The sequence below is a fragment of the Comamonas sp. JUb58 genome (assembly GCF_004364775.1).
Classification (GTDB): Bacteria; Pseudomonadota; Gammaproteobacteria; order Burkholderiales; family Burkholderiaceae_C; genus Comamonas.
On sequence record NZ_SOAL01000010.1, the window covers coordinates 1 to 54,135 of the forward strand.

At 62.1% G+C, this 54,135-nt stretch carries 60 protein-coding genes and 1 tRNA gene; 14 read left to right on the forward strand and 47 right to left on the reverse strand.

All coding sequences use genetic code 11. The features are described from left to right. Positions 1-442 precede the first annotated feature (442 nt). Positions 443-1,783 (forward strand): hemolysin family protein, encoded by a 1,341-nt coding sequence (locus tag EDF71_RS12030; RefSeq protein ID WP_133856835.1) that lies wholly within the window; start codon positions 443-445, stop codon positions 1,781-1,783. Between the two features lie 84 nt (positions 1,784-1,867). Here the strand turns inward: EDF71_RS12030 and EDF71_RS12035 are convergent, their stop codons facing one another. After that, positions 1,868-2,479: a lytic transglycosylase domain-containing protein gene (locus EDF71_RS12035; RefSeq protein WP_243854280.1), complete on the reverse strand. Its 612-nt coding sequence runs from the start codon at positions 2,477-2,479 to the stop codon at positions 1,868-1,870. A gap of 127 nt (positions 2,480-2,606) precedes the next feature. Beyond that, positions 2,607-4,346, reverse strand: coding sequence for a proline--tRNA ligase (locus EDF71_RS12040; RefSeq protein WP_133856837.1), 1,740 nt, complete (start codon positions 4,344-4,346; stop codon positions 2,607-2,609). Between the two features lie 92 nt (positions 4,347-4,438). Here EDF71_RS12040 and EDF71_RS12045 point away from each other — a divergent pair, with 92 nt between their 5' ends. After that, positions 4,439-5,137 carry an RNA pyrophosphohydrolase gene (locus tag EDF71_RS12045; RefSeq protein ID WP_133856838.1) on the forward strand — a complete coding sequence of 233 codons (699 nt, stop codon included), beginning with the start codon at positions 4,439-4,441 and terminating at the stop codon, positions 5,135-5,137. A 91-nt stretch (positions 5,138-5,228) separates the two neighbouring features. On the opposite strand, the gene proB is transcribed toward EDF71_RS12045, so the two are convergent. The 4 genes from proB to rplU form a co-directional block, all read right to left on the reverse strand. Then, entirely contained in the window at positions 5,229-6,368 is a 1,140-nt protein-coding gene (proB, locus tag EDF71_RS12050; RefSeq protein ID WP_133856839.1) for a glutamate 5-kinase, read from the reverse strand. Positions 6,369-6,452: 84 nt separating this feature from the next. Next, a complete protein-coding gene (gene obgE / locus EDF71_RS12055) occupies positions 6,453-7,568 on the reverse strand; it encodes an Obg family GTPase CgtA (RefSeq protein ID WP_133856840.1) in 1,116 nt (371 codons plus the stop codon). A 189-nt stretch (positions 7,569-7,757) separates the two neighbouring features. Next, positions 7,758-8,018 carry a 50S ribosomal protein L27 gene (gene rpmA, locus EDF71_RS12060; protein ID WP_021027814.1) on the reverse strand — a complete coding sequence of 87 codons (261 nt, stop codon included), beginning with the start codon at positions 8,016-8,018 and terminating at the stop codon, positions 7,758-7,760. A gap of 15 nt (positions 8,019-8,033) precedes the next feature. Beyond that, the gene (gene rplU, locus EDF71_RS12065; RefSeq protein ID WP_027011098.1) at positions 8,034-8,345 is read right to left on the reverse strand and encodes a 50S ribosomal protein L21; all 312 of its coding nucleotides are present in this window, start codon (positions 8,343-8,345) and stop codon (positions 8,034-8,036) included. Between the two features lie 267 nt (positions 8,346-8,612). Here rplU and EDF71_RS12070 point away from each other — a divergent pair, with 267 nt between their 5' ends. The 7 genes from EDF71_RS12070 to EDF71_RS12100 all read left to right on the forward strand — a co-directional run bounded on the left by EDF71_RS12070 (position 8,613) and on the right by EDF71_RS12100 (position 15,379). Continuing rightward, complete coding sequence (locus tag EDF71_RS12070; protein WP_133857019.1) at positions 8,613-9,542, forward strand: polyprenyl synthetase family protein; 930 nt, start codon at positions 8,613-8,615, stop codon at positions 9,540-9,542. Between the two features lie 163 nt (positions 9,543-9,705). Next, the gene (pilB, locus tag EDF71_RS12075; protein WP_133856841.1) at positions 9,706-11,439 is read left to right on the forward strand and encodes a type IV-A pilus assembly ATPase PilB; all 1,734 of its coding nucleotides are present in this window, start codon (positions 9,706-9,708) and stop codon (positions 11,437-11,439) included. Positions 11,440-11,459: 20 nt separating this feature from the next. After that, positions 11,460-12,680 carry a type II secretion system F family protein gene (locus EDF71_RS12080; RefSeq protein WP_133856842.1) on the forward strand — a complete coding sequence of 407 codons (1,221 nt, stop codon included), beginning with the start codon at positions 11,460-11,462 and terminating at the stop codon, positions 12,678-12,680. 2 nt (positions 12,681-12,682) lie between these two features. Beyond that, the gene (locus EDF71_RS12085) at positions 12,683-13,558 is read left to right on the forward strand and encodes an A24 family peptidase (protein WP_243854281.1); all 876 of its coding nucleotides are present in this window, start codon (positions 12,683-12,685) and stop codon (positions 13,556-13,558) included. 1 nt (position 13,559) lies between these two features. Then, positions 13,560-14,189 carry a dephospho-CoA kinase gene (coaE, locus tag EDF71_RS12090; protein ID WP_133856843.1) on the forward strand — a complete coding sequence of 210 codons (630 nt, stop codon included), beginning with the start codon at positions 13,560-13,562 and terminating at the stop codon, positions 14,187-14,189. Between the two features lie 3 nt (positions 14,190-14,192). Continuing rightward, positions 14,193-14,948 (forward strand): cell division protein ZapD, encoded by a 756-nt coding sequence (zapD, locus tag EDF71_RS12095; protein WP_133856844.1) that lies wholly within the window; start codon positions 14,193-14,195, stop codon positions 14,946-14,948. Between the two features lie 218 nt (positions 14,949-15,166). Next, the gene (locus EDF71_RS12100; protein WP_133856845.1) at positions 15,167-15,379 is read left to right on the forward strand and encodes a DNA gyrase inhibitor YacG; all 213 of its coding nucleotides are present in this window, start codon (positions 15,167-15,169) and stop codon (positions 15,377-15,379) included. A 47-nt stretch (positions 15,380-15,426) separates the two neighbouring features. Here EDF71_RS12100 and EDF71_RS12105 read toward each other — a convergent pair whose 3' ends face one another. The 4 genes from EDF71_RS12105 to secA form a co-directional block, all read right to left on the reverse strand. Then, positions 15,427-15,900: an NUDIX domain-containing protein gene (locus EDF71_RS12105; protein ID WP_133856846.1), complete on the reverse strand. Its 474-nt coding sequence runs from the start codon at positions 15,898-15,900 to the stop codon at positions 15,427-15,429. Positions 15,901-15,935: 35 nt separating this feature from the next. Then, positions 15,936-16,892, reverse strand: coding sequence for an ATP-binding protein (locus tag EDF71_RS12110; RefSeq protein WP_133856847.1), 957 nt, complete (start codon positions 16,890-16,892; stop codon positions 15,936-15,938). An 84-nt stretch (positions 16,893-16,976) separates the two neighbouring features. After that, positions 16,977-18,209 carry a bifunctional glutamate N-acetyltransferase/amino-acid acetyltransferase ArgJ gene (argJ, locus tag EDF71_RS12115; RefSeq protein ID WP_133856848.1) on the reverse strand — a complete coding sequence of 411 codons (1,233 nt, stop codon included), beginning with the start codon at positions 18,207-18,209 and terminating at the stop codon, positions 16,977-16,979. Between the two features lie 78 nt (positions 18,210-18,287). Next, positions 18,288-21,026, reverse strand: coding sequence for a preprotein translocase subunit SecA (gene secA / locus EDF71_RS12120; RefSeq protein ID WP_133856849.1), 2,739 nt, complete (start codon positions 21,024-21,026; stop codon positions 18,288-18,290). A gap of 242 nt (positions 21,027-21,268) precedes the next feature. Between secA and EDF71_RS12125 the strand changes: the two genes are divergently transcribed. Next, entirely contained in the window at positions 21,269-21,577 is a 309-nt protein-coding gene (locus tag EDF71_RS12125; RefSeq protein WP_021027801.1) for a hypothetical protein, read from the forward strand. Positions 21,578-21,656: 79 nt separating this feature from the next. On the opposite strand, the gene EDF71_RS12130 is transcribed toward EDF71_RS12125, so the two are convergent. The 6 genes from EDF71_RS12130 to petA form a co-directional block, all read right to left on the reverse strand. Beyond that, a tRNA-Thr gene (locus tag EDF71_RS12130) sits at positions 21,657-21,732 on the reverse strand. Positions 21,733-21,781: 49 nt separating this feature from the next. Beyond that, positions 21,782-22,303, reverse strand: a complete 522-nt coding sequence (locus EDF71_RS12135) for a ClpXP protease specificity-enhancing factor (protein ID WP_133856850.1) — start codon at positions 22,301-22,303, stop codon at positions 21,782-21,784. 78 nt (positions 22,304-22,381) lie between these two features. Next, positions 22,382-22,993 (reverse strand): glutathione S-transferase N-terminal domain-containing protein, encoded by a 612-nt coding sequence (locus EDF71_RS12140; protein WP_116927111.1) that lies wholly within the window; start codon positions 22,991-22,993, stop codon positions 22,382-22,384. Between the two features lie 123 nt (positions 22,994-23,116). Then, positions 23,117-23,881, reverse strand: coding sequence for a cytochrome c1 (locus EDF71_RS12145; RefSeq protein WP_133856851.1), 765 nt, complete (start codon positions 23,879-23,881; stop codon positions 23,117-23,119). An 18-nt stretch (positions 23,882-23,899) separates the two neighbouring features. After that, positions 23,900-25,348: a cytochrome bc complex cytochrome b subunit gene (locus EDF71_RS12150; protein WP_133856852.1), complete on the reverse strand. Its 1,449-nt coding sequence runs from the start codon at positions 25,346-25,348 to the stop codon at positions 23,900-23,902. A gap of 9 nt (positions 25,349-25,357) precedes the next feature. Further along, complete coding sequence (petA, locus tag EDF71_RS12155; protein ID WP_133856853.1) at positions 25,358-25,954, reverse strand: ubiquinol-cytochrome c reductase iron-sulfur subunit; 597 nt, start codon at positions 25,952-25,954, stop codon at positions 25,358-25,360. Positions 25,955-26,085: 131 nt separating this feature from the next. Here petA and mscL point away from each other — a divergent pair, with 131 nt between their 5' ends. After that, entirely contained in the window at positions 26,086-26,514 is a 429-nt protein-coding gene (mscL, locus tag EDF71_RS12160; RefSeq protein WP_133856854.1) for a large conductance mechanosensitive channel protein MscL, read from the forward strand. 72 nt (positions 26,515-26,586) lie between these two features. Here mscL and pdxA read toward each other — a convergent pair whose 3' ends face one another. The 4 genes from pdxA to EDF71_RS12180 form a co-directional block, all read right to left on the reverse strand. Beyond that, a complete protein-coding gene (gene pdxA, locus EDF71_RS12165) occupies positions 26,587-27,639 on the reverse strand; it encodes a 4-hydroxythreonine-4-phosphate dehydrogenase PdxA (protein ID WP_133856855.1) in 1,053 nt (350 codons plus the stop codon). 23 nt (positions 27,640-27,662) lie between these two features. Further along, complete coding sequence (locus tag EDF71_RS12170) at positions 27,663-28,415, reverse strand: Nif3-like dinuclear metal center hexameric protein (protein WP_133856856.1); 753 nt, start codon at positions 28,413-28,415, stop codon at positions 27,663-27,665. A gap of 102 nt (positions 28,416-28,517) precedes the next feature. Beyond that, on the reverse strand, positions 28,518-29,840 hold the full coding sequence (locus tag EDF71_RS12175) for an MFS transporter (protein WP_133856857.1): 1,323 nt from the start codon (positions 29,838-29,840) through the stop codon (positions 28,518-28,520). Between the two features lie 184 nt (positions 29,841-30,024). Beyond that, on the reverse strand, positions 30,025-30,288 hold the full coding sequence (locus tag EDF71_RS12180; protein ID WP_133856858.1) for a hypothetical protein: 264 nt from the start codon (positions 30,286-30,288) through the stop codon (positions 30,025-30,027). 126 nt (positions 30,289-30,414) lie between these two features. On the opposite strand from EDF71_RS12180, the gene EDF71_RS12185 reads away from it, so the two are divergent. Next, positions 30,415-31,578 (forward strand): trypsin-like peptidase domain-containing protein, encoded by a 1,164-nt coding sequence (locus EDF71_RS12185; RefSeq protein WP_133856859.1) that lies wholly within the window; start codon positions 30,415-30,417, stop codon positions 31,576-31,578. A gap of 176 nt (positions 31,579-31,754) precedes the next feature. On the opposite strand, the gene tatC is transcribed toward EDF71_RS12185, so the two are convergent. The 16 genes from tatC to EDF71_RS12265 all read right to left on the reverse strand — a co-directional run bounded on the left by tatC (position 31,755) and on the right by EDF71_RS12265 (position 42,743). Further along, the gene (gene tatC, locus EDF71_RS12190; protein ID WP_133856860.1) at positions 31,755-32,549 is read right to left on the reverse strand and encodes a twin-arginine translocase subunit TatC; all 795 of its coding nucleotides are present in this window, start codon (positions 32,547-32,549) and stop codon (positions 31,755-31,757) included. A 138-nt stretch (positions 32,550-32,687) separates the two neighbouring features. Continuing rightward, positions 32,688-33,209, reverse strand: coding sequence for a Sec-independent protein translocase protein TatB (gene tatB, locus EDF71_RS12195; RefSeq protein ID WP_133856861.1), 522 nt, complete (start codon positions 33,207-33,209; stop codon positions 32,688-32,690). A 65-nt stretch (positions 33,210-33,274) separates the two neighbouring features. Continuing rightward, positions 33,275-33,526: a Sec-independent protein translocase subunit TatA gene (gene tatA / locus EDF71_RS12200; RefSeq protein WP_133856862.1), complete on the reverse strand. Its 252-nt coding sequence runs from the start codon at positions 33,524-33,526 to the stop codon at positions 33,275-33,277. A 103-nt stretch (positions 33,527-33,629) separates the two neighbouring features. After that, on the reverse strand, positions 33,630-33,986 hold the full coding sequence (locus tag EDF71_RS12205; protein ID WP_133856863.1) for a histidine triad nucleotide-binding protein: 357 nt from the start codon (positions 33,984-33,986) through the stop codon (positions 33,630-33,632). Between the two features lie 95 nt (positions 33,987-34,081). Next, positions 34,082-35,182 carry a patatin-like phospholipase family protein gene (locus EDF71_RS12210; RefSeq protein WP_133856864.1) on the reverse strand — a complete coding sequence of 367 codons (1,101 nt, stop codon included), beginning with the start codon at positions 35,180-35,182 and terminating at the stop codon, positions 34,082-34,084. Beyond that, positions 35,175-35,564 (reverse strand): hypothetical protein, encoded by a 390-nt coding sequence (locus EDF71_RS12215; RefSeq protein WP_133856865.1) that lies wholly within the window; start codon positions 35,562-35,564, stop codon positions 35,175-35,177. The genes EDF71_RS12210 and EDF71_RS12215 overlap by 8 nt, the downstream gene beginning before the upstream one ends. Next, positions 35,561-35,938 (reverse strand): phosphoribosyl-ATP diphosphatase, encoded by a 378-nt coding sequence (locus EDF71_RS12220; RefSeq protein WP_133857021.1) that lies wholly within the window; start codon positions 35,936-35,938, stop codon positions 35,561-35,563. The genes EDF71_RS12215 and EDF71_RS12220 overlap by 4 nt, the downstream gene beginning before the upstream one ends. Positions 35,939-36,025: 87 nt before the next feature. Continuing rightward, a complete protein-coding gene (gene hisI / locus EDF71_RS12225) occupies positions 36,026-36,424 on the reverse strand; it encodes a phosphoribosyl-AMP cyclohydrolase (RefSeq protein WP_208301043.1) in 399 nt (132 codons plus the stop codon). Between the two features lie 110 nt (positions 36,425-36,534). Beyond that, positions 36,535-37,314, reverse strand: a complete 780-nt coding sequence (hisF, locus tag EDF71_RS12230) for an imidazole glycerol phosphate synthase subunit HisF (RefSeq protein WP_133856867.1) — start codon at positions 37,312-37,314, stop codon at positions 36,535-36,537. A gap of 134 nt (positions 37,315-37,448) precedes the next feature. Continuing rightward, complete coding sequence (galE, locus tag EDF71_RS12235; protein WP_133856868.1) at positions 37,449-38,459, reverse strand: UDP-glucose 4-epimerase GalE; 1,011 nt, start codon at positions 38,457-38,459, stop codon at positions 37,449-37,451. Between the two features lie 337 nt (positions 38,460-38,796). After that, entirely contained in the window at positions 38,797-39,543 is a 747-nt protein-coding gene (hisA, locus tag EDF71_RS12240; RefSeq protein WP_133856869.1) for a 1-(5-phosphoribosyl)-5-[(5-phosphoribosylamino)methylideneamino]imidazole-4-carboxamide isomerase, read from the reverse strand. Between the two features lie 23 nt (positions 39,544-39,566). Further along, the gene (gene hisH, locus EDF71_RS12245; RefSeq protein WP_133856870.1) at positions 39,567-40,235 is read right to left on the reverse strand and encodes an imidazole glycerol phosphate synthase subunit HisH; all 669 of its coding nucleotides are present in this window, start codon (positions 40,233-40,235) and stop codon (positions 39,567-39,569) included. A gap of 38 nt (positions 40,236-40,273) precedes the next feature. Further along, positions 40,274-40,903, reverse strand: a complete 630-nt coding sequence (hisB, locus tag EDF71_RS12250) for an imidazoleglycerol-phosphate dehydratase HisB (RefSeq protein ID WP_133856871.1) — start codon at positions 40,901-40,903, stop codon at positions 40,274-40,276. Continuing rightward, the gene (hisC, locus tag EDF71_RS12255) at positions 40,900-42,018 is read right to left on the reverse strand and encodes a histidinol-phosphate transaminase (protein ID WP_133856872.1); all 1,119 of its coding nucleotides are present in this window, start codon (positions 42,016-42,018) and stop codon (positions 40,900-40,902) included. The genes hisB and hisC overlap by 4 nt, the downstream gene beginning before the upstream one ends. A gap of 27 nt (positions 42,019-42,045) precedes the next feature. Next, a complete protein-coding gene (locus EDF71_RS12260; protein ID WP_133856873.1) occupies positions 42,046-42,486 on the reverse strand; it encodes a PIN domain-containing protein in 441 nt (146 codons plus the stop codon). After that, on the reverse strand, positions 42,483-42,743 hold the full coding sequence (locus EDF71_RS12265; protein ID WP_027010710.1) for a DUF6364 family protein: 261 nt from the start codon (positions 42,741-42,743) through the stop codon (positions 42,483-42,485). The genes EDF71_RS12260 and EDF71_RS12265 overlap by 4 nt, the downstream gene beginning before the upstream one ends. A 406-nt stretch (positions 42,744-43,149) precedes the next feature. On the opposite strand from EDF71_RS12265, the gene EDF71_RS12270 reads away from it, so the two are divergent. Beyond that, a complete protein-coding gene (locus EDF71_RS12270) occupies positions 43,150-44,025 on the forward strand; it encodes an NAD-dependent protein deacetylase (RefSeq protein ID WP_133856874.1) in 876 nt (291 codons plus the stop codon). Positions 44,026-44,209: 184 nt separating this feature from the next. Then, the gene (locus tag EDF71_RS12275) at positions 44,210-45,703 is read left to right on the forward strand and encodes a glycosyltransferase family 39 protein (RefSeq protein WP_133857022.1); all 1,494 of its coding nucleotides are present in this window, start codon (positions 44,210-44,212) and stop codon (positions 45,701-45,703) included. Positions 45,704-45,751: 48 nt separating this feature from the next. Here the strand turns inward: EDF71_RS12275 and hisD are convergent, their stop codons facing one another. The 11 genes from hisD to EDF71_RS12330 all read right to left on the reverse strand — a co-directional run bounded on the left by hisD (position 45,752) and on the right by EDF71_RS12330 (position 53,952). After that, entirely contained in the window at positions 45,752-47,071 is a 1,320-nt protein-coding gene (gene hisD, locus EDF71_RS12280; RefSeq protein ID WP_133856875.1) for a histidinol dehydrogenase, read from the reverse strand. Between the two features lie 69 nt (positions 47,072-47,140). After that, positions 47,141-47,785 (reverse strand): ATP phosphoribosyltransferase, encoded by a 645-nt coding sequence (gene hisG, locus EDF71_RS12285; RefSeq protein WP_133857023.1) that lies wholly within the window; start codon positions 47,783-47,785, stop codon positions 47,141-47,143. Between the two features lie 91 nt (positions 47,786-47,876). Then, the gene (locus tag EDF71_RS12290; RefSeq protein ID WP_133856876.1) at positions 47,877-48,119 is read right to left on the reverse strand and encodes a BolA family protein; all 243 of its coding nucleotides are present in this window, start codon (positions 48,117-48,119) and stop codon (positions 47,877-47,879) included. A gap of 101 nt (positions 48,120-48,220) precedes the next feature. After that, positions 48,221-48,976, reverse strand: a complete 756-nt coding sequence (locus tag EDF71_RS12295; protein WP_133856877.1) for an ABC transporter permease — start codon at positions 48,974-48,976, stop codon at positions 48,221-48,223. Further along, a complete protein-coding gene (locus EDF71_RS12300) occupies positions 48,973-49,923 on the reverse strand; it encodes an ABC transporter ATP-binding protein (RefSeq protein WP_021026080.1) in 951 nt (316 codons plus the stop codon). The genes EDF71_RS12295 and EDF71_RS12300 overlap by 4 nt, the downstream gene beginning before the upstream one ends. A gap of 48 nt (positions 49,924-49,971) precedes the next feature. Continuing rightward, positions 49,972-50,253, reverse strand: a complete 282-nt coding sequence (locus tag EDF71_RS12305; protein ID WP_133856878.1) for an STAS domain-containing protein — start codon at positions 50,251-50,253, stop codon at positions 49,972-49,974. 9 nt (positions 50,254-50,262) lie between these two features. Beyond that, a complete protein-coding gene (locus EDF71_RS12310; protein ID WP_133856879.1) occupies positions 50,263-50,919 on the reverse strand; it encodes an ABC transporter substrate-binding protein in 657 nt (218 codons plus the stop codon). 113 nt (positions 50,920-51,032) lie between these two features. Then, positions 51,033-51,803 (reverse strand): VacJ family lipoprotein, encoded by a 771-nt coding sequence (locus EDF71_RS12315; protein ID WP_133856880.1) that lies wholly within the window; start codon positions 51,801-51,803, stop codon positions 51,033-51,035. 24 nt (positions 51,804-51,827) lie between these two features. Next, positions 51,828-52,307, reverse strand: coding sequence for an outer membrane lipid asymmetry maintenance protein MlaD (gene mlaD, locus EDF71_RS12320; RefSeq protein WP_133856881.1), 480 nt, complete (start codon positions 52,305-52,307; stop codon positions 51,828-51,830). A 35-nt stretch (positions 52,308-52,342) separates the two neighbouring features. Further along, positions 52,343-53,125 (reverse strand): lipid asymmetry maintenance ABC transporter permease subunit MlaE, encoded by a 783-nt coding sequence (gene mlaE / locus EDF71_RS12325; protein WP_133856882.1) that lies wholly within the window; start codon positions 53,123-53,125, stop codon positions 52,343-52,345. Further along, positions 53,125-53,952: an ABC transporter ATP-binding protein gene (locus tag EDF71_RS12330; RefSeq protein WP_133856883.1), complete on the reverse strand. Its 828-nt coding sequence runs from the start codon at positions 53,950-53,952 to the stop codon at positions 53,125-53,127. Before EDF71_RS12330 ends, mlaE begins: the two co-directional genes overlap by 1 nt. Positions 53,953-54,135: the final 183 nt, after the last annotated feature.

Below are 54,135 nucleotides of genomic sequence, written 5' to 3' on the forward strand. Positions count from 1 at the left end.
CGGCCAAGGCCCTGTTGCTTATCCCTCCTCCCAGATACTTCTGGACCATCTTGAGCTTGAAGCTCTCATCGTATTTCGTCATGAAAAACACCCCATTGGTTGGACTGGTGTCCAACTTTTGGGGTGCAGTTCACTTCCGAGGCGGCTTTTTTGCGCCCGGCTGCCCTGCCAGGCGGCGATGCATAGCGGCGCGATGGCGACACACAATGGCCTTGCCAGCGGCCATAGCCGGGCGGCTAAGGTAAGCTCGGCACAGCAGCAATCTCCGCGCATCGCCCACCAGCTGTGGGCTTGCAGCCTCTGCTGCCAAAAGCACTTGCCAGTCGCCAGACGGGCATGCGACCATTGAACACTGATTCAAACCGGCGGCGCCCCGCGCGCCGCCACCGCTTTTGCCGAAAAATGTGAGCAGCCGGTCTGCACTGCTCCCACACGGATATCTATGAATCTTACGCAGAGTCTCTTTGTCATTGCCTTGCTGATCAGCTTCAGCGCCTTTTTCTCCATGGCGGAGATATCGCTGGCCGCCTCGCGCCGCCTGCGCTTGCGGCAAATGGTGGATGACGGAGACCCGCGTGCAGAGCGTGTGATGAAGGTCCAGGAGCAGCCCGGTGAGTACTTCACCGTGGTGCAGGTGGGCCAGAATGCGGTGGCCATCTTGGGCGGTATTGTGGGCGAGGGAGCGCTCAGCCCCTTTGTGTCGGGCATTGCCAGCCGCTGGCTGGAGCCCGCCACCGCGCAGACCATCGGTTTTCTGTTCTCCTTCACCGTGGTCACCTCTCTGTTCATTCTGCTGGCCGACCTGCTGCCCAAGCGCCTGTCGATGGCCGAGCCCGAGGCTCTGGCGCTGCGCGTGTCGCGTCCCATGCAGTGGTGCATGACCATTTTCAAGCCCGTGGTCTGGTTCTACAGCAAGGCGGCCGATGGCCTGTTTCGCCTGCTGGGCCTGTCGACCATCCGCGATGAAAAAATCACCTACGAAGACATTCTGGCAATGACCGAGGCCGGCGCCAAAGCCGGCGTGCTGGCCGCGCAGGAGCAACAGGTGATTGCCAATCTGTTCGAGCTTGATACGCGCACTGTCGGCTCGGCGATGACCCAGCGCGACCGCATCGCCTTCTTCTACCAGGACGACAGCGACGACATCATCCGCGCCCGCATTGCCGAAGAGCCGTTTTCGACCTACCCGGTCTGTGCCGGTGACATCGACCATGTGGTCGGCTATGTGGATGCCAAGGACCTGTTCCAGCGCGCGCTGAACAACCTGCCGATGAAGCTGCGCGACGAAGGCCTGGTCAAGAAGGCCCTGGTCATCCCCGACCGGCTGACCCTGGCCGAGGTGCTGCAGCAGTTCCGCCAGGCGCATGAGGACTTTGCCATCATCGTCAATGAATACAGCCTGGTGGTCGGCGTGGTCACGCTCAACGATGTGATGAGCACCGTCATGGGCGATCTGATGGGGCCGGTCGATGAGGAGCTGATCGTGCGCCGCGACGAGACCTCCTGGCTGATCGACGGCATCACGCCGATCGAGGATGTGGAGCGGGCCCTGCTGCTGGACGACCTGCCACATGCTGACGAGTACGAAACCCTGGGCGGCTTTCTGATGGTGATGCTGCGCCGCATCCCGCGCCGCACCGACAAGGTGGTCTGGGGCAAGTACCAGTTCGAGGTGATGGATGTGGACAGCTACCGCATCGACCAGGTGCTGGTCACCATGGTGGACCCGAACAAGGTGCCAGATACGCCGGTACCGCCAGCCACCAACAGCCTGGCGGCCTAAGACCCAGCAAGGCTGCAGTGCCCATGAAAAAGCCACCGCATGCGGTGGCTATCTTTTTGCTGCAGCGCTGGCAGTGGGCAGATTTCAGGCCTCGATCTTGTTCTCAAACAACCACTGGCGCTGCGCGCCATAGACCAGGTTGGGATAGGTGTCCTTGCCGCGGCTGCCGTTGTAGCGGCCCAATGCCATGAACAGATCGCCCTTTTCGCGGTCCAGGTAGTGGCGCAGAATCACACAGCCAAAGCGCAGATTGGTCTGCATGTGGAAAAGCTTGGCCGGGTCGCCATCGCCGATCACCCGGGTCCAGAACGGCATCACCTGCATGTAGCCACGGGCGCCGACATTGGACATGGCGAACTTGCGGAATCCGCTTTCGACCTGGATCAGGCCAAGCACCAGCGATTCATCCAGGCGTGCACGCCGGGCTTCGTACCAGACGGTCTGCAGAAAATCGCGGCGCACTTCCCAATCGGGCTTGCGCCGGCGCAGGCGGTCGCTCATCGCGCCCAGCCAGCGCAAGTAGACGATCTTGGCCTCGGTCGAGACAAACACGGGCTCCGGTGGCGCCGCGCTGCCAATGGCGGCCGTCAGCGCCGAGCGCACCGAATCGATCAGCGGCTCCTCCAGCTGGCCACCGGCATGCGCAGCCTGCGGCGCCGCCAGCCAGGCGCCGGGCCCCGCCAACAGCGATGCCATGGCCGCGCGGCGTGATACGCCCGCAGGTAAAGCAATGCGTGAGCCTGACATCCTCGATCGATCCCTCTGTGACTATTGTGGTGTGGCGCCTGGCGGCATGGGCTGCGTTGGCAGCCCATGGCCCGCATCAGGCCAAGCGGCTGGTGATGAAGCTGAACACCTCGTCCACAGGCACCTTGGTGGCTGCAGTCTCGCGGCGCTGCTGGTACTCGACCATGCCTTCTTGCAGGCCCCGGTCGCCCAGCACCACACGGTGCGGCACGCCAATCAGCTCCCAATCGGCCAGCATCGCGCCCGGGCGCTCGCCGCGGTCGTCCAGTATCACATCGACACCAGCGGCCAACAAGTCTGCGTGTAGCTTTTCAGCCGCAGTCTTGACCGCTTCGCTGCGGTCCATGCCGATCGGGCAGATCACCACGGTGAAAGGCGCAATCGCGTCGGGCCAGATGATGCCGCGCTCGTCATGGTTTTGCTCCACGGCCGCAGCGGGCAGGCGGGTCACGCCAATGCCGTAGCAGCCCATTTCGAACTCGCTGGGCTTGCCGTTCTCGGCCAGGAAGGTGGCCTTCATCGCCTTGGAGTACTTGGTGCCCAGGTAGAACACATGGCCGATCTCGATACCGCGTTCAATGGCCAGCTCGCCCTGGCCGTCTGGCGAAAGGTCACCCGCCACCACATTGCGCAGGTCGGCGACCACGGCAGGCTCGGGCAGGTCACGGCCCCAGTTCACACCGGTCAAGTGGTAGTCGGCCTCGTTGGCGCCGCAAACCCAGTCGGCCATCACGGCCACGTCGCGGTCCACCACCAGCTTGACGGGTTTTTTCACGCCGATCGGGCCCAGGTAGCCTGGCTGGCAGCCAAAGTGCTCTTCGATCTCGCCCACCGTCGCGAAACGGAAGTTGGCCAGGCCTTCGACCTTGCCGACCTTGATCTCGTTCATGTCATGGTCGCCGCGCAGCAGCAGCAGCCATACCTGGGAGCTCAGGATGTCGCCCTTGTCATTGGTCTCGTCGGTGGCCAGCACCAGCGATTTGACGGTGTTGGCCAACGGCAGGTCCAGCAGCGCGGCCACATCGGCGCAGGTGCTCTTGCCAGGCGTGGCCGTCTTGGCCATGGCCTGCGCGGCGGCAGCACGGGGCTGGGTAGGCGCCAGGCTTTCGGCCTTTTCGATATTGGCGGCGTAGTCGCTGTTGGGGCAATAGACGATCGCGTCTTCACCGGTCGCGGCAATCACCTGGAACTCTTCGCTCAGGTCGCCACCGATGGCGCCGCTGTCGGCGCGCACGGCGCGGTACTGCAGGCCAAAGCGGTCAAAGATGCGCTTGTAGGCGGCACGCATGGTCTGGTAGCTGATCTGTGCGGCGTCGCGGTCCTTGTCGAAGGAGTAGGCGTCCTTCATGATGAACTCGCGGCCACGCATCAGGCCAAAGCGGGGGCGGCGCTCGTCGCGGAACTTGGTCTGGATCTGGTAGAGGTTCTTGGGCAGCTGCTTGTAGCTCTTGAACTCCTGGCGCGCGATGTCGGTCACCACCTCTTCGCTAGTGGGCTGGATGACAAAGTCGCGCGAGTGGCGGTCCTGGATGCGCAGCAGCTCGGCACCCATCTTGTCAAAGCGGCCGGTCTCTTGCCAGAACTCGGCCGGCTGCACCACGGGCATGGTCACCTCGATGGCGCCAGCGCGGTTCATTTCTTCGCGCACGATGGCCTCGACCTTGCGGATCACGCGCAGGCCCATGGGCATGTAGTTGTAGATGCCGGCGCCGAGCTTCTTGATCATGCCGGCGCGGGTCATCAGCTGGTGGCTGGCGATTTCAGCGTCCGCAGGCGCTTCTTTCAGGGTCGAGATGAGAAATTGCGAAGCTTTCATAGTCTATGACAATGGACCTAGTAGTTGCCCCCTTGAAGATGGCTTCAAGGCGCAGGCATAATGGACACAGTTTAAAAAATTGGGGTTAGATTATGCTGGACCGAGATGGCTTTAGGCCAAACGTCGGCATCATCCTGCTCAACCAGCGCAATCAGGTGTTTTGGGGCAAGCGCATCCGCACCCATAGCTGGCAGTTTCCGCAGGGTGGTATCGACCGTGGAGAAACCCCCGAGCAGGCGATGTTTCGAGAGCTGCATGAGGAAGTGGGCTTGCGACCGGAGCATGTACGTATTGTGGCTAGAACGCGGGATTGGCTACGGTACGAGGTGCCCGAACGCTTCATCCGCCGCGATGCCAGAGGCTATTATCGCGGACAAAAGCAGATTTGGTTTTTGCTCCAGTTAACGGGGCACGATTGGGACCTGAATCTGCGCGCCACCAACCATCCGGAGTTTGATGCCTGGCGCTGGAATGACTATTGGGTGCCGCTGGATGTGGTGGTGGAGTTCAAGCGCGGCGTCTACGAGATGGCTCTGACCGAGCTGTCGCGTTTTGTGCCACGCAATGACCCGCGCAACCGCTATTTACGCAGCAATGCGCGTACGCGCGATGGTGAAATGCATGAGTCGGAGCATGCACCAACTGAGACCTTGCAGGTATCGGTAACCACCACCACCGTGGTCAGCTACCACTCGCCACTGCGCATGATGCAGGAGATGGAGCTACCGCCTGGTGCCAGCTTTGACCCGGATCCGGGCAATGCCGGGCGTGATCCACGCCAAAACGGCTGAGCACTGACGAGTAGCCAACATACAAAAAGCGTCCCTCGGGACGCTTTTTTGTGCTTGCGCGGCAGGCGTAGACCCACCGCTAGCGGCGTGATCAATGCCCCGTCAACACCATATTGTCACGGTGCAGCATCTCGGGCTCGCCGGTGTAGCCCAGCAGGTGCTCGAATTCAGCCGATGGCTTGCGGCATAAGCGCCGTGCTTCAGCACTGCTGTAATTGGCCAGGCCGCGAGCCAGCTCGGTACCTTGCGGATCGCGCACGCCAATCACCTCGCCGCGCGAGAACTCACCATGCACGCTCACCATGCCGATAGGCAGCAGGCTCTTGCCTTCGCCGCGCAGCTTCAGCGCAGCGCCGTCATCGACCGTCACATAGCCATGCATCTGCAGGTGGTCCATCATCCACTGCTTGCGCGCCTGGTTCTTGTGGGTATCGGCCACCAGCAGGGTGCCGATGGCCTCACCTGCAGCCAGGCGCAGCAGTACGTCCTGCTCGCGGCCCCAGGCGATCACGGTGGATGCGCCTGAGCCAGCCGCACGCTTGGCCGCCAGGATCTTGGTAAGCATGCCGCCCTTGCCAATGCCCGAGCCTGCGCCACCCGCCATCGCTTCCAGCTTCAGATCGCCGGCCTGTGCCTCGTGCACAAATTCGGCATCGGGATTCTTGCGGGGATCGGCGGTGTACAGGCCCTTTTGATCGGTCAGAATCACCAGCGCATCGGCCTCGACCAGGTTGGCCACCAGTGCACCCAGGGTGTCGTTGTCGCCAAACTTGATTTCGTCGTTGACCACCGTGTCGTTTTCGTTGATCACCGGCACCACACCCAGCTGCAGCAGGGTCAGCAAGGTGACGCGGGCATTGAGGTAGCGCTCGCGGTCGGCCAGGTCGGCATGGGTCAGCAGCACCTGGGCGCTGCCCAGGTTCTGTTCGCGCAGCTTGGTCTCGTACATCTGCACCAGGCCCATCTGGCCTACAGCGGCAGCGGCTTGCAGCTCATGGATTTCCTTGGGCCGCTGCTGCCAGCCCAGGCGCTTCATGCCTTCGGCGACGGCGCCGCTGGAGACCATGATCACTTCGCGCCTGGCACCACCTTCGCCATGCACCAGGGCGGCAAGTTGGCGGCTCCATTCCGTGATGGCGCCCTCGTCCAGGCCCTTGCCCTCGTTGGTGACCAGACTGGAGCCGACTTTGACGACGATGCGACGTGCGTCGCGCAGAACATTCGATGCCATTTTTGCTTTTTCCGGCATTGCGCCCGCCTGGCAAGCGCAAGCAGCTATCAATCGATAAGAAATCTAGAGTGCAAGCCTTGCCGCTCAGTCAGGCGACGAGAAGCGCGGGTCGTCCGAGAAGTCAGGTTGCTCCTGCTCGGCGCCTGCAGCAAAGCGCGGATCCACCTCTTGGGGCTCCTGCTCGGCCTTTTGCATCTTGTGCACGAACTGGAAGATCTCCTTGATCAGCGGCTCGCAGCCTTCACGGGTCAGCGCCGAGATCTCGTAGACAGGGCCCTTCCACTTGTAGCGCTTGACGAAGTCCTTGACCTTGGCGGCGCGCTCATCACCGGGCACCATGTCCAGCTTGTTGAGCACCAGCCAGCGCGGCTTGTTGTAGAGCTCCTCGTCGTACTTCTTGAGCTCGCCCACAATCGCCTTGGCCTGCGCGACGGGATCCACGCCCTCGTCAAACGGTGCCAGGTCGACAATGTGCAGCAGCAAGCGCGTGCGCTGCAGGTGGCGCAGGAACTGGTGGCCCAGGCCGGCACCGTCCGAGGCGCCTTCGATCAGACCGGGAATGTCGGCGACGACAAAGCTCTTTTCCGGACCCACGCGCACCACACCCAGGTTGGGGTGCAAGGTGGTGAAGGGGTAGTCGGCAATCTTGGGGCGGGCGTTGGAGACCGCCGAGATGAAGGTGGACTTGCCGGCATTGGGCATGCCCAACAGGCCCACATCGGCCAGCACCTTCAGCTCCAGCTTCAGGTTGCGGCGCTCGCCCTTCCAGCCGGGGGTCTTCTGGCGTGGTGCACGGTTGATCGCACTCTTGAAGCGCAGGTTGCCAAAGCCGCCGTCGCCACCCTTGGCAATGGTGATGACCTCGCCCGGGTTGAGCAGCTCAAACAGCACTTCGCCGGTTTGCGCGTCGGTGATGATGGTGCCCACCGGCATGTGCAAGGTGATGTCCTTGCCGGCGCAGCCAAACATGTCCGAGCCCTTGCCATGCTCGCCGCGCTCGGCCTCGTGGCGGCGCGAGTAGCGGTAATCGATCAGGGTGTTGAGGTTGACGTCCGCCAGGGCGTACACATGGCCGCCACGGCCACCGTCGCCACCATCGGGGCCACCGAATTCCTTGTACTTTTCATGGCGGAACGACACACAGCCATTGCCACCATCGCCAGCTGCAATGTCAATAAACGCTTCATCTACGAATTTCATGGTCGTTATCCACCCGCCCTGGTACAGGAATTACGGGAATTGTTCTGCTGCACGTGGAGACATGCAGCCCTGCCAAAACCGCTATTCTCGCACCAGGGCGCCAAGCGGGTCGGCCCAAAAACACCAAAGCCCCGACTGCGCGGGGCTTTGGACAAGGCCAATGAAGGCCTTCAAGACACTTGTCTTGTCTTAAGCAGCCTTGGTGATGCTCACCGTGTGCTTGGACAAAGCGCCCTTGGTTTCGAACGACACGTGGCCGTCCACCAGAGCAAACAAGGTGTGGTCCTTGCCCACGCCGACATTGGTGCCGGGGTGGAACTTGGTGCCGCGTTGACGCACGATGATCGAACCAGCGCTGATCAGTTGACCACCGAAAGCCTTCACACCCAGCATCTTTGGCTTGGAATCACGTCCGTTGCGCGTAGAGCCGCCGCCTTTTTTCTGTGCCATGAGATATAGCTCCTGTTAAGCTGCAATCGCACCGATTTGCAGCTCAGTGAACTGCTGACGGTGGCCTTGGCGCTTTTGATAGTGCTTACGACGACGCATCTTGAAAATGCGCACTTTGTCGTGCTTGCCGTGGGCTACTACCGTAACCGTCACAGTTGCTCCGGACACCAAGGGCGTACCAACCTTCAACTCTGCGCCGTCGCCGACTGCCAGAACCTGGTCGATCACGATTTCTTGGCCTACGTCCGCAGCGATCTGTTCTACCTTGATTTTTTCGCCGGAAGCAACACGATACTGTTTGCCACCGGTTTTTATGACCGCGTACATAAGAACCTCTAAAAAGGGGATAGCTTGCAAAGAAATTTCGCAAGAGCCGAAGATTGTAGCACGGGGTCTGAAAAGACGCAAACCCTCTACGTTTTTGCACCACAACGGGGACATAAAACGCATCCCCGAGACGGACAACCGGGCATGTCTGCAAGTGGTGCTGCTCTCGTTTCTATAATGCGGTATCCCTAAAATGCCGAGATAGCCGCCTTGTCAGAGTCCAACACTCCCAACCCGTCCAACCCCTTGAGCCTCGTCGCCGGTGATATGCGGCAGGTGGATGCCGTGATTGCCAGGCGCCTGAGCTCCTCCGTTCCGCTGATCGGTGAGGTATCGCACTACATCATCTCGGCCGGCGGCAAGCGCCTGCGCCCTGCCCTGCTGCTGCTGGTGGCCGGCGCGCTGGAGTACCGAGGCGAGCAGCATTTCAATCTGGCGGCGGTGGTTGAGTTCATCCACACTGCGACCTTGCTGCATGACGATGTGGTGGATGAATCCACGATGCGGCGCGGCAAACCCACCGCCAACGAGAGCTTTGGCAATGCCGCCAGCGTCTTGGTGGGGGATTTCCTGCACTCACGTGCCTTCCAGATGATGGTCGATGCCGACAGCATGCGCGTCATGCAGATCCTGTCGGAGGCCACCAACATCATCGCCGAGGGTGAGGTGCAGCAGCTGATCAACACCCACAATGTCGATCTGGACGAGGCGGGCTATCTCTCCGTCATCCGCTCCAAGACCGCCAAACTCTTCGAGGCCAGCGCCCGCCTGGCTGCGGTGCTGACCGAAGCCCCTGCCGAATTGGAAGAGGCCTGTGCCAACTATGGCCGCTCGCTGGGCACCGCCTTCCAGGTGATTGACGATGCGCTGGACTACGACGGTGACACAACCGTGATGGGCAAGAATATTGGCGATGATTTGCGCGAAGGCAAGGTCACCCTGCCGCTGATCATTGCCATGCAGCGTGCCAGCGCCGATGATAGGCAGATGATTGTCAGCGCCATCGAGCAGGGCTCCACCCCGCACATGGCCCATATCGTGCAGGTCGTCAAGGACACCGGCTCGCTGCAAGCCACACGGGCGGCTGCCGCACTGCAGGCCCAAGAGGCCATCGACTGCCTCGCCTTGCTGCCCAACAATGCCTATACCCAGGCGCTGACCACCCTGGCCTCGCAGCTGCTGGACCGCCGAGAGTAAGGCTGGAGGCAGGTGTGGATGGCTGAGCGTATCCCGCAGACTGTCGCAGATCCACTGCAGTGGTGCGACCTGCGGGGTGCATTTCTTTGTTAAATCTCCGAACAACTGCTACAGTTTGCCGGACTACGCAGCGAGGCTATCGACGATAGGCGTCCCCCTTTACATGCCTGACATCAACACACCCCCAAAAGCCGTCGCCCTCCCCGGTATCGCCCGAGCCTTGGTGGCCAGTGGAAAGCTTCCCATTGCCAAGGCGGAAGCCTTGTACGCCACCAGCCTGAAAAGCAAGAACAGCTTTATTGGTGAGCTGGTGGCCAGTGGCGCCGTTTCCGGCAGCGATGTGGCGACCATCATCTCGACCGTCTATGGCGCGCCCATGGTCGACCTCGATGCCATCGACCTGACCCGACTGGCAACCGGCCTGCTCGATACCAAGCTGGCCCTCAGCAACAAGATCATCCCGTTGGCCAAACGGGGCAACCGGCTGGTGGTCGTCACCGCCGACCCCACCGACCACTCGGTGGCCGAGCAGATCAAATTCTCCACCCAGCTGAGCGTGGACTGGGTCATCGCTGAGCATGCCAAACTAGCCAAGGCGCTGGAAGCCGTGGCGAAAAAGGGTGGTGACAACATCCAGGACATGATCACTGGCGACGTCAATCTCAATGAATTCGAGATTGATGACGAGTCGGTGAACGCTGAAAGCTCCAGCAACGACGGTGACGAGGTTGAAGACGCGCCCATCGTCAAGTTCCTGCAGAAGATGCTGATCGATGCCTTCAACATGCGCGCATCGGACTTGCACTTCGAACCCTATGAGCACCAGTACCGCATCCGCTTCCGCATTGACGGGGAGCTGCGCGAGATTGCGTCGCCGCCCCCAGGCATCAAGGACAAGCTGGCCTCGCGCATCAAGGTGATCTCGCGCCTGGATATCTCGGAAAAGCGCGTGCCGCAAGACGGCCGCATGAAGCTCAAGATCGGCGCCGACCGCGTCATCGACTTCCGGGTCAGCACCTTGCCTACCTTGTTTGGCGAAAAGATCGTTATCCGTATTCTTGACCCGAGCAGCGCCAAGTTGGGCATTGATGCGCTGGGCTATGAGCCGGAAGAGAAGGCCCGCCTGCTCAGCGCCATCAAGCGCCCTTACGGCATGATTCTGGTCACCGGGCCTACGGGCTCGGGCAAGACCGTGTCGCTCTATACCTGCCTGAACATTCTGAACACGCCAGCGGTCAATATCGCCACGGCAGAAGACCCCTCGGAAATCAACCTGCCCGGGGTCAACCAGGTCAATGTCAATGAAAAGGCCGGCCTGACCTTTGCGACGGCGCTCAAGTCCTTCCTGCGCCAGGATCCCGACATCATCATGGTGGGTGAAATCCGGGATCTGGAAACGGCCGACATTGCGATCAAGGCCGCGCAGACTGGTCACTTGGTGCTGTCTACCTTGCACACCAACGACGCCCCCACCACCTTGACGCGTATGCGCAATATGGGGATCGCGCCCTTCAATATCGCGTCGAGCGTGATCCTGATCACCGCGCAGCGACTGGCACGCAAGCTCTGCCCCATCTGCAAACGGCCGACTGAAATCCCCCATGAGGCGCTGCTGGAAGCGGGCTTCAAGGAAGAGGATCTGGACGGCACCTGGATGCCCTACGAGCCCGTCGGCTGCGATGCCTGCAACAACGGCTACAAGGGTCGTCTGGGCATCTACCAGGTGATGCCCATCTCGGAAGAAACACAGCGCATCATCTTGCGCGATGGCAGCGCACTGGAAATTGCGGAGCAAGCCGACATAGAAAATGTCCGCTCCTTGCGCACATCGGGTCTGCACAAAGTCAAAAAGGGACTGACCTCTCTTGAAGAGGTCTTAGCCGTCACCAACGAATAAAGCAATGAGGGCAGGGATAAATGGCAACCACAGTCAATAAGAAAACATCGAACGAAGCCGTTTATGAGTGGGAAGGCAAGGACCGCAACGGCAAGATCGTGCGCGGCGAATCCCGCGCGGGCGGAGAAAATCAGGTCATCGCATCGCTGCGGCGCCAGGGGATTCTGCCGTCCAAGATCAAAAAGCGCCGCATGCGCTCAGGCAAGCGCATCAAGCCCAAGGACATCGCCTTGTTCACGCGCCAGTTGGCTACCATGATGAAGGCCGGCGTGCCCTTGCTGCAGGCCTTTGACATTGTGGGCCGCGGCAGCACCAACCCCAGCGTGACCAAGTTGCTCAACGATGTGCGCAGCGATGTGGAATCGGGCTCGTCGCTGAGCACCGCCTTCCGCCGCCACCCGATGTACTTCAATGCCTTGTACTGCAACCTGGTCGAGGCCGGTGAAGCCGCCGGTATTCTGGAAGGCCTGCTGGACCGCCTGGCGACCTACATGGAAAAGACCGAGGCCATCAAGAGCAAGATCCGCTCTGCGCTGATGTACCCGACCTCGGTGGTCATCGTGGCCTTTGTCGTGGTGGCCATCATCATGATCTTTGTGATCCCGGCCTTCAAGGACGTGTTCTCCTCGTTCGGCGCCGACCTTCCCGGCCCCACCTTGGTCGTGATGGGTATCAGTGAGTTCTTTGTGAGCTACTGGTACCTGATCTTTTTTGGCATTGGCGGCAGCATCTACTTCTTTCTGCAGGCCTGGAAGCGCAGCGAGAAAATGCAACGCACCATGGACCGCTGGCTGCTGCGGGTACCGGTCTTTGGCCCGCTGATTGAAAAGTCCTGTGTGGCACGCTGGACACGAACCTTGTCGACGATGTTTGCCGCTGGTGTGCCGCTGGTCGAAGCATTGGACTCGGTGGGAGGAGCCTCGGGCAATTCTGTATTTGCGGTAGCCACCGAGAAAATCCAGGCACAGGTCTCTACCGGCACCAGCCTGACGGTCGCCATGTCGGATGCCCATGTGTTTCCTTCGATGGTGCTGCAGATGTGCGCCATCGGTGAGGAATCGGGCTCAATCGACCATATGCTGGGCAAGGCAGCAGACTTTTACGAAGCCGAGGTGGACGAGGCCGTTGCAGGCCTGTCCAGCCTGATGGAGCCCATCATCATCGTGTTTCTGGGCACGCTGATTGGCGGTATCGTCGTGTCGATGTACCTGCCGATCTTCAAGCTGGGCCAGGTGGTGTAACCGTGTCTGAAGCGCAATTGAACACAGGGCTGTTTGCCCTGCTGGGCCTGCTGGTGGGCAGCTTTTTGAATGTGGTGGTGCACCGCCTGCCGCTGATGCTGGAGCGCCTCTGGCGACGCGATGCCCAGGCTATGTTGGCGGAGATGGATGGCGCGCAGACAGCAGAAGCAGCGCCTGTGGCTGAGCCTAAAGCCGATCGTTTCAATCTCTGGACCCCCGCTTCGCGCTGCCCGCATTGCAGCCACCAGATCCGCTGGTACGAGAACGTGCCCGTCGTCAGCTGGCTGTTTTTGCGTGGGCGCTGCAGCCAATGCAGCACCCGTATCTCTGTCCGCTATCCAGTGGTGGAAATCGCCAACAGCCTGCTCTGGGCCTATTGCATCCACCGCTGGGGCCTGGGCCCTACCGGTTTGGCATGGTGTTTTTTCGCATCCATGCTGCTGACGGCGGCGCTGATTGACTGGGACACCACCTTGCTGCCCGACAACCTGACCTTGCCGCTGCTTTGGGCTGGCTTGCTGGCCAGTGCGATGGGCTGGATTGAGGTCCCTCTGAAAGATTCGCTGTTTGGCGCCGCCATTGGTTACATGGTGCTGTGGCTGATTTACTGGGCCTTTAAGCTGCTGACCGGCAAGGAAGGCATGGGCTATGGTGACTTCAAGCTTCTGGCGGCACTGGGCGCCTGGTTTGGCTGGCAAGCGCTGATTCCTATTGCCCTGTTCTCCTCCGTCGTAGGCGCGGTGATCGGCATTGCGATGAAGATCTTCTCCAACCTGCGCGAAGGCGGCTATATCCCCTTTGGCCCCTTTCTTGCCGGCGCTGGTTTTTTGGTGATGTGGTTCGGCACCGGCATTGTCGACCGCCTGCTGCAGCCCTGATATGCGCCCGCGCATTGGGGTCACCGGGGGCATTGGCAGCGGCAAAAGCACCGTAGCCCAGGGCTTTGCCCAGTGGGGCTGCCATGTGATCGATGCCGACCGCATTGCCCGTGAGCTCACACTGCAGGGCGGTGCGGCCATCGCCCCCATTGCGGCGCAGATGGGTGCGCACTTTATCAATGCGGATGGTGCACTCGATCGCGCGCAGATGCGGGAGGCCGCTTTTCGCGATCCAGCCTACAAGGCGCAGCTTGAAGGCATCCTGCATCCGCTGATCCGCCAACAGATCGACCAGCAGTACCAGCACGCCTGCAGCGCCACCGATGCGCCGCTGGTGGTCTTTGATATCCCGCTGCTGGCGGAATCCAGCCAATGGAGCCCGCGCCTGGACCAGGTCATCGTGGTCGATTGCCAGGAAAGCACGCAAATCGCCAGAGTGCAGCAGCGCAACCAGCTGACGCAGGCAGCGATTGAGGCGATCATGGCCCAGCAAGCCAGCCGGCTGCAGCGCCTGCGCAAGGCGGATTGGGTGCTGTGGAATGAAACGCTGTCGTTACAAGCGCTAGGCGAGGCTGTATTCGACCTATACAATGAATTGATAGCCAACTACCGCCCTCTGCAGCCCGATTGATCCGTGATAACTTACGAGTACCCCTTCAACGAACGTGTGCGAGCCTACCTCCGCCTGGAGTATTTGCTGCGCCGGCTTGACGTACTCCTGCAGCGCGACACGGACATCGACCACCATTTCGCCATCACCACCTTGTTCGAGGTGATGGATGTGGCCTCCCGCAGCGACCTCAAGACCGACCTGCTCAAGGACCTGGAGCGCCAGCGCCAGCAGTTCAATGCCTACCGCGACAACCCGATGATCGCCGTCGACATGCTGGACAAGGTGATTGGCCAGATCGACGCCGCCCATAGCGAGCTGCGTGCCCAAAATGGCAAGCCCAGCCAGTTGCTGATCGAGAACGAGTGGCTGATGGCCATCCGCAACCGCACCGGTATCCCTGGCGGCACCTGCACCTTCGACCTGCCCAGCTACCATGCCTGGCTGCATGCCGACAGCCACAGCCGCCGCGCCGATCTGCAAGGCTGGACGGCCTGCTTTGCGCCACTGGCCAGCGCCCTGATCCTGCTGTTGCGGCTCTTCCGGGATGCCGGTGCGCCGCAGCGCATTGCGACCGTGCGTGGCCAGTTCCAGCAAAACCTGCCCCAGGGCCGCATCTACCAGTTGCTGCGCCTCAAAATCGACCCGAGCTCCAACCTGGTGCCCGAGATCAGCGGCAACCGCCTGATGATCTCGATCCGCATGCTGCAAAAGAACGAAAGCGGTCAGCTGGGCTTGACCACGCAGGATGGCCAGTACGAGATGGTGCTTTGCGCTTGATCGGCTAAACGCCTGTGAATGGGCTGGCAAGGCCAAGGGACCCTCTGCAAAACTCCCTGCCGTGATCTGAACGCGGACTCGGGCGATCCGCTGCGTTGTCCTCCTTGTCAATAGCTCGCTATTGACTGCAAAAGACGCCTTGCGGCTCATCCCAATCCGCGTCCATCCCGCTTGGCGAGGGTTTTGCAGAGCGTCCCTAGCCGCCCTACAATGGCCCGATGAGTTCTTCCGCAGACAACGCGCTCCCCAGCATCCAGTGCCCCCAGTGTGGCGGCCCCTCCAGCTTTGAACGCAGCAACCGGTTTCGCCCCTTTTGCAGCGAGCGCTGCAAGCTGATTGACCTGGGCGCCTGGGGCAATGAGGATTTTCGGGTGCCGGCACAATCGCCACCGCAGGACCAGCCCTACGGCGATCCCCGCCTGGAAGACTGAGTACCCCGACCTGTAGAAAAGGCAGCACCTGGTGGTGCTGCCCTTGCTTATTTCACCGCAGCTTCTGCCGCCTGGATATAAGTCGCGGGGTCAAAAGGCAGTCCCCGCTCCTCGCTCAGCCATTGCAGCACGGGGAAGGAGCCCTCCAGCACCGGGCTCACCGTCAGCGGCAATTGCTGCCAGGACATCTGCTGGCTTTCGCGCATCTCGAAATCACCCGACCACTGCGTCACCTTGCACCAGTGCAAACGCACCAGCGCATGGCTGTAGTCGTGCTCGGTCACCTTCCAGGCGATGCAGTTGTCGATGCGGATGCCCAGCTCTTCGACCAGTTCACGGCGCAGCGCCTCTTCCACGGTCTCGCCCGCTTCCAGCTTGCCGCCGGGAAACTCCCACCAGCCTGCGCGGGGCTTGCCCAGGGGGCGGCTCGTAATTAGTAGCGCATTGTCGCTTTCGCGGATCAGCACGCCCACGGCCACTTCGGTATGGCTGCGGGTCTCGGTGGTATCAGTCTGGCTCATAGGTCTTCATGGGCTGCACGGGCAGCCCGGTTTCTTCAATCCTGGGCCTCTTCGCCCAGATCGGCCACATCGGCAATTTTCTGGCGGCCCTGCACTTCGCGGTGGCTGCGGCCTGCCCAGTCACGGGCAAACTGGTGGGCTACCCGGCCGCTGCGCGAGCCGCGCTCCAGCGCCCAGACCAGAGCCTCGGGCCGGGAAGCCTCGATATCGGCCTCGGCCACACCCAGCGCCGAGAGCCACTGGCCCACCACGCGCAGGTACTCGTCCTGGCTGAAGGGGTAGAAACTCACCCACAGGCCAAAGCGCTCTGACAGCGAAATCTTCTCTTCCACCACTTCGCCGGGGTGAATCTCACCGTTCTCGCCCTTTTGCTGGGCCAGGTTGTCGGTCATGTACTCGGGCAGCAGATGGCGGCGGTTGCTGGTCGCATAGACCAGCACATTCGGCGTGGCCGCAGACACGGATCCATCCAGGATCGACTTCATCGCCTTGTAGCCGGGCTCGCCCTCTTCAAAACTCAGGTCATCGCAGTAGATGATGAATTTCTCGGGCCGGCCCGCCACCACATCGACGATATCAGGCAGGTCGGTGAGGTCGGCCTTGTCCACCTCGATCAGGCGCAGGCCCTGGGGCGCATAGGCATGCAGGCAGGCGCGGATCAGGGACGATTTGCCGGTGCCGCGTGCGCCCGTCAGCAGCACGTTGTTGGCAGTACTGCCTCGCACAAACTGCTCGGTGTTGCGTGCAATCTTCTCTTTTTGTCCGTCAATATTCTGCAGATCCGACAGGGACATGGCCCCCACATGGCGCACCGGCTCCAGCACGCCACAGCCGTTGGCCCGCTTGCGGTAGCGCCAGGCAATGGCATCGTTCCAGTCGGCCGGCGCCTGCAGCGCCTGGGGCAGGACGGACTCGATGCGCTGCATCAGCTGCTCGGCGCGCTGCACCAGGCGCTCAAGCGGAGAAAAAGGGGAGTTGGAAGACTCGGTCATGGTATCCAGACGCACAAGGTGGAAAGGCCAGCGGGGCCGGCACCTGCCCAGCCTTGGGCAGCCCGGCGCGCTGGCTCTGCGGTATCAGGAGCGGTAGTCCGCGTTGATGCTCACATAGTCGTGGCTCAGGTCGCAGGTCCACAGCTGGGTGGATGCGCTGCCACGGCCCAGCTGCACGCGCACGACGATCTCCTGCTGCTTCATCACGCGCTGGCCATCGGCCTCCTGGTAGGCGGGGTTGCGGCCGCCCTTGGTGGCGACATGCACATCGTCCAGGTAGAGCTCGATCTGGGTCTGGTCCAGGTCCTCGATACCGGCATAGCCCACAGCGGCCAGAATGCGGCCCAGGTTGGGGTCGCTGGCGAAGAAGGCGGTCTTGACCAGCGGCGAATGCGCAATCGCATAGGCCACCAGGCGGCATTCTTCTTCGGTACGGCCTTGCTCGACCTCGATCTGGATGAACTTGGTGGCACCTTCGCCGTCGCGCACAATCGCCTGCGCCAGCTTCTGAGCCACTTCGCGCAGCGCGGCCATCAAGGCCTGGCCGTCGGCAGTGTTCCAGTCGGTGATCGGGGCATTGCCTGCCTGGTTGGTGGCGACCACAACAAAGGAGTCATTGGTCGAGGTGTCACCATCGATGGTGATGCGGTTGAAAGACTGGTCAGCCAGGGTTTTGGCCAGCGCGGGCATCAGCTCGGGGCTGATGGCTGCGTCGGTGCCCAAAAAGCTCAGCATGGTCGCCATATTGGGGCGGATCATGCCTGCACCCTTGCTGATGCCGGTGACCTGCACCGTCTTGCCGCCCACGGTGGCCGAGGCGGAAAACGCCTTGGGCAGAGTGTCGGTGGTCATGATGCCTTCGGCTGCCTTGGCCCAGTGGCCCGGATGCGCATCGGCAATCGCTGCAGGCAGGCCAGCGGTGATGCGGTCCACCGGCAGCGGCTCCATGATCACGCCGGTCGAGAACGGCAGCACTTGCTGGGCATCGATCTTCAGCAGACCGGCCAGCGCATCGCAGGTGGCGTGGGCACGGGCCAGGCCATCGGCACCGGTGCCGGCATTGGCATTGCCGGTGTTGATGACGATGGCGCGGATGGACTGGCTGTGGCTGGCCAGGTGCTCACGACAGATCTGCACGGGCGCGGCGCAAAAGCGGTTCTTGGTGAATACGCCAGCGACATGGCTGCCTTCGTCCAGCAAGAACACCGTCACATCCTTGCGGTTGGCCTTGCGCACGCCGGCCTCCGTCACACCAATGCGAATACCGGCGACAGGAGCCAGGTCCTGCGCTACTGGGGCTTTCAAATTGACGGGCATATCAGTCTTTTCCTTGGAACCATGAAAAAAACGGGCGATGAACCAGTCAAAGCCCGTTGTGGTGAAGCAATCCGGTAATTACGCGAGTTTACCGTGGCAGAGCTTGTATTTCTTGCCGCTGCCGCATGGGCATGGATCATTGCGGGCCACACGCACGCCTTCAGGCATGGGCAGCGGTTCGCTGGCCTCGGCGTCACCCGACTCATCGGGGCCGCTGTAGGTCACATGGGCGGTGCGGTCATTGCTTTGCTCCAGCTGCTCGGTGGCTTCATCAAGCTGCTCGGGCGAACGGATCTGCACTGACATCATCACGCGGGTGACCTGGGTCTTGACCTGGTCGATCAGCTGGCTGAACAGCTCAAAGGCCTCGCGCTTGTATTCCTGCTTGGGCTGCTTCTGGGCATAGCCGCGCAGGTGGATGCCCTGGCGCAGGTAGTCCAGTGCGGCCAGGTGGTCGCGCCAGCTGGAATCCAGGGTTTGCAGCAGCACCGCACGCATGAACTGCATGAAGTTTTCCTTGCCAGCCTGCTCCAGCTTGTCGTTGAACAGGCGTGCACCTTCTGCCACCACCTTCTCTTCGATTTCCTCGTCAGAGATCGATTCGGCGCCGTCCAGCAGTTGCTGCAGGGGCAGGTTGATCTGCCACTCTTCGCGAAGAACCTTCTCCAGGCCGGCCAGATCCCACTGCTCTTCCATGGACTGCTCGGGCACATACTGGCGCACGATATCGGCCAGCGCGCTGTCGCGCATGCCGTCGATCATGGGCGCCAGATCGGCCGCATCCAGAATCTCGTTGCGCTGCTGGTAGATCACCTTGCGCTGGTCGTTGGCGACGTCGTCGTACTCCAGCAGCTGCTTGCGCATGTCGAAGTTGCGTGCCTCCACCTTGCGCTGGGCGCTTTCGATGGAGCGCGTCACGATGCCCGCTTCAATGGCTTCGCCATCGGGCATCTTCAGACGTTCCATGATGGCCTTGACACGGTCGCCCGCGAAAATGCGCATCAGTTGGTCGTCCAGCGACAGGTAGAAACGCGAGGAGCCGCGGTCACCCTGGCGGCCGGCACGGCCACGCAGCTGGTTATCGATACGGCGCGATTCATGGCGCTCGGTCGCGATGATGCGCAGACCACCCAGCTCGGTCACCTTGTCGTGCTCGACCTTCCAGTCGGCACGCAAGGCTTCGACCTTGCTGCGGCGCTCGGACTCGGACAGCGACTCGTCCGCTTCAATGGCGGAAATCTGCTTTTCGATATTGCCGCCCAGCACGATGTCGGTACCACGGCCGGCCATATTGGTCGCGATGGTGATGACGCCGGGACGGCCTGCCTGGGCAATGATGTCTGCCTCGCGTTCATGCTGCTTGGCGTTGAGCACCTGGTGAGGCAGGTTCTCTTTCTTCAGCATCTCGTCGATGATTTCGGAGTTCTCGATCGAGGTCGTGCCCACCAGCACGGGCTGGCCGCGCTCGTAGCACTCACGGATATCGCTGATCGCCGCTGCGTACTTCTCAGGTGTGGTCTTGTAGACGCGGTCCAGCTGGTCGTCGCGCTTGCTGGGGCGGTTGGGCGGGATCACCACGGTCTCCAGACCGTAGATTTCCTGGAATTCGTAGGCTTCGGTATCAGCCGTACCAGTCATGCCGCCCAGCTTGTTGTACAGGCGGAAGTAGTTCTGGAAAGTGATCGATGCCAGGGTCTGGTTCTCGGCCTGGATTTCCACGCCTTCCTTGGCTTCCACGGCCTGGTGCAGGCCTTCGCTCCAGCGGCGGCCCGACATCAGGCGGCCGGTGAACTCGTCGACAATCACGACCTCGCCGCCCTGCACCACATAGTGCTGGTCGCGGTGGTACAGATGCTGGGCGCGCAGTGCGGCGTACAGCTGGTGCACCAGAGTGATGTTGGCAGGGTCGTAGAGCGATGCACCTTCGGCCAGCATGCCCTTTTCAGCCAGAATGCGCTCAGCCGCTTCGTAGCCTTGCTCGGTCAGGTGGATCTGGTGGCCCTTTTCGTCGACCGTGAAGTCGCCCGGCTTGGTCACGCCCTCACCGGTGCGGGGGTCGGCTTCGCCTTCCTGGCGGGTCAGCAGTGGCACCACTTCGCGCATCGCCAGGTAGGCGGCGGTGTGGTCTTCGGCCTGGCCGGAGATGATCAGTGGCGTACGCGCCTCGTCGATCAGGATGGAGTCCACCTCGTCGACGATGGCGAAGTTCAGCCGGCGCTGCACGCGCTCGCTGGCATCCTGCACCATGTTGTCGCGCAGGTAGTCAAAGCCGTACTCGTTGTTCGTGCCGTAGGTGATGTCCGAGTTGTAAGCGGCCTGTTTCTCGTGCTTGGGCAGCTGCGACAGGTTGATACCCACCGACAGACCCAGGAAGTTGTACAGGCGCCCCATCCAGGTCGCATCACGCGTGGCCAGGTAGTCATTGACCGTCACCACGTGCACACCATCGCCGCTCAGCGCGTTCAGGTACACGGGCAAGGTACCCGTCAAGGTCTTGCCTTCGCCGGTGCGCATTTCGGCAATCTTGCCGTAATGCAGGGCCATGCCGCCCAGCATCTGCACATCGAAGTGGCGCATCTTCATCACACGCTTGGAGCCCTCACGCACCACGGCAAATGCCTCGGGCAGGATGTTGTCCAGCGACTCTCCGCCAGCGACGCGGTTCTTGAATTCCTGCGTCTTCTCGCGCAATTGTTCGTCGCTGAGCTTTTCGTACTCTGGCTCCATCGCATTGATGCGAGCGACGACCTTGCGGTATTGCTTGAGCAGGCGATCATTGCGACTGCCAAAAATTTTGGTGAAGAAATTGGTTGCCATGCGAACAGAACCACACAACCAGGGATAGCACTCTTGTCCACCCCTGCCATGCGACCGGAATTCCTAGTGATTAGTGTTGTGTCAGATGGAGGCAATGACCCCGGCTTCAATACCGGGAACGACGCCTGCCGAATAAAACATTCTACAACCCTGAATAGAATGCGTTGTGGCAGGTGCATTGCAATGTACGGCTATCGCCCCCGGCCTGCCCCTGACACCCTCTTCCCAGCTCTGATCCAGCCATGATTCAGCCCCAACGTCGGCATTTCGCCGTCACCGTAGAACAAGCCGCGAGCGAGGCGCCCACCTTGGCCAGCCTGGTGGCATTGACGCGGGAGTCTGCCACCCGCTTCAAGCTGGTGGAGCCGCTGATCCCGCCGATGCTGCGCGCCTCGATCAAGCCCGGGCCCATCGATGGCGACCAGTGGTGCCTGCTGGTGGCCAACAATGCCTGCGCCGCCAAGATGAAGCAGCTGCTGCCGGCAATGGCCGCCCATCTGCGCGTCAAAGGCTACCCAACGGCTGACATTCGCCTCAAAGTACTGCGCTGAGCGACTCCGCCAGCGCCATTGAACGCCGCCAGACGCAAAAAAGCCGTTCACAGCATGTGCTGAGAACGGCTTTGGAATCTGGTGCCGGTTATCGGAATCGAACTGATGACCTACCGCTTACAAGGCGGTTGCTCTACCAACTGAGCTAAACCGGCAACACTCGGCATTCTATACGGGATTGCCCGCAACAAAGCCGAATGAGGCCTATTTGACCAGTTTGAGTGACGGCTTGCCGGCCTTGCCAGCGCGGCCTGGCGGGTTGCCATCGGGAGCCGGTGGCTCGTCGCTGGAGGTCACGACCTGCATGACCGGCGGCGCAGCGTTGGCCTCGCCAGCGGGTTCAGCCGCTTCGCCAGCACCTTCCAATGCCGCCATCGCGATATCGGCATCGTCATCGAGCAGGTCTTCGGGTGGCGGGAAGCCCATACCCTGGCCGGTTTCACGCGCAAAAATGGCAACCACGCGGCTGACGGGCACCATGATGTCGCGCGGCACACCACCAAAACGGGCGGTGAACTCGATGTAGTCATTGCCCAGCTTGAGCGCACTGGTCGCGTCATAGCTGATGTTGAGCACGATTTCGCCGTCTTTGACAAACTCACGCGGCACCAGCACTGTCTTGTCGACACGAACGCTCAGGTACGGGGTCAGGCCATTGTCATTGCACCACTCCACCCAGGCGCGGATCAGGTACGGCTGGGTGGATGTTGTCTGGATTTCACTCATAGGACACTTTCTGCGCTCTCCAGCGCCGCAGAGCTTGGCCCCGCAGCGCTGCCCGCCCAGTGGCGGGCCAGGCGGCTTTTACTTGCGCATGACCTTTTCGGACGGCGTCAGCGCCTCGATGTAGGCAGGACGCGAGAAGATGCGCTCGGCATACTTGAGCAGCGGGGCTGCATTCTTGGAAAGCTCGATGCCGTAGTAATCCAGGCGCCAGAGCAGCGGCGCAATAGCCACGTCCAGCATCGAGAAGTTCTCGCCCAGGATGAACTTGTTCTTCAGGAACACCGGAGCCATCTGGGTCAGACGGTCGCGGATCTGTGCGCGGGCCTTTTCCAGTGCCTTCTCGTTGCCCTTGACGGCGCGCTCTTCCAAGGTGTGCACGTGGGTGAACAGCTCTTTTTCGAAGTTCAGCAGGAACAGGCGCACACGGGCGCGCTCGACCGGGTCACCGGGCATCAGCTGTGGATGGGGGAAGCGCTCGTCGATGTACTCGTTGATGATGTTCGACTCGTACAGGATCAGGTCGCGCTCAACCAGGATAGGTACCTGGCCGTAGGGGTTCATCACACTGATGTCTTCGGGCTTGTTGAACAGGTCCACATCGCGGATCTCGAAATCCATGCCTTTTTCAAACAGCACAAAGCGGCAGCGGTGGGAGAAAGGGCAGGTCGTTCCCGAATAAAGCACCATCATGGTGAGAGGCTCCTCAAAATCAAAAAAGAGTGGACTGCAGTCAATGCCGCCCACTCTACACAAATCGGCTACCCAAATTCAAGCCCTGCTCACAGGGCCTGAACCGGCTGCACGCAAATACGTTTACTTCACGTCTTTCCAGAACGCCGCATTCAGGCGCCAGGTGATGAAGATGAGTCCCAGCAAAAATATCAACACCCCGACGCCGACGCGCATGCGGGTGTTCTGGCTGGGATCACCCATCCATTGTAGATAGTTCACCAAATCACCCACACTCTTATCGAATTCGGTGGAGTTCATCTTGCCAGGCGTGACCTGCTGCCAGCCGGTAAACACCTGGGTCTTGTGCCCATGCTCCTCAACCTCTTTGTAGATCGGCACCCGCACACCTTGCAGTTCCCAGAGCACATGGGGCATGCCCACCGAGGGGAAGGCCATGTTGTTCCAGCCGGTAGCCTTGGTGTCATCTTTGTAGAAACCGCGCAGGAAGGTGTAGAGGTAGTCCGCACCCGTGCCCTGGTGGCCGGCACGCGAGCGTGCCACCAAGGTCAGGTCAGGTGGATTGGCGCCAAACCACTCCTTGGCCTGCTTGGGATCGATGGCCGCCTTCATGGTCTCGCCCACCTTGTCGGTGGTGAACAGCAGGTTGTCTTTGATCTGCTGCTCGGTCAGGCCAATATCCTGCAGACGGTTGTAGCGCATGAATGCGGCCGAATGGCAGCTGAGACAGTAGTTCACAAACAGCTTGGCGCCGTTTTGCAAGGAGGTGGTGTTGGTGGTGTCGGGCTTGAACTTGTCCCAGGCTACGCCGCCTTCGGCCGCCTGCACGGCGCCGGCCCCTAAAAGCATGCCCAGACCCAGGCATGCGGAGAGAATGATTTTTTTCATCGTGGGGTGCTTTCTGGTTCAGTGCGCATGGAAGGTGACACGCTCAGGCACCGGCTTGGGTGTGCCCTTGCGGCTCCACCACGGCATCAGCAGAAAAAAGCCAAAGTAGAACAAGGTACCCACTTGCGAGACCTTTTCGCCAATCGGCGATGGCGGCTGCACCCCCAGATAGGCGAGCACCACGAAGTTCACGACAAACACCGCGTACACATACTTGTGCCAGTGCGGGCGGTAGCGGATGGAGCGCACCGGGCTGTGGTCCAGCCAGGGCAGGAAGAACAGGATGATCACCGCCAGGCCCATCACCACCACACCCCAGAACTTGGCGTCGATACCGCCCAGCGCTGCAATGCCCGTGAACGCAAAGGCGCCAAACATGGCCAGCACCACCAGGCCAACCAGCACCAGCAGCCCTTTGAGAATGGTCGCCATGCGGGTCTTGATGCAGACATAGGCCACAGCAGCGACCAGGATCACCGACAAGGCCACCATCATCTCGCCGGTGATGGCACGCAGCATCGAGTAGAACGGCGTGAAGTACCAGACAGGCGCGATGTGGTTGGGCGTCTTGAGCGGATCGGCCGGGATGAAGTTGTTGTATTCGAGGAAATAGCCACCCATTTCCGGCGCAAAGAACACGATGGCCGAGAAGATGAACAGGAACACCGCCACGCCAAACAGGTCATGCACCGTGTAGTACGGGTGGAAAGGCACGCCATCGAGCGGCCGGCCCTGTGCATCCTTGGGCGCATTGGGGCCCTTGATCTCGATGCCATCGGGGTTGTTGGAGCCCACATCGTGCAGGGCCAGCAAGTGCGCGGCGACCAGGCCCAGCAGCACCAGCGGCACGGCAATCACGTGGAAGCTGAAGAAGCGGTTCAGAGTAGCATCGCCCACCACATAGTCGCCACGGATCAGCAGGGCCAGATCCGGGCCGATGAAGGGAATGGCCGAGAACAGGTTGACGATCACCTGGGCGCCCCAGTACGACATCTGGCCCCAGGGCAGCAGGTAGCCCATGAAGGCCTCGGCCATCAGGCACAGAAAGATCGCGCAGCCAAAGACCCAGACCAGCTCACGCGGCTTGCGGTAGCTGCCATACAACAGGCCCCGGAACATGTGCAGATAGACCACGACAAAGAAGGCCGAGGCGCCGGTGGAATGCATGGTCCGGATCAGCCAGCCCCAGGGCACATCGCGCATGATGTACTCCACCGAGGCAAAGGCTTTTTCGGCATCCGGCTTGTAGTGCATCACCAAGAAGATGCCGGTGACGATCTGAATCACCAGCACCAGTAGCGCGAGCGAGCCGAAGATGTACCAGAAGTTGAAGTTCTTCGGTGCGTAGTACTCCGACATATGGACCCGGTAGGCCTCAAATGCCGTAGGAAAGCGGTTCTCCAGCCAGTTGCCGGCCTTGGCGCCCAAGGTGGCGTTCGGCGATATCTCCTTGAATTCGTGTGCCATGGCGCCTCCTTATGCTTTTTTATCTTCGCCAATCAGCAGCTTGGTATCGCTCAGATACTGGTGCGCTGGCACTTCGAGGTTGTCGGGCGCGGGCTTGTTCTTGAACACGCGGCCGGCCAGGTCAAAGGTCGAGCCGTGGCAGGGGCAGAGAAAGCCGCCTTTCCAGTCATCGGGCAGCGAAGGCTGGGGGCCGGGCTGGAGCTTGTCGGTGGGGGAGCAGCCCAGGTGGGTGCAGATACCGATCACCACCAGCACCTCGGGCTTGATGGAACGGGTTTCGTTCTTAGCGTAGTCTGGTGTCGGATAAGCCGTGCGCTCGGACTTGGGGTCAGCCAACTGGCCATCGAGCTGAGGCAGCTCGGCAATCTGCTCGGGGGTGCGGCGCAAAATCCAGATCGGCTTGCCGCGCCATTCGGCGGTGATTTTCTCGCCAGGCTTGAGATCCGAGATATCCACTTCAACGGCAGCGCCGGCGGCTTTGGCCTTTTCTGAAGGACTGAAGGAGCTGACAAAGGGAACCGCAGTGGCGACTCCTCCGACAGCACCTGCGCATCCCGACGCTATCAGCCACGTCCTTTTACTGGAGTCGATGGAAGAATCACTCATGGGGCTCCTTGGTCAACGCTTATATCTCGGTTTTTGCGGATTGTATGAAGTGTCTTGCCCATCATGCAATGCGCCGAAACCCTTGAAGCTGAGCGATACTAGGCGTCATGTTTATTTGACAGGAGCAGCGCATGAGCTTCATGAAGGAATTCCGCGAGTTTGCGGTCAAGGGCAATGTGATGGATCTGGCCGTTGGTGTGATCATCGGCGCCGCTTTTGGCAAGATCGTCGATTCGGTCGTGAACGACCTGATCATGCCCCTCGTCGGTTTGGTCTTTGGCAAGCTGGACTTCTCCAATCTCTTCGTGGTGCTGGGCACCATTCCCGATGGCGTGCCACGCACGCTCGACGCACTGAAAAAAGCGGGCATTCCGGTGTTTGCCTATGGCAACTTCATCACCGTCGCGGTGAACTTCGCAATCCTGGCCTTCATCATTTTCCTGATGGTCAAACAGATCAACCGCCTCAAGCGCGACACGCCACCGCCAGCACCGGCAGCCACCCCAGAAGATGTGGTGCTGCTGCGTGAAATCCGCGACAGCCTGCAGCAAAAGCGTTGATTTTTTGCAACAAAGAAGCAGAAATTCTGCTTCTTTGGCTCAGCCACCCAGCAGCCTTTCGAGGCTGCTTTTTTATGCCTGCTGCTGCCCTGCGGCCAAGCGGCGTGCCATCTGTACCGCCGCGATCAGGCTGGCTGCATCGGCCAGGCCCTGGCCGGCAATATCAAAGGCCGTGCCATGGTCCGGGCTGGTGCGCACCAGCGGCAAGCCCAAGGTCACGTTGACGCCCTCGTCCAGCCCCAGGTACTTCACGGGGATCAGGCCCTGGTCGTGGTACATGGCCACCACCACATCAAAGGCACCGGGGTGCTCGGCGCTGTGGCGGGCGCGCATAAAGACGGTATCGGGCGGCTCCGGGCCAATCACCTGCATGCCCCATGCCTGCGCTGCGGCTACGGCGGGCGCAATGTGCTCCAGCTCCTCGCGGCCCATCAGGCCGGCCTCGCCGGCATGGGGGTTGAGCCCTGCCACCGCAATCCGGGGCGGGCGCCCCAGCGCACGCAGCAGGGCCTCATGGGTGATGCGGATGGTCTCCAGCACCTGCTCCTGGGTCACCGCCTCGATGGCATCGCGCAGCGATACATGGATGCTCACCAGCACGGTGCGCAGGGCCTCGTTGGCCAGCATCATGCGCACGGGCATCTGGGCCAAAGGCACTCCAGCATGCTCGGCCGCTTCGGCCTGCAGCAGCTCGGTGTGGCCGGGGAAGGCCAGCCCTGCCAGATGCAGCGCCTCCTTGTTCAGCGGTGCCGTTACCAAACCAGCAATCCGGCCTTGCAAGGCCTGGCGCGCAGCCCAGCGCACACACTCGGCAGCGGCACGCCCGGCCTCGGCCTGCACCTGGCCAAAGGGTAAGGGCCCCGGCAAACCTGGCAGCGACAGCACCGGCATGCAGCGCGGCGGCACTTGCCAGGCCTCTTGCGGGTCAGCGATCTCGGCCACCGGCAGCGCGCAGTGGCCCGGGCCCTGCAGGAGCTGCGCGGCACGGCGCATGGTCTGCAGCTCGCCCACCACAAAGCAGCCCTGCATCAACGCAGGGGCATCGCGAAAGGCCTTGGCCACGATTTCCGGGCCAATGCCGGCAGGGTCGCCCTGGGTGATGGCGAGCAAGGGAGCGGAGTGCAAGGGCATGTCCTTAGGAGAAAGCCTCAGGCGGGGTTGTCGATATCGATAAAGTGGTGCGCCACACCCAGTTGCTGGGCCACGGCGGCCGCAGCGGCGGGCGCGCCGTAGCGCTCGGTGGCATGGTGACCGGCCGCAAAAAAGCTCACGCCGGTCTCACGCGCCAGGTGGGCCTGGGGTTCGGATATTTCACCGGTCAAAAAGCCATCGGCGCCGGCAGCCATCGCGGCCTCGAAGAAGCCCTGGGCGCCACCGGTGCACCAGGCCATACGGCGGATGGGGCGCGGCGTCTCGCCCGTCACCAGGGTGACGGAGCGGCCCAGGGTCTGTTGTATGTGTGCAGCGACTTGCGCGGGTGGCAGCGCATCCAGGCTGCCGATAAAACCCAGCTCCTGGTCGCCAAAGCGGGCATCGGCCTGCCAGCCCAGCTGCGCTCCCAGTTGGGCGTTGTTGCCAAGCTCCGGGTGCGCGTCCAGCGGCAGGTGGTAGGCGAAGAGATTGATGTCGTGCTTGATCAGCAGCTCGATGCGCTGCTTCATCCAGCCGGTGATGCGGCCGTCGTAGCCACGCCAGAACAAGCCATGGTGCACAAAGATGGCATCGGCCTGGGCGGCAATGGCCGCCTCGATCAGCGCCCGCGATGCCGTGACACCGCTGACCAGCTTGCGGATCTCCGCCTTGCCCTCCACCTGCAAACCATTGGGGCCATAGTCTTTGAAGCGGGCGGGCTGCAGCAGCGCATCAAAGGCCTGCAGCATGTCTTGGCGGGTCGTAGTCATGCCCGATTGTCTCAGACCTGTGCGGCGCGCCACCCCAGAATCAAAAAACCCGCTGATGCCAGGCATGCAGCGGGTTCCAGGGGCCATCAGCCAGAAGCGGCTTTACTTCTTGGCGACCCAGCCTTTGACGGCCAGCGGCCAGAAGCCCATGGCCACGCCCAGCACGCCCATGGCGGCCACATAGTGGGCAGGCGCCATCACATCGGCCTGCTGCCAGACGGACACCAGCATCGGCGTCAAACCACCGAACACGGCATAGGCCATGTTGTAGGAGAAGGACAGACCCGTGAAGCGCACTTCAGGCGGGAAGGCGCGCACACCGACGACGGGCAGCAGCGAGATCGCACCCACAAAGAAGCCCACCAACGCATAGGTCCAGATCAGCGAGATCTCGGTGCCTGGCAGGTTCAGGTAGAACAGATAGGCAGTCACGGCCATGCCGCCCCAACCCAGCACCATGGCGGCACGCGTGCCCCATTGGTCAGACAGCCAGCCCCAGAACACGCAACCAATGGTCAAGGTCACGGTCGCCACGGCATTGGCCTTCAGGGCCACCGCTGGCGCGATATGGAAGACCTTTTGCAGGTAGGACGGCGTGAACAGAATCACCACCACCACGGCGGTGGACAGGATCCAGGTCATCAGCGCCACGACCACGCTGGCTTCGCGGTGGTCGCGCAGGATGGTCTTCAGCGGCAGTTCGCGGTCCACCTGCTTGCGGGCCTGCATCTCCTGGAAGATGGGCGTCTCATGCAGGAACTTGCGCAGGTACACCGACACCAGGCCAAACACGCCACCCAGAATGAAGGGAATGCGCCAGGCCCAGTCATGGATCTCCGCAGGGCTGTAGACGCTGTTGAGCCAGACGCCAATGATCGAGCCCAGGAAAATACCGCCGGTGATGCCGGAGGTCAGCGAGCCAATGGCAAAGCCGTAGCGCTTGGCAGGGGCATGTTCCGCGACAAACACCCAGGCGCCCGGCATCTCACCACCAATCGCAGCGCCTTGCAGCACGCGCATGGCCAGCAGCAGGATGGGCGCGGCCAGACCGATGCTTTCATAGGTGGGCAGCAGGCCAATCACCAAGGTGGGCACCGCCATCAGGAACACCGACAGGGTGAACATCTGCTTGCGGCCCAGGATGTCGCCAAAGTGGGCAATCAGGATGCCGCCAATGGGGCGGGCCAGGTAGCCGGCCGCAAAAATGCCCAGCGTCTGCAGCTGGCGCATCCAGTCAGGCATCGACGCCGGGAAGAACAGCGAGCCCAGTACGTTGGCAAAAAATACAAACACCACAAAGTCATAAAACTCCAGGGTGCCGCCCAGGGCCGACAGGCCCAGGGTCTTGTAATCGTTCCGGTTCAAAGGCCGGTTGGCAGGCGAGGCGGCTTGGGCCCCACCTTGGTCAGCAGTCAGCGAAGTCATGTGTCCTCTACATTCCAGAGCAGGACAGCGCAAAGCACAGCGCGTTGTGGGCGCATATCAAGGGGTTCGGTGAAACCCGGGATGGCGGGAGTCAGGGCAAGCGAGAGGAGAGATGGACCCGTTCGCAGGGAACCACGATGAGCTGAAGAGCGCAGTCAAAAGGTTGGGGAACCATTCTAGGTACTTACCCTTTTGGCTCCGGCGGTGTCACGAAAAGTATCCCCTGCTGCTGGGGCATGGTGCCGCAGTGCTTGCCAACATCGGCGCAGACATTGTTCCGCAAGCAACTGATTTTGGTGGTTTTCACAAAAAATCCAGCGGATTGGTCTTGTTTGGAGAACAATGTCGCGTCCATGACATCGTGAACCGCGATGGACTGCATCGCAGATGACAGCGAGATGCACCAGAATGTTGGCAGCGTGCTGGCCTGCATCGCCGATTTCTGCATCCTCGCCTTGCTACCGCATCCGCCGCCCCCCTGGCGCCAAGCCCGGTGCCATAATCGATAGCAATGCTCTGCGCCGCTTCTGGCTGTCAGCCAGGCGCGGCCACCTCACACCCAATCCCAGGTTTTATGAAACGCCTCTGGCTCCTTTTCGCGCAATCGGTCACCGTCTTGCTGGCCCTGTACTTTATCGTTGCCACTTTGCAACCGGGCTGGCTGCAGCGCAACAACGCAGTACGCAGCAATGCCGGCATTGCCTTGATCGAGGCGCCGCAAAGTGAGGCCAACCGCGCCAGTGTGGCCACCAGCAGCTTCAGCCCGGCGGCCAAAAAGGCCTCGCCGGCCGTGGTCAGCATCAATACCAGCACGGCAGTGCGCCACCCGCGCGCCAATGATCCCTGGTTCCAGTTCTTCTTTGGCGACCAGGGTGTGCAGAACCAGGCGGGCCTGGGCAGCGGCGTGATCGTCAGTCCCGATGGCTATGTGCTCACCAACAACCATGTGGTGGAAGCCGCCGACGACATCGAGGTGACCCTGACCGATGGCCGCAAAGCCAAGGGCACCGTCATTGGCACCGATCCCGAGACGGACCTGGCCATCCTCAAGATCAGCCTGGACAAGCTGCCCGTCATCGTGCTGGGCAATTCCGATTCGGCCGAGGTGGGCGACCAAGTGCTGGCCATTGGCAACCCCTTTGGCGTGGGCCAGACTGTCACCAGCGGCATCATCAGCGCGCTGGGCCGCAGCGAGCTGGGCATCAACACCTTCGAGAACTTCATCCAGACCGATGCAGCCATCAACCCCGGCAACTCGGGCGGCGCGCTGGTCGATGTCAATGGCAACCTGGTCGGCATCAACACCGCCATCTATTCGCGCTCGGGCGGCAGCATGGGCATTGGTTTTGCCATTCCCGTGGCCCTGGCCAAGAACGTACTCGACAGCATCGTGCGCGACGGCAAGGTGACCCGTGGCTGGATCGGCGTCGAGCCCAACGACCTGACACCCGAGCTGGCCGAGACCTTTGGTGTCAAGGCAGACACCGGCGTGATCATCACCGGCGTGCTGCAAAGCGGCCCTGCCGCCAATGCCGGCATCCGCCCAGGTGATGTGATTACCCAGATCGGCGACATGCAGGTGCACCATGTGCAAAGCCTGCTGACCGCTGTGGCTGCCCTCGTACCCGGTACCACATCGGAGGTGCAACTGCGCCGTGGCGACCAGAGCCTGACCCTGCCAATCACCCCCGGCACGCGCCCGGTCAACAACCGCGCGATGCCACAAGGCCGGCGTTAAGCCCTGGCGGGGCGCCTTGGTGTCGCCCTCGCCTTTGGTCCCTCTTCAAACAGATGAGTGCCTGGCTCATCGAACCCGACCTTCGCCACTACGCCGCTCCAGCCCCAGCAACAACAAAGCCCCGGCTGACCTCAGGTCAGCACGGGGCTTTGGCTTATCTGGCGGACTGGCGGCGATCAGGCGGCTGCGTCAGCGTCGGTTTCTTCTTCCTTCTTGGGCTGGTTGCGCGAGAACCAGGTGGCGCCCAGGATACCGACCTCATACAGAATGCACATGGGCACGGCCAGCGAAATCTGCGACAGCACGTCCGGTGGGGTGACCACGGCAGCGATGACAAAGGACAGCACGATGAAGTAGCCGCGGAACGACTTGAGCTTGGCGATTTCCACGATACCCAGGCGCACCAGCAAGATCACCACAATGGGCACCTGGAAGGCCAGGCCAAAGGCCAGGTAGAGCGACAGGATCGCTTCGACATAGGAAGAAATATCCGGCGTGGCCGCCACGCTCGACGGCGTGAAGTGCTGGATAAAACCAAACATGCGATCGAGCACGAACAGCTGCACAAAGGCAATGCCGGCATAGGCCAGCAGGCTGCCAAAGAAGATCAGCGGCAGCGCAAACTTGCGCTCATGCATGTACAGGCCCGGGGCCACAAAGGCCCAGAGCTGGTACATGATCCAGGGCAAGGCCAGCAAAACGGCCGCCATGCCCAGCACCTTCAGCGGCACGATAAAGGGCGAGAACACGCCCACCGCAATCAGCTTGGCATCGGGCGGCATGTGCATCTTGATCGGATGCGCAATGAAATTCATCAGCCCATCGGGGCCGGGCCAGATGGCCAGCAACACCAGTGCCACCAGCACGCCACCAATGCTGTAAAGCAGCCTATCGCGCAGCTCCATCAGGTGCTGCACAAAGGGCTGCTCGGTGCCGGCCAGCTCGTCTTCTTTAGAAGGGGTTTCGGACATGGGGATATCTGTTGCGAATCAAGGCCTCGCCGGAGCACAGCGCGTTAGCGCAGGCTGCACGCTGGCGGGCCGATGGAAATACCAGTGAGAAAACATGCCAACGCGCGGCTCCCGGAGCGGGCTGCGTTGCGGGCGCCATCACAGGCCAGACGATGGCTTTTTGGGCCGGAAACGTGCCACGCGTGCCGCGCCCGACTGCACATGGGTACGTACACCCGCTTGGTGCTTGTACCACTGGGGCGTCGCGCCGCGCTTTAGGCGCCAGTTCTTGCGGGGGTGGTGGTAGACCGGCGCCACCGTCGATGCCGAGCCGCTGTCATAGCTCTCGGCATAGGGATCCGCAGTGTAGAAACTGTCGTCGCTGCCAGACGAAGCCAGGCCATTGGCCTGGTCGTTGAGGTTTTTCTCGAAGTCTGCCGAATTGGTGCGGATGGTGTTTTCCACATCCCGCGCGGCCGACTCGACGTTGTCCTTCATCTTGCGCAGCTCGTCGAGTTCCATCGAGCGATTGACCTCGGACTTGACGTCGTTGACATAGCGCTGCGCCTTGCCCAGCAAGGTGCCTACCGTGCGTGCAACGCGCGGCAGTTTTTCAGGGCCAATGACGATCAGTGCCACCGCACCGATCAAGGCCATCTTGGAGATACCGAGATCAAACATTCCAACCCCATCGAATGCACACAAGCGGTTGCTGCGGCTTGCCCGCAGCCCCTGTCATGCGCACATCAGCCCTTGTTCTTGGCTTCGACGTCGATGGTGGTGTTCTTGTCAGCCACAGGCGACTGACCCACTTGCTGTGCGGTGGTCGTCGTGGACGCAGCTGGCGAGGCGGATTCGCCGCCGTCCTTGATACCGTCCTTGAAGCCTTTGACGGCACCACCCAGATCGGTGCCGATGTTCTTGAGCTTCTTGGTACCAAATACCAGCACCACGATGAGCAGAACAATCAGCCAATGCCAAACAGAAAAGGAACCCATGAAATTCTCCTAGCGAATATGCGCATTTTAGACGCCTTGGGCATCTAAAGGTTTCGTAATACTGTCACAGGACGAGGGCTTCCCCCCGCTGCCCGTGCAGGGCTCAGCCCTTTTTCCAGGGGCGGGGGCCACCCAGCAGGTGGATGTGCAGATGGTGCACTTCCTGGCCGCCCTCTTCGCCGGTGTTGACCATCAGCCGGAAACCACCTTGCGGATAGGGGTTGCAGCCGTTATCCAGCGCCAGTTGCGGCGCCTTAGCCAGCATGCGGCCCAGCAAAGGAGCCTGCTCGGCCCCCACCTGCGCCATCGAGGCGATGTGCAGCTTGGGCACCATCAGCAAATGCACGGGCGCTGCCGGATGGATGTCCTTGAACACCAGCATGTCTTCGTCTTCATAGACCTTGCTCGACGGGATCTGGCCGGCAATGATTTTGCAAAAAAGGCAGTCGGGATCGTGCATAAACTTCTTATCTCTCAAAACATGGGTGCCACAGATGCAGACAGCCCGCAGTAACAGTCACGGTGCAAGCAGCAAGCGTGCCAACAACCAGTAGATTACACCTTGAAACCGGACCGCACACCGACATCGGCCCGGTGTTTGGTCAGCCAGTTCTCGCCGGAGACACGGCCCCGCTCACACAGTTCACGCACAAAAGGCGCATCGGAGCGGTTCTTGCTCGACGCGCCATAGCTCTTGAGCACGGACCCACCATCCACATGGTGCATCAGCATGTACTTGTAGCGCTCCCGGTCCAGCTTGCCTTCGTCCAAAAGCCGGCGCACAAAGCCCATCGCACGCAGCTCGGCCAGCAAGCTGGCGTTGAAGGTGATCTCATTGATGCGGTCCATGATGTCCTGGACGTTGGTCGGCACCTCGTTGTATTCAATCGGGTTGAGCTGCACCAGCAGCACATCGCTGTTGCCCGTCTGGTAGATCAGCGGATAGAGCAAGGGGTTGCCGGAGTAGCCGCCATCCCAGTAGTACTGGTCCTTGATCTCGACCGCCTTGTACATCATCGGCAGGCAGGCCGAGGCCATCACCGCATCAGCCGTCAGCCGCTTGCCGCTGAAGACTTCGCCCTTGCCGGTGCGCACATTGGTGGCACAGACAAACACGCGGGGCGCATTGCGGCCCTGCTCGTGCTGGAGAAAGTCAAAATCCACCACCTTTTCCAGCAGACGCCGCAAGGGGTTGATATCAAGGGGGTTGGTCTGGTAGGGCGAGAGCCATTGGCTCATCATGTCCCAGATGGCCTTGCCGGCCATCGGCACGCCCGCCATCAGACTGCCCATGGTGCCCACACCTTCCCAGAACTGCTTGAGGGATTCGCGGGCCGATTCGCAGCCCGCGTCATGGGCTTTGCGCTTGTCGCTCTCGGTGGCGGCTACCTTGCCATAGCCATAGGCCATCACCACGGCATTCATGGCCCCGGCGCTGGTGCCACTGATACCTTCCACCCACAGACTGCGGTCGGCCAGCAGGGCATCGAGAACGCCCCAGGTAAAGGCGCCATGCGAGCCGCCGCCCTGCAAGGCCAGGCTGATGGGCGGCGTGTTCTCATCCACCCCCTTGGAGCGGGGCACCCGTTTGGGCGCTTCGGCCTCTGCCGGGGCTGGTGGCTCAGGCGCTTCGGGTGGGGGCGTGTGGCTAGCCATTGATGGCCTGGTCTTTGTTCATCGTCAGCATGCCACGCACGATGCGGTAGAGGAACCAGATAGAAATGAGGGTCCAGGCAATCCAGCCGGGAACGAGAAAAAGAATCCACAACGGTGCAGTAACGACATACAAAATGCCGGCCCAGATAACGCTGCGAATGCGCCAGGAGAAATGGCTTTGCTGCCAGGTGCCCTGCGCATCGCCGCGCTTGACCAGGTCAATGACCAGCGCAATCAGCAGCAGCACGATGCTGGCCTGGGCGCTGGGCACCACCGCTGCCACGGCCACAATCAGGTGCAGCAGGTAGCTGACCCAGCCCCAGGTCTTGAGGCTTTCCATCGCAGCCGAATCCACGGTCTTCACGTCGACAACGTCATTCATGCGGAACTCCCTTCTTCAGCTTCTCGGTCCTTCACCTTGCGCATCGCCTTTTCTTCCAGGCCACTGAGGCCTTCACGGCGCGCCAGTTCGTTGACCACATCGGCGGGGCTCAGGCCATAGTGGGCCAGTGCCACCATCGTATGAAACCACAGATCAGCCACTTCGTACACCAGTTTGGAGGCCGGTGCGCCATGGTCCACATCCTTGGCGGCCATTACCACTTCGGTCGCCTCCTCCCCCACCTTCTTCAAAAAGGCATCCGGGCCTTTGTGCAGCAAACGGGCCACATAGCTGGCCTCAGGATCACCGCCGTTGGAAGGTTTGCGCGACTCCAGCACCTCGGCCAGACGCATCAAGACATCGGTAGAGGACATGGCAGCGGAAGAGGAGGTATCGGTCATAACGAAAATATAGCGAAGCAGCCGCCCAGGGCTGCAGGAAGTCGGATCCAGGGACAGGGATTATTTGTAGATCGATTCCGGGTCTTTCAAGACCGGATCGACCGCTTGCCACTGGCCATCGCGCAACACGCTGTAAAAACAGCTGTGGCGACCGGTATGGCAGGCAATGCCCGGCTCATGTCCAGTCTGGGTCACACTCAGCAGCACCACATCGTTGTCGCAGTCAATGCGGATCTCATGCACGTTCTGCACATGGCCGGATTCCTCGCCCTTGAACCAGAGCTTGCCGCGCGAGCGGCTGAAGTACACCGCCCGGCCCAACTCGGCCGTATGGGCGAGCGCCTCGCGGTTCATCCAGGCAAACATCAGCACATCCTTGGTGTGCTGTTCCTGCGCAATGACGGGCACTAGGCCCTGCGCGTCCCATTTCACTTGATCGAGCCAGTTCATGCGGGGAATTGTCTCGCATTCAATGCAGGTATGCGCAATGCAGGGAGAAACAGCCGCAAAACAGCAACGGCGCCAAAGGCGCCGTCATTGGGTAGTGTCCAAGCCCAGAAGGCCGAGCTTTACAGCCGCACGGGGATGCCGCGCTCGCGCATACGCTCTTTGGCTTGCTGCACAGTGAACTCGCCATAGTGGAAGATGCTCGCCGCCAGCACCGCATCGGCACCGCCTTGCTGCACACCATCAGCCAAGTGGTCCAGATTACCCACACCACCCGAGGCGATGACCGGCACGCCCACGGCATCGGCCACGGCACGGGTCAGGGCCAGGTCAAAACCAGACTTGGTGCCATCGCGGTCCATGCTGGTGAGGAGGATCTCTCCGGCGCCGCGCGCGGCCATGTCGCTGGCCCAGCGCACAGCGTCCATCCCGGTGTTCTTGCGCCCGCCATGGCTGTAGACATCCCAGCCCTCACCGCGCTCGATGACATCCTGGCCTTGGCGGCGCTTGGCGTCGATGGCAACCACAATGCACTGCGAGCCGTAGCGATCGCTGGCGGCATTGATGACGGAAGGATCGGCGATGGCTGCAGAGTTGAAGCTGGTTTTGTCGGCACCGGCATTGAGCAGGCGCCGCACATCGGCCACCGTACGCACACCGCCGCCCACGGTCAGCGGAATGAAGACCTGGCTGGCAACCGCCTCGATGATCGGCAAGATCAAATCGCGGCCATCGCTGGTCGCGGTAATGTCGAGAAAGGTCAGCTCATCCGCGCCCTGGCTGTTGTAGCGTGCCGCAATCTCCACCGGATCGCCGGCATCGCGCAGTTCGACAAAGTTGACACCTTTGACGACGCGGCCGCCAGTGACGTCGAGGCAGGGAATGATGCGTTTGGCAAGCATGGAAGATCTCTTGGCAGATGGGAGCGGTGGCGATAGCGCCAGACGGGCAAAACGATAACACGCCCAGCCTGGGCGCGCAGGCTGCGGGGCCAGAAAAAAGCCTGGTGCTGTTGGGCTACCAGGCTAGTGATTCATCAATGCACGCTGCGGCCGGTGCCGATCTGCCAGCGCCAGACATCTTCCATCATGCGATCGAGGCCCAGCTTGGGCTGCCAGCCCAGTTGCGTGCGGGCCTGCGTGATGTCGGCCCAGCAGTGGGCAGCATCGCCGGCGCGGCGGGCGCCGATGCGGAAAGGTACCGCCCGGCCGTTGGCATGTTCAAAAGCGCGCACCAGGCCCAGCACCGAGGTGGGCTGGCCCGACCCAATATTGAAGCGGGACAGACCCGGATGGCTGCGCAAATACGGCAAGGTCGCCACATAGGCACGGGCCAGGTCCATCACATGCAGGTAATCGCGCACGGGAGTGCCATCAGGCGTGGGGTAGTCACCGCCATAAATGCGCAGGCCATCGCGCTTGCCAGCAGCCACCTGGGCCAGATAAGGCGCTACGTGCGACGACATGCGCGGCGGGTCTTCGGCAATCAGGCCGCTGTCATGGCAGCCCACGGCGTTGAAGCTGCGCAGCAAGGCCATGCGCCAGCGCTTGGGCGAGGCCTCGTCGAGGCTGCTGAGCACCTGCTCCACCATCAGTGCCGTCTGGCCATAGGGCGTGCAGGCCGACAGCGGCGCGTCCTCGCGCACCGGGTGCGGTGCCGGATCGCCGTAGACCACCGACGAAGAAGACACCACCAGGTTGCGCAAACCGGCCGTCTGCATGGCGCGCAGCAGGCCGATGGTGCCCGAGACATTGTTGTCGTAGTAACGCAGTGGCTCGCGAGCAGCATCGGCCGAGGCGGTCAGAAAGGCGCTGTGGATCACGGCATCGAAGTGCTGCTCATCGAACAGCTGCTCAAGCACCGCCACATCGCGCACATCGGCGTCGATGCAGGGCGGCGCAAAGCCGAGGATCTTGCCCAGCCGCGTGATGACCGAACGCCTTGCATTGCTGAAGTTATCCAGAATCAGGAACGGCATGCCGGCCTCGGCCAAGGCAATGCAGATATGAGAGCCAACATAGCCGGCTCCGCCAGTCACGAGTATCACAGGGGGCTTTCAAAGAGGTCTTGCAGAATGCGCTATCCAAGACTTCTATGGACTCCAGCATCCTGACCAATTGCTCATTGTCCAATAAGCCACAGTTATGTGAAACCTCGGCCCGTCATAAGAAGCTGCCATAGGTAACAACTAGCATTTGTTGACATTCCTTAAATTCGCAGTCACTACACGGACTTAAAAGCGCGCTGTAGTCCAGCTCCCACAGGCTTGGCGCTGGAAGAAAACCAGGGTTGCATACAAACTGTTTCAATTAACACAGATGTAGAAAAGGCCACCCTGGGGTGGCCTTGCGCTGCAGTGCGGTTGCAGCAGGTGGGCGGGCGGCTTAGACGCTGTCGCTCAGCTGGTCGGCGCGCTCCTGGGCGGCCGCAAAATCCAGGTCACCGGTGTAGATGGCGCGACCGCAGATGACGCCTTCGACGCCTTCGGGCTCGGCCTTGCACAGGGCCTCGATATCGGCCATGCCCGACAGACCGCCGGAGGCAATGACGGGGATCTTGATCGCCTGGGCCAGCTTGACGGTGGCTTCCATGTTGATGCCGCTGAGCATGCCGTCGCGACCGATGTCGGTGTAGATGATGGATTCCACACCCCAGTCCTCAAAGCGCTTGGCCGTCTCGATGACCGAGTGCTGGGTGATCTTGCTCCAGCCATCGGTGGCAACCATGCCGTCCTTGGCATCGAGGCCGACGATGATATGGCCGGCAAAGGCCGTGCAGGCGTTCTGCAGAAAGCCGGGGTCCTTGACCGCGGCCGTGCCGATGATCACGTAGCGCATGCCGGCATCGATGTATTTCTCGATGGTGTCCAGATCGCGGATGCCGCCACCCAGCTGCACCGGCAGCTCGTCACCAAATTCCTTCAGGATAGCCTTGATGACCGGCAGGTTCTTGGGCTGGCCGGCAAAGGCGCCGTTGAGGTCCACCAGATGCAGGCGGCGCGCGCCCGCATCGAACCAGCGGCGGGCGACCGCAACCGGGTCTTCACCAAAGGTAGTGGATTGGTCCATATCGCCTTGCTTGAGGCGTACGCAGTGACCGTCCTTGAGGTCAATCGCAGGAATGAGCAGCATGGTAGTGGGCTGACGGTGAAAATTTAAGGGTTCCAGTGCAGGAAGTTGCGGTAGAGCGCCAGGCCCTGGTCCGCACTTTTTTCTGGATGAAACTGGGTCGCGAAGATGTTGTCTCGGCCAATGGCGCAGGCAAAGCGCTCGCCATACTCGGCCCAGCCGTGGCACTGGGCATCACTGGCAGGGGCCGCATAAAAGCTGTGGACAAAATAGAAATAGGACTGGTCGGGCACGCCCTGCCAGACCGGGTGGGGCTGGCCGCCATGGGCTTGTTGCTGCACCTGGTTCCAGCCCATCTGCGGCACCTTGAAGCGGCTGCCATCGGCCTGGGTGCGGCCCGCCAGTTGGAACTTGCGCACCTGGCCAGCGATCAGGCCCAGGCCCGGGGTGTCGCCCTCTTCGCTGTGGTCCAGCAGCATCTGCATGCCCACGCAAACGCCGAACATCGGCTTGTTGCGGGCCGCTTCCAGCACGCTGTCCTGCAGGCCCGAGGCCTTGAGCTCGGCCATGCAGTCACGCATGGCGCCCTGGCCTGGCAACACGATGCGGGTGGCAGCACGCACCACCTCGGGGTCGGCCGTCACCACCACGGCCACGGATGAGCCCGCGGCCGCCGCCTGCACGGCCTGCGACACCGAGCGCAGATTGCCCATGCCGTAGTCCACCACGGCAACGGTATTGGATGAAGTTGTCATAGCAAGAATGAAGTGTAGCGGCTGCCGCCAACGGCAGCTTACAGGGAGCCCTTGGTGGACGGTATCACGCCCGCCATGCGGGGATCATGCTCCAACGCAAAACGCAATGCGCGCGCAAAGGCTTTGAAGATGGTCTCGCACTGGTGGTGGGCATTGAAGCCCTTGAGGTTGTCGATGTGCAAGGTCACGCCGGCATGGTTCACAAAGCCCTGGAAGAACTCGTACACCAGCTGCGTATCAAGCTGGCCAATGCTGCCGGCGGTGAATTTCACATCCATGTGCAGACCCGGGCGGCCGGAGAAATCGATCACCACGCGGCTCAGCGCCTCATCGAGCGGCACATAGGCATGGCCATAGCGGCGGATGCCCTTTTTGTCGCCAATGGCGATCGCAAAAGCCTGGCCCAGGGTGATGCCGATGTCCTCGACGGTGTGGTGGCCGTCGATGTGCAGGTCACCGGCGCATTCGATGTCCAGGTCGATCAGGCCATGGCGCGCGATCTGGTCCAGCATGTGGTCCAGAAAGCCGATGCCCGAGTTCAGCCGGGCATGGCCCGTGCCGTCCAGGTCGACACGCACCTGGATGCGGGTCTCGGCGGTGTTGCGGGCTACCTCGGCCGTGCGGTGCAGCGGCGTGGCGGTCGATGGGGTGGGCACCAGATGGTTCATAGAGACTCCTTGAGCGCCGCCAGCATGCGGGCATTTTCTTCACGGGTGCCCACGGTCAGCCGCAGGCACTGGGCCAGCAGCGGGTGCATGGCCGACACATTCTTGACGAGCACGCCACGCGCCTTCATCGCCGCCTGGGTCTTGCCCGCATCGTCCACGCGCATCAGCACCATATTGGCTTCCGACGGCCAGACCTTGCGCACGCCGCTGAGCGCCTGCAGCGCGTCGATCAGCGGCTGGCGTTCTGCGCGGATGGCGCGGGCCTGCTCGGCATAGAGCGCCTCGTTCTCCAGCGCAAAAATGGCCGTCTCGCAGTTGAGCACGCTGATGTTGTAGGGCGGGCGCACCTTGTCGATCTCATTGACGATGACCGCCGGCCCCACCAGGTAGCCCAGGCGCGCACCGGCGAGACCAAACTTGGACAGGGTGCGCATCAGCAGCACATGCGCATTGCGCGCAGGGTCAGCACGCATCTGGTCGATCCAGCTGCGGCTGGCAAAGGGCTGGTAGGCCTCGTCCATCACCACCAGGCCACCCACCTCCGCCACCGCATCGATGACGGCCAGCACCTTGTCGTCGTCCCACAGGGTCGCGGTTGGGTTGTTGGGGTAGGCGATATAGGTGATGGCCGGCTTGTGCGCGGCAATGGCGGCCTGCATCGCGGGCACATCCAGGTCAAAGTCTGCTGTCAGATTGACGCCGACAAAGTCCAGGCCCTGCAGCTGGGCGGACATCGGGTACATCACAAAACCCGGCATCGGCGCGAGCATCTTGGCGCGGCCCTCGGCATGGGGCTGCGCCGTGGCCAGCGCCAGCAAGGTGATGATCTCGTCCGAGCCATTGCCCAGCAGCACGGCCGTGCCCGTGGGTGCGCCCACATAGTCGGCCAGCATTTTCTTGAGCGTCTCCAGGCGCTCGCCCGGGTAGCGGTTGATCTCCAGCGCGCCCAGCCGCTCGCCCAGCTTTTGCTGCAGCGCGTCTGGCAGGCGGTAGGGGTTCTCCATGGTGTCCATCTTCAGCAGACCCTTGGAATCTTGCACATGGTAGGCCTGCATGGCGCGCACATCGGCGCGGATGCGTTGCAGGGCCTGCAGAGACTTGTCTTGAGAGGTCATCACATCACTCTTTCACATCAGGAATATTCAGGCTTTGGTCTGGGCCGGGGCGGCCTGGCGCAAGGGGTGCACGATGGTCACGCCACCAAACTCGGCGCCATGGGGCAGGTGGAGGCTGAGCATCTGCTGGCAGCCACTGTGCTGGGCGCAGGCGACTGCCAGGCAATCGCCAAAGTCCAGGGCATGGCGCGCCTGCACCGCCCAGGCGGTCTCCAAGGTGGCGGCATCAGTTTTCCAGGGCGTCCAGCTTTGGTAGCGGCGGATGGCGGCGCGCGCATCGCCTTGGGGCATAGGGTTGGCCGCCGTGGTGACCTGGTCGTAGAACTCGCTCAGCGCCTGGTTGCCGGTGCGGCCGGTGCGGCTGCTCCATAGCAGGTCGAGCCAGTCCAAGGTCGCCTGGTAGAGCGCGGCGTCCGAGACGTTCTCTGCGGCGACCAGCACCGAGGTATCGACAAACACGGTGCTCATGCGCCCTCCTGCCCGGTCTTGCGGCGGCCGCCGATTTTGCGTGCCGCAGCGGCCCCACCCTGAGGCGTTGCACCGCCTTGCCAGCTGCGCTCGTCCGTGCGCCAGGCCAGGTAGGCGCGCTCGTAGGCGTCCTCGCGCTGCTGGAGCTCGGCCATAAAATCTCCTACCATGCGCGAGACGCTGGTGCCACGCCGTGCGGCCTCAACCCGGGCCCATTCCAGCACGCTGTCTTCCACAGTGATGGTGAGATTTTTCATGCGGCCGATTTTACACGAAATTCGTGCAACACGAATTTCGTGTAGCCAATCCAGACTAGAGCAATCGGACGTTGCGGGCACTATCATCAGGGCAGCCAAGCCTAAGAACCTGTTCGAAGTCTCTACGCAGCCGCGTTGGAGTGCAATCGGGATGAGTTCGAAGCGATGGTCCGCAGCTTGCACCGGGGTGCAAGCAAGGGCCAGCGCGAAGAAATCGCCCGATTTCACTCCAACCCGTAGGGACAGTGGCTTTGCGCTGCCCGGGAAGGGAGCGGTCTGCGTCGTTGCAAATCCTCGCAATAGCATGGCTATTGCTGCGGTATTGCGCGGCTGGGCGCCCCCCCTCGCATCCCATCTCGCAAAGACACTGTCGCGGCGCGAGGAGACTTTGAACAGGTTCTAACCCATGCCACTTCTCACCGAACTTCTCCCGCAAGCCACCGTATCCGCTGATCTGGCAGCATTGACCCGCTTGCTGCAGCAGCACCGCCCCTGGACCGTGCTGACCGGCGCGGGCGTGAGCACCGGCAGCGGCATCCCCGACTACCGCGATGCGCAAGGCGCCTGGAAGCGCCCCGCTCCGGTGCGCTTTCAGGACTTTATGGCCGAGACGCTCACGCGCCAGCGCTACTGGGCGCGCAGCCTGGTCGGCTGGCCGGTGTTCTCGCAGGCCCAGCCCAATGCTGCGCACCAGGCGCTGGCGCGGCTGGAGCAGGCCGGTTATGTGCAGGCGCTCATCACCCAGAACGTCGATGGCCTACACCAGCGCGCGGGCAGCCAGCGGGTGGTGGACCTGCATGGCCGGCTGGACCAGGTGGTTTGCATGGGCTGCGGCCAGCGCCTAGTGCGTGCTGACTTTCAGCACCAGCTGATGGCCGCCAACCCCGATTGGCAGCACCTGAGCGCCAGCGCCGCCCCCGATGGCGATGCCGACCTGGCCGGCGTGGACTTTTCCGCCTTTCAGGTGCCAGCCTGCCCTGCTTGCGGCGGCATCCTCAAGCCCGATGTCGTCTTTTACGGCGAAAACGTACCGGCCGCGCGCCGCCAGCAAGCCATGGACCACCTCGCCGCCAGCGGCGCACTGCTGGTGGTGGGCAGCTCCTTGATGGTGTATTCGGGCCTGCGCTTTGTGCACGCCGCCAAGCAAGCCGGCTTGCCCGTTGCCGCCATCAACCTGGGCCAGATGCGCGATGACGCGCTGCTGGACCTGAAGCTGGCCCAGGCCTGCGCGCCCGCGCTGAGCAGCCTGGCTGATCAGCTGGCGCCCGCCCGCAGCGACTGATATTTTCAGTAACCAAAACCCCCGTCCGCTGCCCCGCCAACGGTAGATACAGCCAATAGCCTGCAGCTACACTAGCCAGCTTTACAAAGCCCCACAGCCCGTGACACAGCCTTGAGCGCTGTGTGCGCTCCACTGCATGTCCCCTGCCGTTTCAGCCCCAATCCAGCCGCACGACCACCAGAAAATGCTGCGCACCATGCTGGCCTTTGCCTGCCTGTATGCCCTGGCCTGGACCCTGTTCCCACCGCTGCTGGCGCCCAGCTTTCCGCTGGATGTGGTCGAGAGCCTGGGCTGGGGCCGTGAGTGGCAATGGGGCTATTACAAGCACCCGCCCCTGCCACCGATTGCGCTGCATGTGTCCTTTCTGGCACTGGGCCGCTGGGGCCCGTTTGCGCTGAGCCAGCTCTGCGTGGGATTAACCTTGTGGCTGGTCTGGCTCACGGCCTGCCGCCTGGTGGGGCGCGAGCGCGCCTTTATCGGCACAGTGCTGACGATGGGCGTGGCCTTCTATACCCGGCCGGCGCTGGAGTTCAACCACAACATTGCGCAAATGCCCTTCTGGACGGGCATCTGCTACTTCTACCTGGCCGCCTGGCAGGACGACAAGCGCTGGCAATGGCTGCTGCTGGGCCTGATGGCCGGCCTGGGGCTGCTGAGCAAATACTCCATCGGCCTGCTGCTGCTCTGCCTGGGGCTGTTTACCGTGCTGAGCCCTGCACGCAGCCTGCTGCGCCGCCCGGGCCCCTGGCTGGCCCTGCTGGTGATGGCGCTGGTGTTTGCACCGCATCTGCTTTGGCTGCACAACAACGACTGGCTACCCTTCTCCTATGCCAAGGACCGCTCTGCCAGCCACTACGGCGAATCCGCCCGCGCAGGGGCGCTGGGCTTTTTGCTGACCCAGCTGCTCAACCACCTGCCACTCCTGCTGGTGCTGCTGTTTGGCTTTTTGCGGCTGCGCTGGTCCAAGCGGCGCCCTGCCGTGTCCGCGCCCTGGCAATGGCACAGCGCCAAGCCAGCCTACCTCTGCCTGATCGCGCTGGCCCCAGGCTTGCTGCTGGCCACCATGGGCATGGCGCTGGGCTTGCGTTTGCGCGATATGTGGGGTGTGCCGATGTGGCCTTTCAGCGGCGTGCTGGCTGCAGCGCTGATCCCCAGCGCCTGGCTGGCGCCCATGCGCCCTTATCTGCTGCGCGGCATCATCGTGTGGCTCAGCTTGATTTCGGTGCTCTGTGGTTTGTACCTGTGGAAGATCTCGGACTTCCGCAGGAGCCCCGTGCGCAGCGACTGGCCCTCGGCCGCGCTAGCGCAGCAGGCCGAAGCCACCTGGGACTCCCTGTCCAGCTGCCCGCTCGATACCGTGGCCAGCGATGCCTGGACCGGTGGCCTGGTCGCCATCGGCGCCAAGAGCCAGCCCTCGGTGCTGATCCCTGGTGACCCGCGCCATTCGCCCTGGGCCACGGCCGAGCGCCTGCAACAGCATGGCGCGCTGCGGATCTGGCAGTTGGAAGAAGATGCGGATCGGGATGCCCCCACCGGCCCCTACCCGGTGCTCGATGGCCTGCAAGGCATGCGCATGCACGAGGGCGAATGGAGCATTCCCTGGCCCCGGGGCCAGAGCCGTACCCAGCTGGTAGTGCAGTGGCAGGCCTATGTGCCCGCGGCCTGCGATCGCCATTGAGGACGCTGCGCTGCCCCTGTCTTGATGGCGAGGGCAGCGTAGAACGATTTAACGCTTGATGCGCATCTCGGCCGCGCGCGCATGGCCTTGCAGGCCTTCGCCATAGGCCAGCACGGCAGCGGTCTTGCCCAGCACCTGGGCACCGGCCTCGCTCACCTCGATCAGGCTGGAGCGCTTTTGGAAGTCGTAGACGCCCAGTGGCGACGAGAAACGGGCGGTGCCGCTGGTGGGCAGCACATGGTTGGGGCCGGCGCAGTAGTCGCCCAGGCTTTCGCTGGTGTAGGCCCCCAGGAAGATCGCGCCCGCATGCTTGAGCAGGGGCTCCCACTGGTGCGGATCGCGGCTGGAGACTTCCAAGTGCTCGGGCGCAATGCGGTTGCTCAGCGCGCAGGCCTCTTCCATGTTGCGCGTGAGGATCAGCGCGCCCCGGTCGGACAAGCTCTTGGCGATGATGGCCTTGCGCGGCATCTCGGGCAGCAGGCGGTCGATCTCGCGCTGCACGGCATCCAGGTAGGCGGCATCGGGGCAGAGCAGAATCGACTGCGCCAGCTCATCGTGCTCAGCCTGCGAGAACAGGTCCATCGCCACCCAGTCCGGCGGCGTCGTGCCATCGGCCAGCACCAGGATTTCGCTGGGGCCGGCAATCATGTCGATGCCCACCAAGCCAAACACGCGCTTTTTGGCGCTGGCCACGTAGGCATTGCCCGGGCCGGTGATCTTGTCCACCTTGGGGATGGTGGCGGTGCCATAAGCCAGCGCCGCCACGGCCTGCGCACCGCCAATGGTGAAGGCGCGGTGTACGCCGGCCACATAGGCAGCAGCCAGCACCAGCGGGTTCTTCACGCCCTGGGGCGTGGGCACCACCATGATGATGTCTTCCACACCGGCCACATGGGCGGGGATGGCGTTCATCAGCACGCTGCTGGGATAGGCGGCCTTGCCACCGGGCACATAAATGCCCACGCGGTCCAGCGGCGTAACCTTCTGGCCCAGCAAGGTGCCGTCTTCGTCGCGGTAGCTCCAGCTCTCGCCATTGGCCTTTTTCTGGGCCTCGTGGTAAGTGCGCACGCGGCGTGCTGCGGATTCGAGCGCCTCGCGCTGCTCGGCCGGCAGGCCATCGAACGCGGCTTTGAGCTCTTCCTTGCGCAGCTCCAGCGCCAGCATGTTTTCCGCTTGCAGGCCATCAAAGCGCGCGGTGTAGTCCAGCACGGCGGCATCGCCACGCTTTTGCACATCCGCCAGGATATCGGCCACCCTCTGCTCAATGGCAGCATCCGTGTCTGCCGACCAATGCAGGCGCTGAGCAAAGTCATGCTCAAACTGGGCATCGGTGGTTGACAGACGGGCGGGGGTGGCAACGAATTCCATAGTGATTACCTTCTGACTCAGACACTTTTCAAACAGGCAGGTGCCAGCCTGGGGGATGGTGGGAGTGGCTTAGCTGTTTTTGGCCACACCGGCTGCAAACACATCGATGATGTGGCGCAGGCGCTTTTGCTTGAGCTTGAGCGCCGCCTGGTTCACCACCAGGTGGGAGCTGATGTCGATAATGTGCTCGACTTCCTGCAGGTGGTTGGCGCGCAGGGTATTGCCGGTGCTCACCAGGTCGACGATGGCATCGGCCAGGCCGGTCAGCGGCGCCAGCTCCATGCTGCCGTAGAGCTTGATCAGATCCACGTGCACGCCTTTGCGCGCAAAGAACTCGCGGGCAATCTGCGGGTACTTGGTGGCCACGCGCAGGCGTGCGCCGCGCTTGACGGCCTGGGCATAGTCAAAATCATTGCGCACCGCTACGCTCACGCGGCACTTGGCAATCTGCAGGTCCAGCGGCTGGAACAGGCCATCGCCGCCATGCTCCAACAAGGTGTCCTTGCCGGTCACGCCCAGGTCGGCACCGCCGTACTGCACATAGGTGGGCACATCGGAGGCACGCACCAGCACCACCTGCACATCGGGCTGGGTGGTGGCAAAAATCAGCTTGCGCGATTTCTCGGGGTCTTCCAGCACCTCGATGCCTGCGGCTGCCAGCAGCGGCAGGGTTTCGTCAAAAATGCGGCCTTTGGAGAGGGCCAAGGTGATCATGGTGGTGTTATCCATGGGGCACTTTCGCCAGCGGCAGCCTGCGCATCCTTGCCGGATGGGGCTGGGCCAGCCTGGGTTGATACAAGAAAAATCAGGCCTGCTGGGCAGCCCACTCGGCAGGGGTGTAGGTCTTCATCGACAGCGCATGCACCTCATCGGTATGCATCTTCTGGCCCAAGGTGGCGTACACCAGCTGATGGCGCTGGATCAGGCGCTTGCCCTCAAAGGCGGGCGACACGATGGTGGCAAACCAGTGGCGGCCATCGCCTTCCAGCGCGATATGTTCGCAGGCCAGGCCGGCGGTGATGATGTCTTGGAGGTCCTCAGCAGTCATTGCACGCTCTCACTTATTCGGTTCTAAATGCCTGCCAGCCGCTCCGTGGGGTGGGCTGCTGGCAAGGCGGCTGCAGCCACGCGGGCTGCAGCAGGTAGTCATTAGTTGCGGATCTTGTAGCCGGTGCGCAGCAGCTGCACGGCCAGCGCACTCACCAGCAGCCAGGCGATGGCCACGATGCCCAGGCTCAACCAGGGGGAGGTATCGCTCTGGCCAAAGAAGCCGTAGCGGAAGCCGTCGATCATGTAGAAGAACGGGTTCAGGTGGCTGACCTTTTGCCAGAACGGGGGCAGCGACTGGATCGAATAGAACACGCCCGACAGAAAGGTCATCGGCACGATCACAAAGTTCTGGAACGCGGCCATCTGGTCAAACTTGTCCGCCCACAGACCGGCCAGCAGGCCCAAGGTGCCCATCAGGCCGGCGCCCAGCACGGCAAACATCAGCACCCAGGGCAGCGATGCAAAATGCGGCGGCGCAAAGAACAAGGTGATCACATAGACACCCAGGCCGACGGCCAGACCGCGCACGATGGAGGCGCCGACAAAAGCAAAGAACCAGCCCCAGTGCGACAGCGGCGTCAGCAGCACAAACACCAGGCTGCCCATGATCTTGCTTTGCACCAGGCTCGACGAGCTGTTGGCAAAGGCATTCTGCAGCAGGCTCATCATCACCAGGCCCGGCACCAGAAAGGCGGTGTAGCTGACATCGCTGAACACCGTCACCCGGCCTTGCAGCACATGGCCAAAGATCAGCAGGTAGAGCACGGCAGTCAGCACCGGCGCGGCCACGGTCTGGAAGCTCACCTTCCAAAAACGCAGCACTTCTTTGTAAAACAGGGTTTGCCAGCCGCTCATCGTGCCACTCCCGCACCCAGTTGCGTGGTGGCATGGTCCACCACGGCATCGCGCGCCATCACTTGCAAGAACACATCCTCCAGATCCGCGCGGCGGATCTCCAGGTCTTCCACCACCACACCGGCAGTGCGCAGCTGGGCAAGGATGCGCTCCACATCCGCTGCGCTGCTGGCGGGCAGCTGCACAATGCGGCCGGTGATGCGCGCCTGGGCCGCTAGGTCCGCCGGCAGCAGGCCATCGGTCTTGAACTGCAGCACGTTCGAAGAGCTGCCCTGCAGCAGCTCAGCCATCGTCGACAGCGCCACCACATGGCCCGAGCGCAGCATCGCAATGCGGTTGCACAGCGCCTCGGCCTCTTCCAGGTAGTGGGTGGTGAGCAGCACCGTATGGCCCTGTTTGTTGAGCTTGCTGACGAACTGCCACAAGGTCTGGCGCAGCTCCACATCGACGCCGGCTGTGGGCTCATCGAGCACGATGATCGGCGGCTTGTGCACCAGCGCCTGGGCCACCAGCACGCGGCGCTTCATACCGCCGCTCAGCTGGCGCATATTGGCCGTGGCCTTGTCGGCCAGACCCAGGCTTTCGAGCAGCTCATCGATCCAGGCATCGTTGTTTTTCACACCGAAGTAGCCGGACTGGATGCGCAGCGACTCGCGCACATTGAAAAAGGGATCAAAAACCAGTTCCTGGGGCACGATACCGAGCTTGCGGCGCGCATTGGCGTAATCCTCGCGCACGTCGCTGCCCAGCACCTTGACGGAGCCACTGCTGGCCCGGGCCAGGCCGGCCAGAATACTGATCATGGTGGTCTTGCCCGCGCCGTTGGGACCGAGCAGGCCAAAGAACTCCCCTTCCTCAATATCGAGGCTGACGTTGTTCAATGCCTGGAAGGGCCCCTTGGCGGTCTGGTAGACCTTGGAGACGGATTGGAATGCGATGGCGGACATGAGTCGGCCATTGTAGGCGCAGCGGCCAGATGCCGCTGGGCTGGGGGTTCAATGCGCCGCTGGGGGCTGCAGCAGGCCATCCACGCCGTAGAGACGCGCCAGCGACAGCAGCGGCGCCGACATGCCGCTCAGTTGCAGCGGCCGGCCGGCTGCCAGTGCCGCGCGGCGGCCGCCCAGCAAAACCGCCAGCGCCGAGGAGTCAAAAACCACCAAGGCACTGGCATCGATCTGCGCCGGCGCGCCCGCAGGCAGCTGGGCCATGTCTGCCTGCAGTTGCTGCAGGCAGGCCTGGGCCTGCACCTGGGTCAGAGTCGAAGGCAGACTGAACATGGCGCGCGTTTACTTCTTGGCGCCGCCGGCATTGGCCTTGTTGCGGGCCACGATGGAATCAATCAGGGTCTGGGGGCTGCCGCCGGGCTTGTTCAGCTCTTCCTGGAACTGGTTGCGGTAGGTTTCCACCATCCAAATGCCCATCACGTTCAGGTTGTAGATCTTCCAGCCCATGCCTTGACCGGGCGTCTTTTCCAGGCGGTAGTCGAGCTGGATCGGGTCGCCACGGCCCAGGATCTCGGAACGCACCACGACTTCCTTGTCACCAGCCTGCATGCGCACGGGCTTGACGTTGATGGTCTGGTCGCTCACTTGGTGCAGCGCACCGGAGTAGGTGTTGACCATCAGTTTCTTGAACTCGTCCTGTAGTTGCTGCTGCTGTGCGGCAGTGGCAGTGCGCCACTTGGGGCCCACGGCCGAGGCCATCATGCGGCGGAAATCCACATTGGGCATGACCACGCTATCGACATACGAGGTGATCTTGGTCACATCACCACCGCGGATGGACTGGTCGGTCTTCAAGGTGTTCAGCACCTGGTCAGACAGTTGCTTGATCATGGCGTCGGGCGCCATATCCGCAGCGCTGGCCACCAGGGGGGTCGATGCCATGCAAGCCACGGCAGCTACGGCGGCGGAGTACTGCACCCATGCGCGACGATTCAACATATGCTTTCCTTTCAGCCCAGGTCTGCGATTCAGACTCAGAGCATTTTTGATTCTGGCGCGGTCATGCAGTTGCATGCACCGCTATGTTTCTTGTAAGTCTTTATATCTTCGACTTATTTGACATTGCCCTGAGGCTGTGGGTCAGCAGCAGATTCGTTCATCCACTGCGTCTCGTCCTCTTCCTCGCCTGCGTGGGTGGCGTTCTGGCGCAGCTGCAGGTAGGCGTCACGGGTGAAGCTGTACTTGTCCAGCGCGGCAGACTGCACCAGCGACGTGGTGCCCAGCAGGTTGGCACGGGTGTTGACGATGCGCAGGCCGGTCAGCGAGTTGCGCACCGGCACATCGTTGATCGAGCTGACCACGTTGCCTTGCCAGTCCACCACCATGCCGGCGGAATCGCGGATGGTCGAGGGGCCCAGCAAAGGCCAGACGATGTAGGCGCCTGCCGGCATGCCGTAGCGCGCCAGAGTCAGGCCAAAGTCCTGCTTGTGGCGCTCGATATCCATATCGCTGGCGATATCGATCAAACCACCCAGACCGAACACGGTGTTGGTGGTAAAGCGCACCACACTGTTGTAGGTGCCCTCGCCCTTGAGCTGCAGCGCATTGTTCACGGCCGACCACAGGTCGCCCAGGTTGGCGAAGAAGTTGGTCACGGCGGTGCGCACCACGGTCGGCGTCACATCGCGGTAGCCGGTAGCCACCGGCTCCAGCACGGCATTGTCGACAGCATCGTTGAAGCTGAACATGGCCCGGTTATAGGGCTCCAGCGGGTCGCGGGGGTTGGCGCCAGGGCCGCTGGCGCAGCCGGTCAGCACGGCAGCCAGGCCCAGGGAGGAGGCCAGCATCCACGTGCGGCCTGAGAGGTTGGTTGGATAACGCATCATCGTTCTCGTTTTTTGCTTGTGTTATTCGGCGGCTTTGGGTGCGGAACTCTCCGAGGCCTTGCCATACAGGAACTGGCCGATCAGATTTTCCAGCACGATGGCCGATTGTGTATTGGTGACGGTATCACCACTGGCCAAGGGCTTTTCATCAAAGCCGGCCTCGACGCCCACGTACTGGTCGCCCAGCAGGCCGCTGGTCAGGATCTTGAAGGAGCTGTCCTTGGGGAAGGTATAGCCATTGGTCAGCTCGATATGGACATCGGCCTGGAAGGTCTGGTCATTGAAGCCGATGCTCTTGACGCGGCCCACCTTGACACCGGCGCTGCGCACTGCGGCCTGCGGCTTGAGGCCACCAATGTTGTCAAAGCGGGCGGTGACCTCGTAGCCTTTGTTGAAATCCAGGGTCAGCAGGTTGCCTGCGCGCAAGGCCAGGAACACCAGCGCGGCGGCGCCCAGCATGACAAACAGGCCAACCCAGATATCGGTTTTGGAGGGCTGCATATGCGAATCCGTTTCTCTTTTCTATAGGGTAGGCATCAGATGCTGAACATCATGGCCGTGAGCATGAAGTCCAGCGCCAACACCGACAACGACGCCATGACCACGGTGCGCGTGGTGGCACGCGAGACACCTTCGGGGGTGGGCTTGGCAACAAAGCCTTGGAGCAAGGCGACAAAGGTCACCGTGATGCCGAACACCATGCTCTTGATCACGCCATTGCCCAAATCCTGGAACACATCAACACCGCTTTGCATCTGGCCCCAGAAGGCGCCGCCATCGATGCCCAGCATCAAGACGCCAACAATCCAGCCGCCCATGATGCCGATGGCGCTGAACACCGCAGCCAGCAGCGGCATGGCAATCAGTCCCGCCCAAAAGCGCGGCGCCAGAATGCGCTCGACCGGATCGACGGCCATCATCTCCATCGCAGACAGCTGCTCACCCGCCTTCATCAGGCCGATCTCGGCCGTCAACGCGGTGCCGGCACGGCCAGCAAACAGCAGGGCCGTCACTACCGGGCCCAGCTCGCGCAGCAGGGTCAGGGCCACCATCATGCCTACGGCCTCGGCCGAGCCGTAGCGCTGCAGGATGTAGTAGCCCTGCAGGCCCAGCACAAAGCCGACAAACAGGCCCGACACACCAATGATGGCCAGCGAGTAATTGCCCAAAAAATGGATCTGGTCGCGCAACAGGCCCGGACGCCGGATCACATAGCCCAGCCCGGCCAGCAGGCGCAGCAGCAGGCGCGTGGCCTGGCCAACTGCTGCCGCCTTGGAGCGCAGCGCAAAACCAATATCAGCAGGGTGCCACCAACGCATCAGCGGCCTCCTTTCGCGGCAGGAATTCCAAAGTCTTCATCCATGCTGGGCCCTTGCACATGGAAAGGCACCGGCCCCTGCGGCAGTGCGTGGACAAACTGGTGCACCAGCGGATCGCTGCTGGCACGCACCTCATCGGGCGTGCCCTGCGCCGCCACCACGCCGGGACCCAGAATGATCACCTGGTCGGCCAGCTTGAAAGTCTCTTCCAAATCGTGCGAGACGATGATGCTGGTGAGGCCCAGGGCGTCGTTGAGCTCGCGGATCAGCTGCGCCGAGGTGCCCAGCGAGATCGGGTCCAGCCCGGCAAAAGGCTCGTCGTACATGATGAATTCGGGGTCCAGCGCCATCGCACGGGCCAGCGCCACACGCCGGGCCATGCCGCCGGAAATCTGCGAGGGCATCAGATCGCGCGCGCCGCGCAGGCCCACGGCCTGCAGCTTCATCAGCACAATGTCGCGCACCATCGCATCGGACAGCTTGGTGTGCTCGCGCAGCGGAAAGGCCACGTTCTCGAACACCGTCATATCGGTGAACAGCGCGCCAAACTGGAACAGCATGCCCATGCGGCGCCGCGCGGCATAAAGCTGCGCTTGGCTCATCGCTCCCACATCCTGGCCGTCAAGCAGCACCTGGCCGGCCTGCGCACGGGCCTGGCCGCCAATCAGGCGCAGCACCGTGGTCTTGCCACCGCCGGACGCACCCATCAGCGCCGTCACCTTGCCGCGCGGGATGGTCAGCGACACATCGCGCAGGATGGTGCGGTCACCATAGCCAAAGGTGACATTGCGCAGTTCGACAAGAGGTGGTGAGGCAGAAGATTGCATAGAAAAGCCGGCAACATCCGGCATCGTCATCATAAGAGGGGGCAGGGCTCTTTTCTGTAGTCAGTTGCCGCAGCCCAAGCAGGAGAGCTTACGACTTGTAACAAACATTCATGAATGTATTTATATCGCCAGATCGTAACCCGGACGGGCTAAGCCCCGCAATGCAACAGGCTATTGCTGTCC

What these genes read in the sequence shown, in the direction of transcription:
- EDF71_RS12030 (WP_133856835.1), top strand. Translation starts at nt 443, where the DNA reads ATGAATCTTACGCAGAGTCTCTTTGTCATTGCCTTGCTGATCAGCTTC.
- EDF71_RS12035 (WP_243854280.1), bottom strand. Translation starts at nt 2,479, where the DNA reads ATGGCATCGCTGTTGGCGGGGCCCGGCGCCTGGCTGGCGGCGCCGCAG.
- EDF71_RS12040 (WP_133856837.1), bottom strand. Translation starts at nt 4,346, where the DNA reads ATGAAAGCTTCGCAATTTCTCATCTCGACCCTGAAAGAAGCGCCTGCG.
- EDF71_RS12045 (WP_133856838.1), top strand. Translation starts at nt 4,439, where the DNA reads ATGCTGGACCGAGATGGCTTTAGGCCAAACGTCGGCATCATCCTGCTC.
- proB (WP_133856839.1), bottom strand. Translation starts at nt 6,368, where the DNA reads ATGGCATCGAATGTTCTGCGCGACGCACGTCGCATCGTCGTCAAAGTC.
- obgE (WP_133856840.1), bottom strand. Translation starts at nt 7,568, where the DNA reads ATGAAATTCGTAGATGAAGCGTTTATTGACATTGCAGCTGGCGATGGT.
- rpmA (WP_021027814.1), bottom strand. Translation starts at nt 8,018, where the DNA reads ATGGCACAGAAAAAAGGCGGCGGCTCTACGCGCAACGGACGTGATTCC.
- rplU (WP_027011098.1), bottom strand. Translation starts at nt 8,345, where the DNA reads ATGTACGCGGTCATAAAAACCGGTGGCAAACAGTATCGTGTTGCTTCC.
- EDF71_RS12070 (WP_133857019.1), top strand. Translation starts at nt 8,613, where the DNA reads ATGCGGCAGGTGGATGCCGTGATTGCCAGGCGCCTGAGCTCCTCCGTT.
- pilB (WP_133856841.1), top strand. Translation starts at nt 9,706, where the DNA reads ATGCCTGACATCAACACACCCCCAAAAGCCGTCGCCCTCCCCGGTATC.
- EDF71_RS12080 (WP_133856842.1), top strand. Translation starts at nt 11,460, where the DNA reads ATGGCAACCACAGTCAATAAGAAAACATCGAACGAAGCCGTTTATGAG.
- coaE (WP_133856843.1), top strand. Translation starts at nt 13,560, where the DNA reads ATGCGCCCGCGCATTGGGGTCACCGGGGGCATTGGCAGCGGCAAAAGC.
- EDF71_RS12100 (WP_133856845.1), top strand. Translation starts at nt 15,167, where the DNA reads ATGAGTTCTTCCGCAGACAACGCGCTCCCCAGCATCCAGTGCCCCCAG.
- EDF71_RS12105 (WP_133856846.1), bottom strand. Translation starts at nt 15,900, where the DNA reads ATGAGCCAGACTGATACCACCGAGACCCGCAGCCATACCGAAGTGGCC.
- EDF71_RS12110 (WP_133856847.1), bottom strand. Translation starts at nt 16,892, where the DNA reads ATGACCGAGTCTTCCAACTCCCCTTTTTCTCCGCTTGAGCGCCTGGTG.
- argJ (WP_133856848.1), bottom strand. Translation starts at nt 18,209, where the DNA reads ATGCCCGTCAATTTGAAAGCCCCAGTAGCGCAGGACCTGGCTCCTGTC.
- secA (WP_133856849.1), bottom strand. Translation starts at nt 21,026, where the DNA reads ATGGCAACCAATTTCTTCACCAAAATTTTTGGCAGTCGCAATGATCGC.
- EDF71_RS12125 (WP_021027801.1), top strand. Translation starts at nt 21,269, where the DNA reads ATGATTCAGCCCCAACGTCGGCATTTCGCCGTCACCGTAGAACAAGCC.
- EDF71_RS12135 (WP_133856850.1), bottom strand. Translation starts at nt 22,303, where the DNA reads ATGAGTGAAATCCAGACAACATCCACCCAGCCGTACCTGATCCGCGCC.
- EDF71_RS12140 (WP_116927111.1), bottom strand. Translation starts at nt 22,993, where the DNA reads ATGATGGTGCTTTATTCGGGAACGACCTGCCCTTTCTCCCACCGCTGC.
- EDF71_RS12145 (WP_133856851.1), bottom strand. Translation starts at nt 23,881, where the DNA reads ATGAAAAAAATCATTCTCTCCGCATGCCTGGGTCTGGGCATGCTTTTA.
- EDF71_RS12150 (WP_133856852.1), bottom strand. Translation starts at nt 25,348, where the DNA reads ATGGCACACGAATTCAAGGAGATATCGCCGAACGCCACCTTGGGCGCC.
- petA (WP_133856853.1), bottom strand. Translation starts at nt 25,954, where the DNA reads ATGAGTGATTCTTCCATCGACTCCAGTAAAAGGACGTGGCTGATAGCG.
- mscL (WP_133856854.1), top strand. Translation starts at nt 26,086, where the DNA reads ATGAGCTTCATGAAGGAATTCCGCGAGTTTGCGGTCAAGGGCAATGTG.
- EDF71_RS12170 (WP_133856856.1), bottom strand. Translation starts at nt 28,415, where the DNA reads ATGACTACGACCCGCCAAGACATGCTGCAGGCCTTTGATGCGCTGCTG.
- EDF71_RS12175 (WP_133856857.1), bottom strand. Translation starts at nt 29,840, where the DNA reads ATGACTTCGCTGACTGCTGACCAAGGTGGGGCCCAAGCCGCCTCGCCT.
- EDF71_RS12180 (WP_133856858.1), bottom strand. Translation starts at nt 30,288, where the DNA reads ATGCAGAAATCGGCGATGCAGGCCAGCACGCTGCCAACATTCTGGTGC.
- EDF71_RS12185 (WP_133856859.1), top strand. Translation starts at nt 30,415, where the DNA reads ATGAAACGCCTCTGGCTCCTTTTCGCGCAATCGGTCACCGTCTTGCTG.
- tatC (WP_133856860.1), bottom strand. Translation starts at nt 32,549, where the DNA reads ATGTCCGAAACCCCTTCTAAAGAAGACGAGCTGGCCGGCACCGAGCAG.
- tatB (WP_133856861.1), bottom strand. Translation starts at nt 33,209, where the DNA reads ATGTTTGATCTCGGTATCTCCAAGATGGCCTTGATCGGTGCGGTGGCA.
- tatA (WP_133856862.1), bottom strand. Translation starts at nt 33,526, where the DNA reads ATGGGTTCCTTTTCTGTTTGGCATTGGCTGATTGTTCTGCTCATCGTG.
- EDF71_RS12205 (WP_133856863.1), bottom strand. Translation starts at nt 33,986, where the DNA reads ATGCACGATCCCGACTGCCTTTTTTGCAAAATCATTGCCGGCCAGATC.
- EDF71_RS12210 (WP_133856864.1), bottom strand. Translation starts at nt 35,182, where the DNA reads ATGGCTAGCCACACGCCCCCACCCGAAGCGCCTGAGCCACCAGCCCCG.
- EDF71_RS12215 (WP_133856865.1), bottom strand. Translation starts at nt 35,564, where the DNA reads ATGAATGACGTTGTCGACGTGAAGACCGTGGATTCGGCTGCGATGGAA.
- EDF71_RS12220 (WP_133857021.1), bottom strand. Translation starts at nt 35,938, where the DNA reads ATGTCCTCTACCGATGTCTTGATGCGTCTGGCCGAGGTGCTGGAGTCG.
- hisF (WP_133856867.1), bottom strand. Translation starts at nt 37,314, where the DNA reads ATGCTTGCCAAACGCATCATTCCCTGCCTCGACGTCACTGGCGGCCGC.
- hisA (WP_133856869.1), bottom strand. Translation starts at nt 39,543, where the DNA reads ATGCTGCTCATTCCTGCGATTGACCTCAAGGACGGTCACTGCGTACGC.
- hisH (WP_133856870.1), bottom strand. Translation starts at nt 40,235, where the DNA reads ATGACAACTTCATCCAATACCGTTGCCGTGGTGGACTACGGCATGGGC.
- hisB (WP_133856871.1), bottom strand. Translation starts at nt 40,903, where the DNA reads ATGAACCATCTGGTGCCCACCCCATCGACCGCCACGCCGCTGCACCGC.
- hisC (WP_133856872.1), bottom strand. Translation starts at nt 42,018, where the DNA reads ATGACCTCTCAAGACAAGTCTCTGCAGGCCCTGCAACGCATCCGCGCC.
- EDF71_RS12260 (WP_133856873.1), bottom strand. Translation starts at nt 42,486, where the DNA reads ATGAGCACCGTGTTTGTCGATACCTCGGTGCTGGTCGCCGCAGAGAAC.
- EDF71_RS12265 (WP_027010710.1), bottom strand. Translation starts at nt 42,743, where the DNA reads ATGAAAAATCTCACCATCACTGTGGAAGACAGCGTGCTGGAATGGGCC.
- EDF71_RS12270 (WP_133856874.1), top strand. Translation starts at nt 43,150, where the DNA reads ATGCCACTTCTCACCGAACTTCTCCCGCAAGCCACCGTATCCGCTGAT.
- EDF71_RS12275 (WP_133857022.1), top strand. Translation starts at nt 44,210, where the DNA reads ATGCTGCGCACCATGCTGGCCTTTGCCTGCCTGTATGCCCTGGCCTGG.
- hisD (WP_133856875.1), bottom strand. Translation starts at nt 47,071, where the DNA reads ATGGAATTCGTTGCCACCCCCGCCCGTCTGTCAACCACCGATGCCCAG.
- hisG (WP_133857023.1), bottom strand. Translation starts at nt 47,785, where the DNA reads ATGATCACCTTGGCCCTCTCCAAAGGCCGCATTTTTGACGAAACCCTG.
- EDF71_RS12290 (WP_133856876.1), bottom strand. Translation starts at nt 48,119, where the DNA reads ATGACTGCTGAGGACCTCCAAGACATCATCACCGCCGGCCTGGCCTGC.
- EDF71_RS12295 (WP_133856877.1), bottom strand. Translation starts at nt 48,976, where the DNA reads ATGAGCGGCTGGCAAACCCTGTTTTACAAAGAAGTGCTGCGTTTTTGG.
- EDF71_RS12300 (WP_021026080.1), bottom strand. Translation starts at nt 49,923, where the DNA reads ATGTCCGCCATCGCATTCCAATCCGTCTCCAAGGTCTACCAGACCGCC.
- EDF71_RS12305 (WP_133856878.1), bottom strand. Translation starts at nt 50,253, where the DNA reads ATGTTCAGTCTGCCTTCGACTCTGACCCAGGTGCAGGCCCAGGCCTGC.
- EDF71_RS12310 (WP_133856879.1), bottom strand. Translation starts at nt 50,919, where the DNA reads ATGTTGAATCGTCGCGCATGGGTGCAGTACTCCGCCGCCGTAGCTGCC.
- EDF71_RS12315 (WP_133856880.1), bottom strand. Translation starts at nt 51,803, where the DNA reads ATGCGTTATCCAACCAACCTCTCAGGCCGCACGTGGATGCTGGCCTCC.
- mlaD (WP_133856881.1), bottom strand. Translation starts at nt 52,307, where the DNA reads ATGCAGCCCTCCAAAACCGATATCTGGGTTGGCCTGTTTGTCATGCTG.
- mlaE (WP_133856882.1), bottom strand. Translation starts at nt 53,125, where the DNA reads ATGCGTTGGTGGCACCCTGCTGATATTGGTTTTGCGCTGCGCTCCAAG.
- EDF71_RS12330 (WP_133856883.1), bottom strand. Translation starts at nt 53,952, where the DNA reads ATGCAATCTTCTGCCTCACCACCTCTTGTCGAACTGCGCAATGTCACC.